The 57,671-nt window shown below is 34.0% G+C and carries 49 protein-coding genes (2 of these 49 only partly in view); 25 read left to right on the top strand and 24 right to left on the bottom strand.

Annotation, left to right across the window (positions count from 1 at the left end; genetic code table 11):
* From AC23MC_RS01755 to AC23MC_RS01735, 5 genes are all read right to left on the bottom strand, one after another.
* On the bottom strand, positions 1-129 hold the beginning of the coding sequence (locus tag AC23MC_RS01755) for a hypothetical protein (RefSeq protein ID WP_487566711.1). It extends 324 nt beyond the left edge of the window; only the first 129 of its 453 coding nucleotides appear in the window; its start codon is at positions 127-129; its stop codon lies beyond the left edge, outside the window.
* Positions 130-149: 20 nt separating this feature from the next.
* A complete protein-coding gene (locus AC23MC_RS01750) occupies positions 150-653 on the bottom strand; it encodes a hypothetical protein (RefSeq protein WP_487566710.1) in 504 nt (167 codons plus the stop codon).
* Positions 654-793: 140 nt separating this feature from the next.
* Entirely contained in the window at positions 794-2,167 is a 1,374-nt protein-coding gene (locus AC23MC_RS01745) for an ATP-binding protein (protein WP_487566709.1), read from the bottom strand.
* Entirely contained in the window at positions 2,167-2,865 is a 699-nt protein-coding gene (locus AC23MC_RS01740) for a response regulator transcription factor (protein WP_487566708.1), read from the bottom strand. Before AC23MC_RS01740 ends, AC23MC_RS01745 begins: the two co-directional genes overlap by 1 nt.
* 73 nt (positions 2,866-2,938) lie before the next feature.
* Complete coding sequence (locus AC23MC_RS01735; protein ID WP_487566707.1) at positions 2,939-4,003, bottom strand: anhydro-N-acetylmuramic acid kinase; 1,065 nt, start codon at positions 4,001-4,003, stop codon at positions 2,939-2,941.
* 94 nt (positions 4,004-4,097) lie between these two features.
* On the opposite strand from AC23MC_RS01735, the gene AC23MC_RS01730 reads away from it, so the two are divergent.
* The 7 genes from AC23MC_RS01730 (at position 4,098) to AC23MC_RS01700 (ending at position 12,411) form a co-directional block, all read left to right on the top strand.
* A complete protein-coding gene (locus tag AC23MC_RS01730; RefSeq protein ID WP_487566706.1) occupies positions 4,098-5,234 on the top strand; it encodes an acyl-CoA dehydrogenase family protein in 1,137 nt (378 codons plus the stop codon).
* Positions 5,235-5,320: 86 nt separating this feature from the next.
* Positions 5,321-5,998 (top strand): SDR family NAD(P)-dependent oxidoreductase, encoded by a 678-nt coding sequence (locus AC23MC_RS01725; protein ID WP_487566705.1) that lies wholly within the window; start codon positions 5,321-5,323, stop codon positions 5,996-5,998.
* A gap of 22 nt (positions 5,999-6,020) precedes the next feature.
* Positions 6,021-6,860: a BRO-N domain-containing protein gene (locus AC23MC_RS01720; protein WP_487566704.1), complete on the top strand. Its 840-nt coding sequence runs from the start codon at positions 6,021-6,023 to the stop codon at positions 6,858-6,860.
* The gene (locus tag AC23MC_RS01715; protein WP_487566703.1) at positions 6,861-7,463 is read left to right on the top strand and encodes a SprT-like domain-containing protein; all 603 of its coding nucleotides are present in this window, start codon (positions 6,861-6,863) and stop codon (positions 7,461-7,463) included.
* 112 nt (positions 7,464-7,575) lie between these two features.
* Entirely contained in the window at positions 7,576-8,637 is a 1,062-nt protein-coding gene (locus AC23MC_RS01710; RefSeq protein WP_487566702.1) for a mannose-1-phosphate guanylyltransferase, read from the top strand.
* Between the two features lie 4 nt (positions 8,638-8,641).
* Positions 8,642-10,036 (top strand): DUF389 domain-containing protein, encoded by a 1,395-nt coding sequence (locus tag AC23MC_RS01705; RefSeq protein WP_487566701.1) that lies wholly within the window; start codon positions 8,642-8,644, stop codon positions 10,034-10,036.
* 5 nt (positions 10,037-10,041) lie between these two features.
* Positions 10,042-12,411, top strand: coding sequence for a cation:proton antiporter (locus AC23MC_RS01700; RefSeq protein ID WP_487566700.1), 2,370 nt, complete (start codon positions 10,042-10,044; stop codon positions 12,409-12,411).
* Positions 12,412-12,416: 5 nt separating this feature from the next.
* Here AC23MC_RS01700 and AC23MC_RS01695 read toward each other — a convergent pair whose 3' ends face one another.
* Both AC23MC_RS01695 and AC23MC_RS01690 read right to left on the bottom strand, forming a co-directional pair.
* Positions 12,417-13,184: an ABC transporter ATP-binding protein gene (locus tag AC23MC_RS01695; protein WP_487566699.1), complete on the bottom strand. Its 768-nt coding sequence runs from the start codon at positions 13,182-13,184 to the stop codon at positions 12,417-12,419.
* Positions 13,181-13,924 (bottom strand): MlaE family ABC transporter permease, encoded by a 744-nt coding sequence (locus AC23MC_RS01690; protein ID WP_487566698.1) that lies wholly within the window; start codon positions 13,922-13,924, stop codon positions 13,181-13,183. Before AC23MC_RS01690 ends, AC23MC_RS01695 begins: the two co-directional genes overlap by 4 nt.
* A gap of 100 nt (positions 13,925-14,024) precedes the next feature.
* Here AC23MC_RS01690 and AC23MC_RS01685 point away from each other — a divergent pair, with 100 nt between their 5' ends.
* Positions 14,025-14,234, top strand: coding sequence for a hypothetical protein (locus AC23MC_RS01685; protein WP_487566697.1), 210 nt, complete (start codon positions 14,025-14,027; stop codon positions 14,232-14,234).
* Positions 14,222-14,545 (top strand): type II toxin-antitoxin system RelE/ParE family toxin, encoded by a 324-nt coding sequence (locus AC23MC_RS01680; RefSeq protein WP_487566696.1) that lies wholly within the window; start codon positions 14,222-14,224, stop codon positions 14,543-14,545. Before AC23MC_RS01685 ends, AC23MC_RS01680 begins: the two co-directional genes overlap by 13 nt.
* Positions 14,546-14,547: 2 nt before the next feature.
* Here the strand turns inward: AC23MC_RS01680 and AC23MC_RS01675 are convergent, their stop codons facing one another.
* The 5 genes from AC23MC_RS01675 to gcvP all read right to left on the bottom strand — a co-directional run bounded on the left by AC23MC_RS01675 (position 14,548) and on the right by gcvP (position 20,719).
* Positions 14,548-15,396 (bottom strand): glycosyltransferase family 2 protein, encoded by an 849-nt coding sequence (locus AC23MC_RS01675; RefSeq protein WP_487566695.1) that lies wholly within the window; start codon positions 15,394-15,396, stop codon positions 14,548-14,550.
* 24 nt (positions 15,397-15,420) lie between these two features.
* On the bottom strand, positions 15,421-15,954 hold the full coding sequence (locus tag AC23MC_RS01670; RefSeq protein ID WP_487566694.1) for a class I SAM-dependent methyltransferase: 534 nt from the start codon (positions 15,952-15,954) through the stop codon (positions 15,421-15,423).
* 201 nt (positions 15,955-16,155) lie between these two features.
* A complete protein-coding gene (locus AC23MC_RS01665; RefSeq protein ID WP_487566693.1) occupies positions 16,156-17,214 on the bottom strand; it encodes a 3-oxoacyl-ACP synthase III family protein in 1,059 nt (352 codons plus the stop codon).
* Between the two features lie 127 nt (positions 17,215-17,341).
* The gene (locus AC23MC_RS01660; protein ID WP_487566692.1) at positions 17,342-17,719 is read right to left on the bottom strand and encodes a group III truncated hemoglobin; all 378 of its coding nucleotides are present in this window, start codon (positions 17,717-17,719) and stop codon (positions 17,342-17,344) included.
* A gap of 156 nt (positions 17,720-17,875) precedes the next feature.
* Positions 17,876-20,719: an aminomethyl-transferring glycine dehydrogenase gene (gene gcvP / locus AC23MC_RS01655; RefSeq protein WP_487566691.1), complete on the bottom strand. Its 2,844-nt coding sequence runs from the start codon at positions 20,717-20,719 to the stop codon at positions 17,876-17,878.
* Positions 20,720-21,010: 291 nt separating this feature from the next.
* Between gcvP and AC23MC_RS01650 the strand changes: the two genes are divergently transcribed.
* The 3 genes from AC23MC_RS01650 to AC23MC_RS01640 all read left to right on the top strand — a co-directional run bounded on the left by AC23MC_RS01650 (position 21,011) and on the right by AC23MC_RS01640 (position 32,418).
* Entirely contained in the window at positions 21,011-24,358 is a 3,348-nt protein-coding gene (locus AC23MC_RS01650) for a CotH kinase family protein (protein ID WP_487566690.1), read from the top strand.
* A gap of 150 nt (positions 24,359-24,508) precedes the next feature.
* Positions 24,509-31,540 (top strand): putative Ig domain-containing protein, encoded by a 7,032-nt coding sequence (locus AC23MC_RS01645; protein ID WP_487566689.1) that lies wholly within the window; start codon positions 24,509-24,511, stop codon positions 31,538-31,540.
* Between the two features lie 104 nt (positions 31,541-31,644).
* Positions 31,645-32,418, top strand: a complete 774-nt coding sequence (locus AC23MC_RS01640) for a hypothetical protein (RefSeq protein ID WP_487566688.1) — start codon at positions 31,645-31,647, stop codon at positions 32,416-32,418.
* Here AC23MC_RS01640 and AC23MC_RS01635 read toward each other — a convergent pair.
* The 6 genes from AC23MC_RS01635 to AC23MC_RS01610 all read right to left on the bottom strand — a co-directional run bounded on the left by AC23MC_RS01635 (position 32,398) and on the right by AC23MC_RS01610 (position 36,812).
* Complete coding sequence (locus AC23MC_RS01635) at positions 32,398-32,853, bottom strand: SRPBCC family protein (RefSeq protein ID WP_487566687.1); 456 nt, start codon at positions 32,851-32,853, stop codon at positions 32,398-32,400. The genes AC23MC_RS01640 and AC23MC_RS01635 overlap by 21 nt on opposite strands.
* A gap of 54 nt (positions 32,854-32,907) precedes the next feature.
* On the bottom strand, positions 32,908-33,294 hold the full coding sequence (locus tag AC23MC_RS01630) for a hypothetical protein (RefSeq protein WP_487566686.1): 387 nt from the start codon (positions 33,292-33,294) through the stop codon (positions 32,908-32,910).
* A gap of 10 nt (positions 33,295-33,304) precedes the next feature.
* On the bottom strand, positions 33,305-33,652 hold the full coding sequence (locus tag AC23MC_RS01625) for a hypothetical protein (RefSeq protein WP_487566685.1): 348 nt from the start codon (positions 33,650-33,652) through the stop codon (positions 33,305-33,307).
* The gene (locus AC23MC_RS01620) at positions 33,649-33,984 is read right to left on the bottom strand and encodes a hypothetical protein (protein WP_487566684.1); all 336 of its coding nucleotides are present in this window, start codon (positions 33,982-33,984) and stop codon (positions 33,649-33,651) included. The genes AC23MC_RS01625 and AC23MC_RS01620 overlap by 4 nt, the downstream gene beginning before the upstream one ends.
* A gap of 54 nt (positions 33,985-34,038) precedes the next feature.
* Positions 34,039-34,542: a GbsR/MarR family transcriptional regulator gene (locus tag AC23MC_RS01615; protein WP_291095006.1), complete on the bottom strand. Its 504-nt coding sequence runs from the start codon at positions 34,540-34,542 to the stop codon at positions 34,039-34,041.
* Positions 34,543-34,793: 251 nt separating this feature from the next.
* Positions 34,794-36,812, bottom strand: a complete 2,019-nt coding sequence (locus AC23MC_RS01610; RefSeq protein WP_487566683.1) for a M3 family metallopeptidase — start codon at positions 36,810-36,812, stop codon at positions 34,794-34,796.
* Positions 36,813-36,945: 133 nt separating this feature from the next.
* Here AC23MC_RS01610 and AC23MC_RS01605 point away from each other — a divergent pair, with 133 nt between their 5' ends.
* Positions 36,946-37,623 (top strand): hypothetical protein, encoded by a 678-nt coding sequence (locus tag AC23MC_RS01605; RefSeq protein ID WP_487566682.1) that lies wholly within the window; start codon positions 36,946-36,948, stop codon positions 37,621-37,623.
* A gap of 67 nt (positions 37,624-37,690) precedes the next feature.
* Here the strand turns inward: AC23MC_RS01605 and purE are convergent, their stop codons facing one another.
* From purE to AC23MC_RS01590, 3 genes are all read right to left on the bottom strand, one after another.
* Positions 37,691-38,176, bottom strand: a complete 486-nt coding sequence (gene purE, locus AC23MC_RS01600; protein WP_487566681.1) for a 5-(carboxyamino)imidazole ribonucleotide mutase — start codon at positions 38,174-38,176, stop codon at positions 37,691-37,693.
* Positions 38,177-38,238: 62 nt separating this feature from the next.
* Positions 38,239-39,402: a 5-(carboxyamino)imidazole ribonucleotide synthase gene (locus AC23MC_RS01595; protein ID WP_487566680.1), complete on the bottom strand. Its 1,164-nt coding sequence runs from the start codon at positions 39,400-39,402 to the stop codon at positions 38,239-38,241.
* A gap of 52 nt (positions 39,403-39,454) precedes the next feature.
* Positions 39,455-40,000: a hypothetical protein gene (locus tag AC23MC_RS01590; protein ID WP_487566679.1), complete on the bottom strand. Its 546-nt coding sequence runs from the start codon at positions 39,998-40,000 to the stop codon at positions 39,455-39,457.
* Positions 40,001-40,093: 93 nt separating this feature from the next.
* Here AC23MC_RS01590 and hpt point away from each other — a divergent pair, with 93 nt between their 5' ends.
* From hpt to AC23MC_RS01565, 5 genes are all read left to right on the top strand, one after another.
* Positions 40,094-40,624, top strand: coding sequence for a hypoxanthine phosphoribosyltransferase (gene hpt / locus AC23MC_RS01585; RefSeq protein WP_487566678.1), 531 nt, complete (start codon positions 40,094-40,096; stop codon positions 40,622-40,624).
* Between the two features lie 53 nt (positions 40,625-40,677).
* Positions 40,678-41,253, top strand: a complete 576-nt coding sequence (locus AC23MC_RS01580; protein WP_487566677.1) for an adenylate kinase — start codon at positions 40,678-40,680, stop codon at positions 41,251-41,253.
* Positions 41,254-41,422: 169 nt separating this feature from the next.
* The gene (locus AC23MC_RS01575; protein ID WP_487566796.1) at positions 41,423-42,646 is read left to right on the top strand and encodes a hemolysin family protein; all 1,224 of its coding nucleotides are present in this window, start codon (positions 41,423-41,425) and stop codon (positions 42,644-42,646) included.
* 88 nt (positions 42,647-42,734) lie between these two features.
* Positions 42,735-43,739: a GTPase ObgE gene (obgE, locus tag AC23MC_RS01570; RefSeq protein WP_487566676.1), complete on the top strand. Its 1,005-nt coding sequence runs from the start codon at positions 42,735-42,737 to the stop codon at positions 43,737-43,739.
* A 168-nt stretch (positions 43,740-43,907) separates the two neighbouring features.
* Complete coding sequence (locus AC23MC_RS01565; RefSeq protein WP_487566675.1) at positions 43,908-46,055, top strand: S46 family peptidase; 2,148 nt, start codon at positions 43,908-43,910, stop codon at positions 46,053-46,055.
* Positions 46,056-46,127: 72 nt separating this feature from the next.
* On the opposite strand, the gene AC23MC_RS01560 is transcribed toward AC23MC_RS01565, so the two are convergent.
* Positions 46,128-50,861, bottom strand: a complete 4,734-nt coding sequence (locus AC23MC_RS01560) for an alpha-2-macroglobulin family protein (protein WP_487566795.1) — start codon at positions 50,859-50,861, stop codon at positions 46,128-46,130.
* A gap of 482 nt (positions 50,862-51,343) precedes the next feature.
* Positions 51,344-51,886, bottom strand: a complete 543-nt coding sequence (locus tag AC23MC_RS01555; protein WP_487566674.1) for a S24 family peptidase — start codon at positions 51,884-51,886, stop codon at positions 51,344-51,346.
* A 179-nt stretch (positions 51,887-52,065) separates the two neighbouring features.
* On the opposite strand from AC23MC_RS01555, the gene AC23MC_RS01550 reads away from it, so the two are divergent.
* Positions 52,066-52,284, top strand: coding sequence for a hypothetical protein (locus AC23MC_RS01550; protein WP_487566673.1), 219 nt, complete (start codon positions 52,066-52,068; stop codon positions 52,282-52,284).
* Positions 52,285-52,398: 114 nt separating this feature from the next.
* Here AC23MC_RS01550 and AC23MC_RS01545 read toward each other — a convergent pair whose 3' ends face one another.
* Positions 52,399-52,593, bottom strand: coding sequence for a hypothetical protein (locus AC23MC_RS01545; RefSeq protein WP_487566672.1), 195 nt, complete (start codon positions 52,591-52,593; stop codon positions 52,399-52,401).
* Between the two features lie 111 nt (positions 52,594-52,704).
* Between AC23MC_RS01545 and AC23MC_RS01540 the strand changes: the two genes are divergently transcribed.
* The 6 genes in view from AC23MC_RS01540 to AC23MC_RS01515 are tightly spaced (at most 53 nt apart) and all read left to right on the top strand, a layout consistent with a single transcriptional unit that may run on beyond the window.
* Entirely contained in the window at positions 52,705-54,810 is a 2,106-nt protein-coding gene (locus tag AC23MC_RS01540) for a hypothetical protein (RefSeq protein ID WP_487566671.1), read from the top strand.
* A complete protein-coding gene (locus AC23MC_RS01535) occupies positions 54,810-55,769 on the top strand; it encodes an AAA family ATPase (protein ID WP_487566670.1) in 960 nt (319 codons plus the stop codon). The genes AC23MC_RS01540 and AC23MC_RS01535 overlap by 1 nt, the downstream gene beginning before the upstream one ends.
* Positions 55,763-56,419: an ATP-binding protein gene (locus tag AC23MC_RS01530; RefSeq protein ID WP_487566669.1), complete on the top strand. Its 657-nt coding sequence runs from the start codon at positions 55,763-55,765 to the stop codon at positions 56,417-56,419. The genes AC23MC_RS01535 and AC23MC_RS01530 overlap by 7 nt, the downstream gene beginning before the upstream one ends.
* Before the next feature lie 2 nt (positions 56,420-56,421).
* Positions 56,422-56,769 (top strand): hypothetical protein, encoded by a 348-nt coding sequence (locus tag AC23MC_RS01525; RefSeq protein WP_487566668.1) that lies wholly within the window; start codon positions 56,422-56,424, stop codon positions 56,767-56,769.
* Positions 56,770-56,822: 53 nt separating this feature from the next.
* Positions 56,823-57,047 (top strand): hypothetical protein, encoded by a 225-nt coding sequence (locus AC23MC_RS01520; protein ID WP_487566667.1) that lies wholly within the window; start codon positions 56,823-56,825, stop codon positions 57,045-57,047.
* Positions 57,047-57,671, top strand: the 5' portion of a protein-coding gene (locus tag AC23MC_RS01515; RefSeq protein WP_487566666.1) for a hypothetical protein. It continues 134 nt past the right edge of the window; the window shows 625 of its 759 coding nt (coding positions 1-625); the start codon lies at positions 57,047-57,049; its stop codon lies off the right edge, out of view. The genes AC23MC_RS01520 and AC23MC_RS01515 overlap by 1 nt, the downstream gene beginning before the upstream one ends.

The following is a 57,671-nucleotide window of genomic DNA, read 5'->3' as shown; positions in this document are numbered from 1 at the left end:
ATACTCCCAAGATTTTTCATTCCATTGTCCAACAATTTTTTTTTCGGGACTTTGAGAAAAGGACATTAATGTAAAGATCGTTGCAACAATAACCAGAAATACAGCTGTATAAGTGGTTATAATTTTCATAGTTTTTTTGGTTTTAATAATTAAGAATGCGAAGGAACTCCGTTGAAGAAGATTTCGGCCACTTTTCCTTTTTCCGGCATGTTTTGGATGGTATTCCATCCCACTTGTTCTACAGAAAGTTTGCTTTTTTGAATAAATGGAACTAAATCAAAGCTTTTTCTTTTATCCAATTTCCATTGATGTTGTAATGGAAGAAAAGCTTGATCAATTTTGTTTCCTTCAACATAATTATTAAAAGCAGTTTGTGTAAAGCCGGTAAAGATATCTTTACGAATAGAATTTATTTTGGATGCATATTTGTTTTGTAAAACCGAACAAGCTTCAGTAAATTCATTAGTAATAAATTGATTTACAATTTTTTTTTTTGATAAGAAAAGCAAATCAGTGATGGAATCTTTTAAATGAACACCGTGCAAAAGAATGATATCAAATTTTTCATTTGATGAAGATTGACTCAAAACATTTTTTAAAACAGATAAAGATTCAATCGAGAAATCAGTTGGGATAAGAATGGTTTTTTTCATGACACTATTTTTTTTAGATTTATAGTGACAAATTTATGGGCGTCAAATTAGAAAGAAATTAATCTAAAATTAGAATTTGATTAAAATTGAATGACGAAATTAAAATCAGATTAGAGAATCTTAAAGAAGTTTTAAAAACGTTAAATTTTATACATCGGAATGTTAATTTGAACCGTCGTTCCTTGGTTCTGAATCGATTTTACATCAATCTCACCACGATGCATTCGAATGATATTTCGCGTAAGCGGCAAACCAATTCCATAACCTTCATAATTTTTGGTATTAGATGCTCTGAAGAATGGATCATAAATAAATTTTAATTCCGATTCGGGAATTCCTATACCAACATCTTTTATAACCACAAAAACACTGTTGTTTGATGCTCCAAGTGCAACATTCACAGGTTGATGGTCAGAATATTTACATCCATTATTGATGATATTGCTAAACGCCAAATGCAATAATTGTTCATTTCCGTTTACTTTTATCATATCCGAATTTTCCGGAAGCAAACTCATATCTAGATGAATTTTATTTTTTTGATTGATTCTTTCCAATGTTTCTTTAACATCCATTAAAACTTGATCAATCCTTAATTTATCAAATTTTTGAATTTTACCATTAAATCCGGTTTGAGCCAAAAATAATAAAGCTCTGGTTTTTCCTTCTAATTTTTCGGCTTCTACCAACATGATTTTGATGGCTTCTTGATAATCTTCTTGACTTCTTTCTTTTGATAAAATTACATCCGCTTCACCTATAATGGCTGTGAGCGGAGTTCTAAGTTCGTGCGAAGCATTACTAATAAAGTTGTTTTGCGTTTCAAAAGAAGTTTCAATTCGGTCGAGCATCGTGTTGAACGTTTTTGCTAATTCATTTAATTCGTCATTTTTGTTTGTTTCATCTAATCGCAAATGCAAATTTTCGGAACTAATCTGATTTACTTTTTCAGTAATTTTCCGTAAAGGTTTAAAAATATATTTTGAAAAATACAGCGATGTGATAGCGGAAATTATAAAAGCAGCTAAAATTGAAAAAAACAACGTTCTTTTTAAATAAGCAGAATGATGCAATTCATAATAATTTTCAGCAGAAGCAACTACAATATACCTTCCTTTTTTACTATTATATAATATACCTTTATAAAAAGTGTTGTTTTTTTGATATTCCGATTTTCCGTTTTTAATGACATCATCAAAAAAGTAGATAGGCAAACCCAATGTCTGACTCTCATCCTGATAAGAAGCAACATCTTCTAACGGGAAAAAATAATCTTTTTCTTGAGGGAGTTTTTCAAAAAATTGATCACGCAATTCTTTAATTTCTCTAATATTTGTGGTTGGATTATTATCTAATTCAATTTTTCCGGCAGTAATTGCACGGAGTTCCAACAGTCGGAAAAAATCATTATGAGAATAATTTAAAAACGAATAATAAACAAATCCGCTAAAAAGCGATAAGACAATTAGAAAAGGAATTAAAAAAAGTAGCGTTATTTTGGTTTGCGTTTTCATTAATTTTCTTTCATTACATAACCCATTCCGATAACGGTATGAATCAGTTTATTAGATGAATTGGAATCGATTTTTTTTCTGAGATAATTCACATAAACATCAACTACATTGGTTCCCATATCAAAATTGACACCCCAAACGTTATCTAATATTTCACCTCTTGAAAGGACTTTGTTGAGGTTTTGCAAAAAGTTGAGCAAAAGTTTAAATTCTGTTGTTGTGAGTGAAATTGTTTCGCCATTTCTGGTAACGGTTTTGCTAAAATCATTCAAAATTAAATCGTCAATTTTATAAATATAGTCTTCTTGAATTTCCGGAATTGATGGATTAAAACTTTCCGTTCTACGAAGCAAGGTTTTTATTCGAGCTAAAAGTTCAATGAATTTAAAGGGTTTTACTAAATAATCATCGGCACCTGATTCTAAACCTAACACAATGTTTTCTGAAGTTCCCAAAGCAGTTAAAAATAAAATTGGAATTTGTGTGTTGGTTTTTCTTATTTCTCGACAAACTTCCAAACCATTCATTTCCGGCAACATAATATCTAAAATGACGAGATCAAATTGATTGTTTTGCTGTAAAGAAAATCCGGTTTTTCCGTCCAATGCCACAGAAACTTCATAACCTTCTTCGGTTAATCCTTTTTTGATAAATGATACTACATGAACTTCGTCTTCTACTAATAAAATCTTTTTCATTGCTATTTTTTTGAACTGAAAAATTCAAGGGTTCAATTTACAAAAAATAAATTGCACAAAAAATAAGGATTTTTTAATTGAAAATTTTTCCCGAAGAATGGTCATTTGTTGCCCCGGTCACACTGGAAAGTACATTGATTTCGTTGCGTAATTTCAACACGCCAAGTAATCCGAAAATTAAAGCTTCTTTGAATTCTAATGTTTTGGTATCTGGCACAATAAGATTCATTTTAGGTAAATGGTTTTGCATTCGTTCCAACAAAAAAAGATGGTAAGCACCACCACCGGTAATCAATAGTTTACCTTCTTTTTTAGGTAAAGCAAAAGCGATTTGCATAGCAATATGTTCCACAAAAGTGTGCAGTTTATCTTCAATTGAAATGGAATAATTGTCAATTAGCGGTAGAATTGTAGCATTTACAAACTCAATTCCGAGGGATTTTGGGTGTTTTTTTTGATAAAAATCAAGGTTATTCAATTCAGTTAATAAGTCTAGATTTACTTTTCCGGAACGAGCAATTTCGCCTTTATCATCATAATCAAAGCCTAATTGATTGGCATAAAAATTTAAGACGGTATTTACAGGAGAAATATCAAATGCAATTCTTTTTCTGTTTTCTTCAAACGAAATATTCGAAAACCCGCCTAAATTCAGACAATAATCATAGTCAGAAAATAATAATCGATCACCAATCGGAACTAGCGGTGCACCTTGTCCTCCCAATTCAACATCTTGCACTCTAAAATCACAAACCACTTTTTTACAAATAATTTCGGTAATTTTAGGTAAGTTTCCAATTTGTAAAGTAATGCCTTTTTGAGGTTGATGTAAAATCGTATGACCGTGACTACAAACCGAATCAATGGATTCAATGTTATAATTTTCAATAAAATCTTTGATTGTATTTCCCAAAAAATCAGTGTATTCTTCATTTAATTGAATCAATTCACTTTCAGAAAAATGAACGGCAACTTTCAATTTGTTTAACCAATGATTTGGATATGAAGTGGTTATGCATTCTAAAATTTCATACGACCATTTTCCGTCTTTTTTAGAAAAATGAAGATGAGCCAAATCGATTCCGTCGAGCGAAGTTCCGCTCATCACACCAACAACTTGATAGGATTCTTTAAACATAGGCTAAAATTACGAAATCGTTTGAGATTTTGACTTAATTGTTCTATTTTTGCGTTCAAATTTAAGAAACAATCAAACACTATTTTTTATAATTATGGATTTTAATCTAACCGAAGAGCATTTAATGATTCAGCAAGCGGCTCGTGATTTTGCTCAACAAGAATTATTACCAGGCGTAATTGAAAGAGATGAACATTCAAAATTTCCGACCGAGCAAGTGAAAATGATGGCTGAATTAGGCTTTATGGGAATGATGGTAGATCCAAAATACGGAGGTGCCGGTTTAGACAGTGTTTCCTACGTTTTGGCAATGACAGAAATTGCAAAAGTTGATGCTTCGGCAGCGGTTATTATGTCGGTAAACAACTCATTAGTTTGTGCCGGAATGGAAAAATATTGTAGCGAAGAACAAAAAATGAAATACTTGGTTCCGTTAGCTCAAGGCGAAGTGATTGGAGCTTTTTGTTTATCTGAACCGGAAGCAGGAAGTGACGCCACTTCTCAAAAAACAACGGCTATTGACAAAGGTGATTACTATTTGTTAAACGGAACAAAAAATTGGATTACCAATGGGGCAACGGCTTCAACTTATTTAGTAATAGCTCAAACCGATGTTGAAAAAGGACATAAAGGAATCAACGCTTTTATAGTTGAAAAGGGGTGGGCCGGATTTGAAATTGGTCCGAAAGAAAAGAAAATGGGCATCCGCGGAAGCGACACGCATTCGTTAATGTTTAATGACGTGAAAGTGCCAAAAGAAAATAGAATTGGTGCCGATGGTTTCGGATTTAGTTTTGCAATGAACGTGCTAAACGGAGGAAGAATCGGAATTGCATCGCAAGCATTAGGAATTGCAACCGGAGCTTATGAATTGGCTTTGAAATATTCGCACGAAAGAAAGGCATTTGGTAAAGAAATATTCAAACACCAAGCCATCGCTTTTAAATTGGCTGATATGTATGTGAAAGTAACAGCCGCAAAATTATTAGTTATGAAAGCCGCCTGCGAAAAAGACGAAGGAAAAGACATCGCACATTCTGGTGCAATGGCAAAATTATACGCTTCAGAAATTGCGTTGGAAGTAGCCAATGAAGCCGTTCAAATTCATGGTGGAAACGGTTATGTGGCAGAATATCATGTTGAAAGAATGATGAGGGATTCTAAAATTACACAAATTTACGAGGGAACTTCAGAGATTCAACGTATTGTGATTTCGAGAGGATTAGTGTAAAAATAAATTACAAATCAATATATTTAAAACCCTTTGAGTTCTTTCTTAAAAGGGTTTTTTGTATTTTTAGCACATATAAAAAATAAATGAAAAATATTATCATCACAGGAACTTCTCGTGGAATTGGCTATGAACTTGCTTTGCAATTTGCTAACCAAGGTCATCAAGTTTTAGCTATCTCCCGAAAAACAGTAAAAGAACTAATCGAACATCCAAATATTACTTGTCTTGTTGTTGATTTATCTGAAGAAAGCGGATTGAATTTAATAACTGAATTCATTTCGCAGACGTGGAAAAATGTTGATGTCTTAATTCACAATGCAGGTTGTCTGGTGCTAAAACCATTTCTACAATTAACACAAGCCGATTTTGAAATGGTTTACAAAGTAAATGTTTTTGGTGTTGCCAATTTAACTCGAATTTGTTTGCCGTTTTTAAAAAGAGGAAGTCATGTATTATCAATTAGTTCGATGGGCGGTGTTCAAGGAAGTTCAAAATTTCCTGGTTTAGCAGCTTATTCTTCAAGTAAAGGAGCAGTTATAACTTTGTCGGAATTGCTGGCAGAGGAATATAAAGAAGAAGGAATTTCGTTTAATGTTTTGGCTTTAGGAGCTGTTCAAACCGAAATGTTGCACGAAGCTTTTCCGGGATACAAAGCACCACTTTCTGCCAAAGAAATGGCCGATTATATTTATGATTTTTCGTTAAACGGAAATAAATATTATAATGGGAAAGTCTTGCAAGTAAGTTCATCAACACCGTAATTCAAATTTAATATATACAATTATGAAACAAGAAAACGCCATCCAGCTATTTGAAAACAAAAAAGTAAGAACACTTTGGGATGCAGAAAACGAGAAGTGGTTCTTTTCTATTATTGATGTAATTGAAGCATTAACAGAAAGTGATCGCCCAAGAAAATATTGGAGTGATTTAAAAGCGAAGTTACAAAAAGAGGGAAGTCAGTTGTCCGAAAATATCGGACAACTGAAAATGCAATCTTCAGATGGTAAATTTTATAAAACCGATGTCGCTGATACAGAGCAGCTTTTTCGCTTAATTCAATCCATTCCGTCACCAAAAGCAGAGCCGTTTAAGTTGTGGTTAGCACAAATTGCATCGGAACGATTGGATGAAATGCAAGATCCGGAAATAACAATTGACAGAGCATTAGAACAATATTTACAATTAGGTTATTCTGAAAATTGGATTAATCAACGCCTAAAAAGCATTGAAATCAGAAAAGAACTCACAGATGAATGGAAAAGTAGAGGAATTAAAGAGGGTCAGCAATTTGCCACATTAACCGATATAATTTCAAAATCTTGGTCAGGTAAAACAACCAAAGAATATAAATTATTGAAAGGATTAAAAAAGGAGAATCTTCGAGATAATATGACAAATACCGAATTGATTTTGAATATGTTAGCAGAAGCTTCCACAAAAGATATTTCCAAAGCAATAAATCCTGAAACATTTGAAGACAGTAAAGAAGTAGCTAAACAAGGCGGAAATGTTGCCAATGTTGCTAGAAAAGAACTAGAAACCAAAACAGGAAAAAAAGTAGTAACCGAATTAAATGCAAAAACGTTACTCAATCAAAAAAAAGAAATTGACAACAACTAAATGAGCGAAGTCCTCTTAAAATATCTTCCCGAACACGCAGTTGAATCGGTTTTTGAGTTAATCAAAACCAATTCGGTTCATTTAAAAATTGTGAACGAACGGGTAACTCGTCATGGCGATTATAGAAGACATCCTTCCGGGAAACATCAAATCACCGTGAATGCCAATTTGAATAAATACCGTTTTTTGATAACATTAGTTCATGAAATTGCTCATTTAGCGGCGTTTGAAAAATATGGGAGAAACATCAAACCACACGGAAATGAGTGGAAAATTACATTTCAACGGTTGATGGTTCCGTTTATTCGGCCGGAAATTTTCCCAAATTCGGTTTTGCCTTTGATTGCTAATCATTTTCGAAATCCAACCGCCAGTAGCGACACCGATGCACGATTGGCTTTTGCTTTAAAACAATTTGACGAACGAAAACCTGATATACACTTTATCCATGAAGTGCCTTCCGGAAGTTTTTTCAGAATTAAAAACGGGAAAGTTTTTCAAAAAAAAGGTTTGCGAGTCAAACGCTATGAATGCTTGGAAGTAAAAACCGGAAAGTTATATTTGTTTAATGCGAATGCTGAGGTCGAGATTATTCCGGGATAAAAATTGATTTTATTCGATAATTCAACGCCTCACTAACGCTTCAACTTTACTATATTTGTAACAACTAAAAAACTCAATAACTCAGAGTCTCAGCAACTCAGCAACTCATAAAATGAACAAAAACTACTACGCAATAGTAATGGCAGGTGGAGTCGGATCACGTTTTTGGCCGGTTTCTACAACTGATTTTCCTAAACAATTTCACGATATGTTAGGATCGGGAGAAACGTTGATTCAAAAAACGTTCAGCCGTTTGTCAAAACTAATTCCAACAGAAAACATTTTGATTTTAACCAATGAAAAATACAATGATTTGGTTCTTAGTCAACTGCCAATGGTCAAGCAAGAACAAGTTTTATTGGAACCGGCTATGCGAAATACAGCTCCATGTATTTTGTATGCTTCGCTAAAAATTCAAAAAATGAATCCGGAAGCGGTTATGGTCGTAGCTCCAAGTGATCATTGGATAGAAGATGAAACCGCGTTTATCACAAATTTGCAACAATGTTTTGATTATTGTCAACATGAAAATGCGTTAATGACATTAGGAATTCAACCCACTTTTCCAAATACCGGTTTTGGTTATATCGAATTTGATAAAACAGACTCAAATTCCATTAAAAAAGTAAATCAATTTAGAGAAAAACCAAATTATGAAACAGCTAAATCGTTTCTTGAAAGTGGCAATTTCCTTTGGAATGGCGGAATTTTCATTTGGTCTGTTAAATCAATAATAGAAGCTTTTTCCACTTTTCAACCGCAAATGAATCAATTGTTTTTGGAAGGTTTTGAAACATATAATACACTAAAAGAAAAAGAGTTTATTAATCAAAATTATGCTGAAGCCGAAGATATTTCAATTGATTATGCCATCTTAGAAAAAGCCAAAAATGTATATGTTTTACCCGCAACTTTCGACTGGAATGATTTGGGAACTTGGGGATCTTTACACGAAAAATTAGATAAAGATCAATATAATAATGCGGTTGTAAATGCAACCGTTATTTTGGAGAATGCTTCTAACAATATCATTCGAACCGAAGGAAAAAAAATTGTAGTTATCGATGGATTAAGTAATTACATTATTGTAGACCAAGGTAATGTACTATTGGTTTATCCAAAAGAAAAAGAACAAGACATTAAAAAAATTGTCAGTTCAATAAAAGATAATTAGTAGCATGGAAAATAATCAACCCAAAATTCCAACAAAAAATTTATGGCTTAATTTCAAGCTTTTGCTAAAATCTACACTTGATATTCGTGAAGACACTAATCATGAAGCGACAATTGAAGAGGTAAAAGCAGGAATTTCTATAAAAGGACAAGGAGCTTGGGTCTTAATTTTTTCTATTCTGATTGCTTCTGCCGGACTCAACACGAGCTCAACAGCAGTTGTAATTGGTGCGATGTTAATTTCACCATTAATGGGGCCAATTGTTGGAATTGGTTTGTCTTTAGGTATAAACGATGTCGATTTAATGCGAAAAGCCATTAAGAACTTTGGAATCATGGTGATATTGGCATTATTTACTTCTTTTTTGTTTTTCAGCATTCCCATTTTTCAAGATGAAACACCGGAGTTAATTGCTAGAACTTATCCTGATGTTCGTGATGTAATCATAGCTTTTGCAGGTGGTTTTGCTTTAATAATAGCTTTGAGTAGACGCAATAAGCAAATTAATACTATCGCAGGTGTTGCAATTGCAACTGCCTTGATGCCACCACTTTGCACTGCGGGTTATAGTTTGGCAACCGGAAAATGGACATTCTTTGGTGGTGCAATGTTTCTGTTTACTATTAATACAATTTTTATTGCGTTAGCAACTTTTGTAATAGTAAAATCGCTTCAGTTTCCAATGAAAGAGTATCTAAACTCTTCTAAACGAAAAAGAATTTCGCAATTGCTTTATTTTATTGCATTTTTGATTTTAGCTCCAAGTATTTACATGTTTTATGGATTATATAAAAAATCTGATTTTGAACGAAAGGTGAATCTGATTTTAAGTGAGTTTAAAGAAAATAACGATGTAATACTTTTGAATCAACAAATCAGTTATAATGATAAAACAGTCGCTTTTGCTACAGTTGGAAAATCAGTAACTATTTCATTAGTAGACAAATGGAAGGCTAAATTAGAAAAACAAGGGTATGGTGGAGTTGAATTTGAAATAGCACAAAGTGTTGAAAATTTAGAAACGCAAACAATGTTGGAAAAATTAGAATCAACTTATTACACTTCTCAACAAAATCTAAATAATAAAGAAGAAATAATAGTTAGGCAAGAGAAAGAGCTATTGTTATTGCAAAAGCAATTATATTTATCTGAAAAATCGAAAATACCTTTTGACCAGATTGCCAATGAAATAAAAATTAATTACACCAATGTTGATGAAATTGCTTTTTCAAAATTGATAAAAACAAATTTTAAAACCTATGACACTATTCCAATAATTTATTTGAAATGGAAAAAATCGATTGGCAGTAAAATTATTTCTGTTGATGAAGAAAAAATTCAGAAGTGGTTAAGGCTTAAGCTTCAAAATGATAAATTAGTTGTCCAAAAATTAAATTAGAACATATGTTTTTTTTAGTCGGAATAGATTTTACTTTACCACTCAAGAATCCGGTATTATTGTTTTCATTAATACTATTCATAATTTTATTTGCACCAATCGTATTAAACAAATTGCGAATTCCACATCTTATCGGATTAATTATTGCCGGAGCAATCATTGGACCAAATGGCTTTAATTTGATTGCTCGTGACATGAGTATAATTTTATTCGGGACAGTTGGTTTACAGTATATTATGTTCTTGGCGGGTTTAGAAATAGATTTGGCTGAATTCAAAAAAAATAGCTCAAAAAGTTTAGTTTATGGTTTGCTCACTTTTTCAATACCTATGATTATTGGAATTCTAGCGGGTAAATATTTGTTGCATTTTTCAATGCCAACTTCCATTCTTCTTGCCAGTATGTTTGCTTCGCATACCCTAATTGCTTATCCAATTGTAAGTAAACTTGGCGTTGCTAAAAACAGAGCTGTCAACATTACCGTTGGCGGTACAATGATTACCGATACACTTGCCCTTTTGGTTTTGGCAGTAATTGCCGGTATGCAAACAGGAGAAATTAACCAGGAATTTTGGATCAGATTGGGGGTTTCTGTCGTGGTTTTTGGTTTGGTAGTCATGCTCATCTTCCCCATTATAGGTAGATGGTTTTTTAAACGATTTGATGATAATATTTCCCAATATATTTTTGTATTAGCAATGGTTTTTTTGGGATGTACTTTGGCGGAATTAGCCGGAATAGAAGCAATCATTGGAGCTTTCTTAGCCGGATTATCCCTTAATAGATTGATTCCACATACTTCTCCGTTAATGAATCGAATTGAATTTGTGGGTAATGCACTTTTTATCCCTTTCTTTCTTATTGGAGTTGGAATGTTAATAGATTATAAAGCCTTTATCAAAGATTGGAATACACTTGAAGTTGCCGGAATCATGACCGTTTGTGCAATTGTTGGAAAATATCTTCCGGCATATATCACTCAAAAAATTTACGTATTTTCTGTTGATGAAAGAAGATTAATTTTCGGATTAAGTAATGCTCAAGCAGCTGCAACATTAGCTGCCGTTTTGGTTGGATTTAATATAATTGTGGATTATAAAAGTGTAAATCAGTATACCGAAATTCATCTAAAAAACAATAAATTAACCACAGAAAGTCTTTCAGAATTAGTTTTTCTTGACTTAAAAAAAGGTCAGTTTCCAAAAGTTGGTAGCGAAGCTATTTTGGCCGGAATTCCCGCTGAAGGTTCCTATAAATTAACAGATAAAACCGAAATGGTTTTCACGCAAGGTCGTTTAGCAGAAATAAAAATGCCTAATCGATTGTTAAATGAAAGTGTACTTAACGGAACTATTTTAATGATTTTAATTACATGTACTATTGCTTCGTTTGTAGCTCAAAAAGGAGCTTATAATATCGCTTTGATGGAAGATGATTCCGACGAACAAGAGGAAGGAAAACCAACCGACGGTGATGAACGTATTCTTATTCCGATGAAAAACATCGATACGGTAGAAGAGCTGATTCAATTGGCCGTAACTATGAAATCCAAGAAAAATAAAACAGGACTTTTCGCTTTAAACGTGATTAATAATAATTCATCGTCTTTATCAAAAGAATCAAAAGCAAAAAAAATTGTAGATAAAGCGGCTGTAGTTGCTTCGGCTACAGACAATAGATTGAATATGTTAATGCGTTATGATTTGAATATTTTAAACGGAATTACGAGTGTAGTTCGTGAACAAAAAATATCTGATATTATTCTGGGTCAAACCGAAAGTTTAGGTTCAAGTGATAGTATGTATGGTCCGTTGACCGATGGAGTTTTAAATAAATGTAACGCAACTACTTTTATTTACAAATCGGTTCAGCCTATTTCAACAATAAAGAGATATTTAGTTGTTATTCCTGAACGTGCTGAACGTGAAATCGGTTTCCCGTTTTGGTTACTAAAAATATGGAACTTAGGAAAAAACACAGGTTCAAAAATTGTGTTTTATGGTAGTGAAGCAACAATAAATTTTATTAAAGAAATTCATGCTAAACATCCGGTAGATGCAGGTTTTAATGTGTTTTCAGATTGGGATGATTTTTTGATTTTATCACGAAACATCGTAAAAGATGATGCAATTGTGGTTGTAATGAGCAGAAAACCAAACTTATCTTATAATGCAACAATGCAAAATATTCCTTCGTATATGAACAAATATTTCGACAAAAATAATGTGGTTTTAATTTATCCTTTGCAATTAGGAATTGATGGTAGCTCTAAAATTGATCTAAAAAATCCTGGTGCTTTGGATACATTTACCGAGAATTTAGAACGACTTGATGATGTTGCAAAAATGATAGGGAAGTTATTTAAGAAAAAATAATTTTATTAATGATCTCCTTTATTCTGAGCTTTTCTAATTTTTTTAAACAGATTAGAAGAATAGACAAAGTCAACAATAGCTTCATTATCTGTTTTGAAGATGTCTTTTTTTGTTCCTTCCCAAGCTAGAATTCCCTCTTTGAGAAAGATGATTTTTTCGCCAATTTCCATTACAGAGTTCATGTCGTGGGTATTGATTACGGTTGTAATGTCGTATTCTTCTGTAATTTCTCTAATCAAATTATCAATAACAATCGCTGTTTTTGGATCTAATCCTGAGTTGGGCTCGTCACAAAATAGATATTTTGGTTTGTTTACAATTGCTCTTGCAATGGCAACCCTTTTTTGCATACCACCCGAAATTTCTGAAGGTTTCTTTTTATGAGCATCAACTAAATTCACTCTTTTTAAAACAAAATCCACGCGTTCCTGAATTTCTTTTGGTGTTTGTTTAGTAAACATTTTCAAAGGAAAACCAACATTCTCTTCCACGGTCATGCTGTCAAACAAAGCACTTCCTTGAAAAACCATTCCGATTTCTGTACGTAAAGCTCTTTTTTCATCAGCAGTTAATTCTGAATATATTCTTCCATCAAATGAAATTGTTCCCGAATCAGGTGAATGAATCCCTAATAATGTTTTAAGTAAAACCGTTTTTCCGGAACCACTTTGCCCAATAATTAAATTGGTCTTTCCCGTTTCAAAAACAGAAGAAATTCCTTTTAAAACTTTTGTATCACCAAATGATTTTTCTATGTTTTTAATCTCTATCATTTGCTCAACAATAATTGGGTTAAAATATAATTTGACAAAATTATTGCCACCGAAGACCAAACAAACGAAACAGTACTGGCTTTACCAACTTCTAAAGCACCACCTTTCATGTAGTAGCCGTGATAGGAAGGAATAGTTGCTAAAATTATGGCAAAAACCATCGTTTTTATAAAGGCATACGCAATATGAAAAGGAATAAATTCTGTTTGTAGTCCCATAATAAATTCATCACTCGAAGTAAAACCACCGTAAACTCCGGCCATCCAACCACCAAAAACACCTAAAAACATACTAATTCCAATTACAAAAGGATAGAGTAGAAGGGCTATTATTTTAGGAAAAACCAAATAGTTTAACGAATTTACACCCATAACTTCCAAGGCGTCAATTTGCTCGGTAACACGCATGGTTCCTATACTTGAAGTGATAAATGAACCCACTTTTCCGGCCATGATGATGGAAATAAAAGTTGGTGCAAATTCCAGAATAACCGATTGTCTTGTGGCAAAACCAATCAGGTATTTTGGAATTAACGGATTCGTTAGGTTTAATGCCGTTTGAATGGAAACAACACCTCCCACAAAAAAGGAAATAAACGCAACAATTCCCAAAGAACCAATAATTAAATCATCAATTTCTTTAAAGATTAACGTCTTCATCGCACTCCACTTGAGGGGTTTGTTGAAAACCTCTTTTATCATCAGGAAATATTTTCCTATATGTGTAAGCATTTTTAGCATGAAGCAAAAATAGGAAAAAGTTTCGGTTTTATCGTGCAACCTATTACTATGATTGAATTGAAATATTTTATTAACTTTGTTACTATCAAAAAGCTATAGAATGAAAGTGATTGAACTTAAAAATGAATTACATAAAATAATTGATGAAGCAGATAATTCTCTTGTTTCAGAATTTTATGCATTTACAAAATCTTTCTTGAAAATGAAGGAACAAGAAATGATGATTAATGATTCTGAGAAGGATATTAAACAAGGAAAAATTCATAGTTTGGATGAAGTTGAATCAATTATTAAAAGTTGGAAAGAATAGTTAAACAAGTCTTTTGGACCAGTCGTGCTGTAAAAGATTTGGAAAAAATAACACGATTTAATAGTAAGTTATACGGTTTCAACAAGGCAATTGAAATAGCTTTAAGAATTAAAAAAGAAACTGAAATTTTAGAAAACGTAAACTATAACTTTTCCGAAATAGGAAGCATTGATGAAGTTTTTTTTTATCTAAAAAGAGATTACAGAAAACTAATTGTCCATCATTGTAAAATTACTTATCGAGATGGAAAAGATAAAATTTATATCAATCGAGTTTTCGATACTCGACAAAATCCTTCAAAAAATAAATAATATTAAAAAATCTTCTCTTTCATTTTCTCCCATCGATAATTACGAATGAATTTCGCTTGTTCCGAAGTGACCAAAAATGGCTTTTTTGCCGATTTTGCTTTCCAAAAACCTTGAAGATAATCGAAAAACAAGAAAGGCTTTTTCTTGTGCAGAGCCAATTTTAACGAAGCAATTGCAGTAATCCAAAATCCATATCCTAAACTATAAAAAGCTTCGCCTTGTTTAAAGCGTGCGGCTTGGTTATAATTGGCTCCGGTAGGTTTGAGGTGTTTGACTTGTAATGATTTATCAGTAATTACTTTCCAGTTATAGAATTTACAAAGCAATTCGTCTACGGTGTCCCAGCCCATAGCTGGTTTTAATCCGCCAATTTGTTCAAAACAGGCTTTTCGGTAGGCTTTAAATGCACCGCGAATGTGGTCTTTGTCGGTTAGATTTTCTAAAAACCATTCACCATTTTGTTCTATGTAAGCAAATCCGCCGACCATTCCGATTGTTGAATCGGTTTGAAAATGATTGATAATTGTTTCAAAATAATTGGAAGGAAAAATCAAATCTGCATCGGCTTTAACAATAAAATCATAGTTGTCATCCAAAGTTTCTAATCCTTTGTTGAACGCTTGAATCACTTTACTTCCAGGAAGATGAATCGCTTCGGAAGTCTTGTTTACCAATGTAATAAATGAATATTTTTCTACAAATGATTGTATAATTTCTTCCGTTTTATCTGTTGAACCATCATTCACCACCACCACTTTGGAAGGCAAAACCGTTTGTTCCACAATCGACTGTAAAGTGAGTGAAATAAATTTTTCTTCGTTGTATGTTGGTATAACTATGTAAAACTTCATTCTCTAATTTCTAACTTCTGAATTCTAATTTCTACCCTCAACCTTCTCCGCGTAAACCAAATAATACCGATTCGTAAAATACCTTAATATAGGACGAAACCCAATTTTGTTGGTAGGATGCGTAAACTTCACACTATCTACAATTTTAAATCCGTTTTTTTCTAACAGCCAATCGAGTTGCCAGTCTTCAAATTCGTGGTAATGGCGATCCCATTTATCTGTTTTGCTTCGGTAGGCTGATGAAAACCACAGTCGTAGCGGAATGGAAATAAATAGTTTATCGCATTTTACATTTTGTAAAACGGTATATGGATTGAGTAAATGTTCGAAAATTTCAAAAGCGGTTATGGTGGAATAATTTTCGTTAAGTAGTGCTGATTGGTCGTTGTCTAAATCTTCGCCAGTAGTGTTTTTAACGGAAAAACCATTTTCTTTCATGATGGTTGAAAACGGATTTTCTACACCTAAATCGAGGATGGTTTCTGATTTTGAAAGGTGTTTTTCCAGAAATTCAAGGGTGATTTTGAATCGTTTGTTGGGAAATGTTTTTTCGTACATGGTTTGTTTTTCGTGTCACAAATGTACTAAATAATTTGATGTTGGCACGATATAGCCCTGATTGAAGTGAAAAGCCTTGTGCAGCAAAAACTGATTTTTTCTTGCTGACCCAAAGCGACCTTGGGAGCTCTTGGGGCGGCTTAGAAAAAACAGTTTTTGCAAACAAGCTTGTAACGGAAAGCAGGATTAGCTCCTGAAAAATTACATTTTATAAACAAATGCGTTGATGTTCATTCCGGAACCTACCGAGGCAAAAATGACGATGTCGCCTTTGTTTACCGATTGGTTTTCGAGTTGACCTTTTAACAATAAATCATACAAAGTTGGGATGGTTGCCACACTGGAATTGCCAAGATGATGAATGCTCATTGGCATGATGTTTTCTGGTGTGGGCAATTTATAGAGTTTGAAAAAGCGATCGATGATGGCTTCGTCCATTTTTTCGTTGGCTTGATGAATGAGGATTTTTTTTACGTCGTGAATCGAAATTCCGCTTTCATCCAAGCATTCTTTCATAGCTTTTGGCACTTGACTCAAGGCAAATTCATATATTTTACGTCCGTGCATTTTGATATAACGAACGTTTGGGTCATGCGTTTTGTTGAAAGAATCGCCAAAATAGAGATAATAGGCTTCGTCGTGCGTAAATGTTGCAGTGGCATGTGCTAGAATTCCGCCTTCTTCATCGGTTGCTTCCAGAATTGTTGCTCCTGCACCGTCAGAATAAATCATGCTGTCGCGGTCGTGTCTGTCTACCACACGAGAGAGGGTTTCGGCACCAATAACAAGGCATTTTTTGGCCATTCCGGCTTTCATGAATGCTTGTGCTTGGATGATTCCTTCTATCCAACCGGGGCAACCAAAAAGCACATCGTAGGCCACACATTTTGGGTTTTTAATTCGCAAACTGTGCTTTACGCGTGAGGCTAAACTGGGTAACAAATCGGCTTGAATGGCTCCTTTTTTAACGTTACCAAAGTTATGGGCAAAAATGATGTAATCTAATGTTTCAGGGTCAATTTTTGCATCTGCGATAGCTTTTTGAGCGGCTATAAATGCAATATCAGACGTTAACAAATCATCGGTAACATATCTTCGTTCTTGAATTCCGGTGATTTCTAAAAATTTTTCGGCAACAACTTCATTGGGTTGCAAAAACGGTGTGCCGTCGCTATTAAGAAATTGGTGTTGGGCAAAATCTAAATTAGTTACCGTTTGCGTTGGAATGTAGCTTCCTGACCCGGTTATTTTGATATTCATATTTTATTATGGTATAGAGAGCGAAATTATCAATAATAAACGTAAAAATATATGATATAACTGTTCTTGTGATGATTATTATGGATTATACAGATTTATAGAATAAAAATTAAACTACTCTTAATTTTTAGCTCTTTTTTTGAGATATCTTTATTTGCATAATAGTGGCGATACTTAGAGCTTGGGTTTTAATTTTCTCTGCTTTTTCGCCTTTAAAGTTTTCGTCAACACTTTTGTTAAAATGCGTGAGCCAAATTGTGAAAAGTTCCGGTGATAAATATTCTTTCTCGTTAATGTCTAAATGTATTTGCGTGAGGTTTTTTGTATAACCACCCGTGCCTAAAATGCCTTGCGACCAAAACGTCACCAAAATAGGCAAATGTTCTTCTATTTTTATCTTCACCACATCGGTAAATATATAACTGATTCGTTCATCAGCTAAGAGTTTTTTGTAGAATTCGTCTACTATGATATATAAATCGTCTTGAGTTAGGATGTCTTTCATTTCTGATTACTATTGGAATACAAAGTTACTTGAATCAAGTATCAAAAGCTGTTTCATTTTATTTTTTTTAAAAAAGAAAAAGGTTTCAAAATCAATTTGAAACCTTAAACTGTTTACTTAGGACTAATCACTTAGGACTATTCACTAATCACTTTTTTACATATACGCCTCAATAGGAGCACAGCTACAAACCAAATTTCTATCGCCATATGCTTCATCTACACGACGAACGGTTGGCCAAAATTTGTTTTCTGCAATATAATCCAACGGAAAAGCGGCTTGTTCTCTTGTGTAAGGAAAAGTCCATGAGTCGGTGGTTAGCATTGCCAATGTGTGCGGTGCATTTCGCAATATATTATTGGTGTCTTCTTTTGTAGATGTTTCAATTTCTTTTCTAATCGAAATCATGGCTTCGCAAAAACGATCTAATTCGGCTAAATCTTCAGATTCAGTAGGTTCAACCATCAATGTTCCTGCCACCGGAAAAGAAACTGTTGGAGCATGGAATCCATAATCCATTAAACGTTTGGCAATATCTGTTACTTTGATGCCTTTTTCTTCAAACGCTCTGCAATCTAAAATCATTTCGTGAGCCGCTCTTCCCATTTCGCCCGAATATAAAATTGGGTAATGTTGTTCTAAGCGAGCTTTCATATAATTGGCGTTCAAAATAGCAAATTGTGTAGCACTTTTTAATCCTTCTGCACCCAACATCGTGATGTAGCCATACGAAATTAAACATACTAATGCCGAACCATAAGGTGCAGCAGAAATGGCAGTAATGGCTTGGTCTCCTCCTGTAGGTATGATTGGGTTGGTAGGCAAAAAGGGTACTAATTTTTCGTTCACACAAATTGGTCCAACACCCGGACCTCCACCACCATGCGGAATAGCAAATGTTTTGTGTAGGTTTAAATGACAAACATCTGCACCAATGGTAGCCGGATTGGTTAGTCCTACTTGGGCATTCATGTTGGCACCATCCATATATACTAAACCACCATTGTCATGAATAATTTTAGTGATTTGGCGAATGGCACTTTCAAAAACACCATGAGTAGATGGATAGGTCACCATTAAACAAGACAAGTTGGCTGCGTGTTGAATGGCTTTTTCTCTTAAATCATCTACATCAATATTACCGTTTTCCATGGTTTTGGTCACAATAATTTCCATGCCTGCCATAGCCGCAGAAGCCGGATTTGTTCCGTGTGCAGAAGCCGGAATTAAACACACATTTCTGTGGTTGTCTCCGCGAGAAAGATGATAGGCACGAATTGCCATTAATCCGGCATATTCGCCTTGAGCACCAGAGTTAGGTTGCAACGTTGTTCCTTGAAAACCGGTAACAACATTTAACTGGTGTTCTAATTTTTTAAGCATGATTTGATAACCTTCTGCTTGTTCAATTGGGGCAAAAGGGTGAATGCTGTTCCAGTTTGCCATTGATAACGGCAACATTTCGGCAGCAGCATTTAATTTCATTGTGCAAGAACCCAGCGAAATCATCGAATGATTTAACGATAAATCTTTGCGTTCTAATTTTTTGATATATCGCATCAATTGCGATTCAGAATGATGGTTGTTAAAAACTTCGTGTTGCAAGAAAGCAGACTTTCTTTGTAAGTTTTCTGGAACCATTGACTCATTGGCTAACTGACTAATTGCTACATTGTCTTTGCCAACTGCTTCTGCAAAAATGGAAATAATTTGATTGATATCTTTAACAGAAGTTGTTTCGTTTAAAGAAATAGATATTGTTTCTGCATCAACATAATAAAAATTCACCTCGTGTTTTTCGGCAATTGCTTTTACTTTAGAAGCATCTGCTTTTACGGAAATGGTGTCAAAAAAAGCTGAATTGGTTTGATAAACGCCAATTTTATTTAATGCTTCTGTTAGTGTTACAGCCGAAGCGTGTACTTTATTAGCAATATATTGTAAGCCTTTTGGTCCGTGATACACGGCATACATTCCGGCCATAACGGCCAATAAAACTTGAGCCGTACAAATGTTGGAAGTTGCTTTTTCACGTTTAATGTGTTGCTCACGTGTTTGCAATGCCATGCGTAACGCACGGTTTCCGTTGGTATCAATTGTTACACCGATAATTCTACCCGGCATAGAGCGTTTGTATTCTTCTTTGGTGGCAAAAAAGGCAGCGTGTGGACCTCCGTAGCCCATCGGGATTCCGAAACGTTGGGTTGTTCCTACAACAACATCGGCACCCATTTCTCCGGGAGAGGTTAATTTTACTAACGATAAAATATCGGCGGCTACAGCCACTTTAATTTCGTTTGATTTAGCTTTTGCAATAAATCCGGCATAGTCGTGCACTTGACCAAATTTTCCCGGATATTGAAGGATGGCTCCAAAAAACTCTGATGAAAAGTCGAAGTTTTCATGGTTTCCAACTACTAATTCCACTCCAATTGGTGTAGAACGTGTTTGAAGAACAGATAAAGTTTGTGGCAAAATTTCTTCGGAAACAAAAAATTTATTCACGTTGTTTTTCTTTTGATCACGCGAACGAACATCAAACAAAAGAGCCATTGCTTCTGCAGCGGCAGTACCTTCGTCTAACAATGAAGCATTGGCAATTTCCATTCCGCTAAGTTCAATAACAGTGGTTTGAAAATTCAAGATGGCTTCTAATCTTCCTTGGGCAATTTCAGCTTGATAAGGTGTGTAAGCAGTGTACCAACCCGGATTTTCAAAAATGTTTCGTTGAATTACTGCCGGAATAATGGTTGGATGATACCCCAAACCAATGTAGGATTTAAATACTTTATTTTTTTTGCCTAATTCTTGAATGTGAGTTAAATACTCATACTCGGTCATGGCAGGATCTAATTCTAAGTCTTTTTTTAATCGAATGTCATCGGGAATAGTTTCAAAAATAAGTTGATCAAAACTTTCAACTCCAATGGTTTTAAACATGTGATTTAAGTCGCTTTCACGTGGACCTAAATGTCTTAAAGCAAATGCATCTGTTTTCATTTATTTTCTAAGGGGTAAATGTGTGTTGTTAAAGCAACTGAAACGAGTTCAGTTTTAAGCACACAAAAGTAATTATTAGTCTTCTAATTTTTCGTTAAACAACGGCTAATATTTTTAGAATTTTTCAACTAAAAAGGTAGTTTATCAACAAATTGACATCTTTTAGAGAAGATGAGTTTACAAAAAAATGTTTTTCTGTAGTTTAACGACAATTAACTGTAATATAACGAGAATGTTTCTTCAATGTTAATTTCTTGTTTAATTTCGATTAAAATTTAATGTTCTCAAATTATGAAAAAAATTACTTTCTTAACATTTTTAATCTTAGCTTTTTTTCAGTTAAGTGCTCAAAATGTTGTGATTAACGAAATTATTACATCAAACTCAACAGTAATTACAGACGATGACGGGAGTTATGAAGATTGGATAGAATTGTATAACACCGGAACGGAAGCCATTAATTTAGAAGGTTATGGTTTAACAGATTTATCTTCTAATCCGTATCAATGGGTTTTTCCTGCTTATTGGATTGAACCGGGAGAACATTTACTTGTTTGGTGTTCAAGCAAAAACAGAGTCGATATCGATTTTCCGTTGCATACTAATTTTAAAATTAGTGCAGGCGGTGAAGTAATTACATTAACCAAACCAAATGGTGAAATCGAGGATAGCTATGCAGAAGTAATATTGCCGCAAAATTTTACCTACGGAAGGCAAACAGATGGTTCTGCAACAATGGTTTATTTTCCTGTGCCAACACCGGGTGCAACTAATAATAGTTCTACCGGATATACAGATGTGTTAGAGCCACCTACTTTTTCTGTAAATGGAGGTTTTTATACAGAAAGTTTTAGTTTAACAATCAGCCATCCGGATCCGGAAGTAACGATTGTTTATACCACAGATGGTTCTGATCCTACTATCGATAATTTGGCAGGAACAACTTACCAATATAAAAATGAATATCCGTATGAAGTTGGTCAATTGCCATCGGAAAACTTTTTAACAAAAAGTTTCCAATCTATGTCGTATTCTGCACCATTGACTATTGTGGACAGAACTAGTGAGCCAAATGATATTTCAACAATTTCATCTACTTATGATGCTGATCCTTCGTATTATATTCCTGATTTCAATATCTTTAAAGGAACTGTTGTGCGTGCAAGAGCCTATAAAACAGGAGCATTAACAAGTGATATTGTTACACAAAGTTATTTTGTTTCTCCGCAAGGAACAAGTCGTTTTTCAATTCCGGTTATTTCAATCAGTTTAGATGAAAATAAATTTTTTGATTATAATGACGGAATATATGTTGCCGGTGAAGATTTTGACAACTGGCGTTTAGAAAATCCTGATACACCAGCTTTGTTTAATGCTGAGGCAAATTATGATCGCTCTGGAGATTTAACGGAGCAAATTGGTCATTTTAATTATTTTGTAAATGGCAATGAAGTGTTAAATCAACAAGTTGGAATTAGAATCAATGGTGGAGGAACCAGAGCTTTTCAACATAAATCACTTCGATTGTATGCTCGTTCAGAATTAGGTGCCGGTTCTTTTAATTATCCTATTTTTCCTAATGAGGAATATGATAGTTATAAAAGATTGGTGTTAAGAAACTCCGGAAATGACTTTTTTAACACCTACTATAAAGATGCATTTACACACGAATTAGTTGAAAAAACAGGTTTAGATAACCAAGCGTATCAACCATCTGTTATCTTTTTAAACGGAGAATATTGGGGAATGTTGAATATCAGAGAACGCTTAGACAGACATTATTTTGAAAGAAAATATGGAATTGTTGAAGAAGATATTGAAATTTTAGCAGATGCTTATGTGGTAGATGAAGGAAGTGATGAACATTTTCTGGCTATGTATTCCTATTTAGAAAATAATTCATTAGTTGATAATGCAAATTATGATTACATCAATACTCAAATGGATGTTGAAAATTTCAGAGATTATTTCATTACCAATATTTTTGTTCAAAACACCGACTGGCCGGGATGGAACACTTTATTTTGGAGAAAGAAAACGGCTGCTTATGAGCCTACCGCTCCGTATGGAAACGATGGTAGATGGAGAACGGCTATAAAAGATACTGATGCCGGTTTTGGTTTAATGTTGGATGTAAACGATCACAATACGTTAGAATTTGCTACAGCAACAGGTGGTCCTGAATGGCCAAACCCAGAATGGTCAACATTAATTTTAAGACGATTATTAGAAAACGAAGCGTTTGAATTAAGTTTTATCAATCGTTTTGCCGATATGATGAACACGTTCTTTTTACCGGAAAGAGTGGTTGATTTATCTAATCAATTTGCTGCTGTAATTGAACCTGAAATTGCACAACAATACAATCGTTGGGCTGCTCCGTATAGTTTTGCATGGTGGTTAGAAAGTCAGAATGTGTTAGAAACATTTGCAATGGAAAGACCGGATTTTCAAAGAGAACACATTCGTGCGAAGTTTGGAATTTCAAATGATATTAATGCAACTTTAGATGTAAATGATGATACAAATGGTTATGTAAAAATCAATACCATTAACATCACATCTGAAACTCCGGGTGTTTCGGCCAATCCGTATCCGTGGACAGGAATTTATTTCCACAATATTCCGGTTACACTAACAGCCATTCCGTTAGAAGGTTTTACTTTCAGTCATTGGAGTGGCGATGTGGATAGTACTGATGCAGAAATTACCTATACTCCAACCGGAAATTTCTCGGTTACTGCCAATTTTATTCCAACGGAAGTTCCTGCAACACAAGAGCCAATTTATTTTTGGATGATGGATGGAAATGTGACAAACGATACACCGCTAACTGCTTTAAATTCTACTTTTGAACTAGGAACAGAAGGTGTTTTAAGTTACGAGTCTTGTTTGGTAGGTTATCCATTTGATAACACTCATCCAAACTGGAGAAAAGCTTCGATGGAAAGAAGAAATAGTCCAACAGACATTAATTATATTCCGGAAGCAAATAACGATTTGCCATTTGCTACTGCTAATATGAGAGGTTTACAGATTAAACAACCTTTCCAAAACGAAGGTTTAGAAAATGCAATGGTGTTTAGTTTTTCAACGTTAGGTTTTGAAGAAATTGTTTTCGGATTTGCAGCTAAAAATGAAAATGCGGCAGAAGGAATTGTGATTGACTATTCTACGGATGGTTCAACTTTTACAAATGCCGGATTAGCTAATCCAACCATGCCATTAACAGCCGCTTATCAATTGTTTGAAACTGATTTTTCTGCTATCGTAGCTGCTAATAACAATCCTAATTTTAAAGTTAGACTTCGTTTTTATGGTGATAATTTAACACTTGATAATGGTGATCGAGTAACGTTTAATAACTTCAGTGCCAAAGGTGTTGAAATGCCGTTGAGTGTTCCTGAAAATACAAGTTTGAGCTTTAAGGTTTATCCAAATCCAGCTTCAGATGTGTTGAATATTAATCATTCTTACAGTGATGTTACTTTCAATTTATTTACAATTGATGGAAAAATAATTAAAGGCGGAAATTTAGAAAATAAACAAATCAACATTAGCGATTTACAAAGTGGAATTTATTTATTGCAGTTAAGCTCTGATGGAAAATCGGAAGTGAAGAAGATTGTAAAAAAATAAGATTTAGTATACATTAAAAAGTCAAAAGGAGGGTGTATAACTCTCCTTTTTCTTTTTGTCGATTAATTAAGTTGATGGTCGATAAAACAATTGACGTACATTAAAAAAAAGTTAAATTTGAATACAATTCCACCCTTTAATTTTATGCACATGAAAAACATTATGCAGCTGTTAGCCGCTATGATTCTTATTGTCTTTTCTCAAGATGTTTCGGGTCAAAATTTGGTTATAAATGAGGTCTTAGCCAGTAATTCATCAGTAAACACAGATGAAGACGACAGTTATCAAGATTGGGTAGAATTGTATAATGCTACTCCAAATCCAATCAATTTAGAAGGCTATGGATTGACTGATAATTCAACCATTTTATTTAAATGGGTCTTTCCTTCAGTAACCATAAATCCAGGAAGCTACTTGATAATCTGGTGTTCTAATAAAAACAGAACAACACCAGGACAGCCTTTGCATACCAATTTTGCAATTAGTGCCGATGGGGAAACAATTTCATTGACCAATACGGAAGGAATTGTAGTTGATTTTGCACCACCAACTCCAATGTTAGCGAATATATCTTTCGGTCGTTCTCCTAATGGAACGGGAGGTTTTGTGTTTTTTCAAACACCAACTCCCGAAGCAGAAAATGTTGGAACCGGTTATACTGAAACACTAAGTTCGCCTCAATTTTCTCAGAATTCAGGATTTTTTACCACTAGTTTCGATTTAACCATTTCGTCCGAAGATGAAGATGTAACTATTTTATATACAGTTGATGGTTCTGAACCGGATGAAAATAATTTATTAGGAACAACGTATAGTTACAAAAATCAATATCCAAAATTACCCGGACAAGCGTTTGGGCCGTTTTTAAATAATTCATTTGAAACATTAACTTACACAAATCCCATTAGTATTATTGATCGTTCTCCGCTGCCAAACAAAATTTCGATGATTTCTTCCACATATGATTTTGTGGCTCCTTATCTTCCGGATGTGCCGATTTTTAAAAGCACGGTTGTTCGTGCAAAAGTGATTAAACCGGGTGCAATGGCAAGTGATGTTGTAACCAGAAATTATTTTATCACCCCTCAAGGTAATAATCAATTTTCATTGCCGGTTGTTTCATTGAGCATTGATGAAGATAAATTGTTTGAATACAACGACGGGATTTATGTAGCCGGAAAAGATTTTGATACTTGGAGAACCAATAATCCTAATCAAGTGCCCGATTGGGAAATTGGAAATTTTGCTCGTAAAGGAGCTTCATCAGAAAGAGAAGCAAATTTTAGTTATTTTGTTAATGGAAATGAAGTCATCAATCAAAATATAGGTATTCGTATTCGAGGAAATTACTCGAGAGTTTATCCAAGCAAATCCTTTAACTTTTATGCCAAAACAGAATATGGCGATAATGACATGGATTATGCTTTTTTCTCCGATTTAACAGATGATAGTTTTACGCGACTTTCCTTAAAAAATTCAAGTGGTGATTTTTATCATACCAATTTCAGAGATCCTTTAAACCATGAATTAATAAAAGGCTTACGAGTTCAAACAGAGGCTTATCAACCGACTATTACATTTATAAACGGAGAGTTTTACGGAATTTTAAGTTTCCGTGAAAAATATGATGATAAATTTTTTAAACGAGTTTATAATATTGATGAAGATGAAATTGATGTCTTAGAAAATGACGCCATTGAAGAAGAAGGTGATAATGTACATTATTTACAAATGATTGATTATGTTGAAAATAATTCTTTGGCTACTGAAGAAAATTACAACTACATCAAAACCCAAATGGATACAGATAATTTTCAAGATTATTTTATATCCAATATTTTCTTTCAAAATGTCGATTGGCCAGGAAATAACATCATTTATTGGCGAAAAAAAACAACTCAATATGAACCAACTGCACCATACGGTTCAGACGGAAGATGGCGTTGGGCAATTCACGACATGGATTCAACATTTGGATTAAGTGGCGGAAGTATTTCTATCAATTCCCTTGAAAATGCAACAGCTGCAGGTGGTACAAACTGGCCAAATCCGGATTGGTCCACGTTGTTACTCAGAAAATTATTGGAGAATGATGAGTTCAAATATGAATTTATCAGCCGTTTTGCAGATGTGATGAATACTTATTTTGAAACGGATAGAATTCTGACTCGAATTGATGAAATGAAAACGGTTATCGCACCGGAAATGCCACGCCAATATGAAAGATGGAAAACCCCAAGCAATTATAGTTGGAATTATTTTATTGATAAATTAAAACTTTTTGCAAACGATAGACCCGAAATTCAACGTGGTCACATTCGTGATAAATTTGAAATTGCAAACAATATTGATGTTACTGTCGATGTTTCAAATGATGAGCATGGTTTTGTTAAAGTGAATACCATTGAGATTTTACCAACAGTTCCCGGAATTTCTGAAAATCCTTATCCTTGGACGGGAATTTATTACTCCAATATTCCGGTAAAATTAAAAGCAATTGCTAATTCAGGATATGTTTTTAGTCATTGGGAGGGAGCTTCAACTAGTATAGAAGAGGAAATTATAATTGATTCAGCAGACAGTTTTTCAGTAACTGCCGTATTTATTCCTGAAGGATTTTCAATTGAAGAAACTGAGCCAATTTATTTTTGGATGATGAATTCCGCCTTGCCAAATGATGCTCCGATTCTTTCGATTAATTCAACATTTGAAGTTTTAACTGAAGGTGTTTTAGATTTTCAATCGTGTTTGGAAGGCTATCCGTTTAACAATGCTCATCCCAATTGGAGAAAAGCATCGATGGAACGACGAAATAGTCCGACAGCGATAAATTATATTCCGGAAGCCAATAATAATTTAGCTTTTGGAGCTTCAAATATGCGTGGATTGCAAATCAAGCAACCTTTTCAAAATGAAGGTTTAGAAAATGCAATGCTGTTTAATTTTTCTACGGAAGGATATAAAGATATTATTTTCGGATTTGCTGCTAAAGATGAAAATGCTGCCGATGCCATTGTAGTAGATTATTCAATTTCTGAAGGCGATCCGGTTTGGATAACATCCGGTTTAACCGAAACTTCTTTGCCACTTTCATCCGATTTTGAATTGTTTGAAGTTGATTTTTCTTCTATTTCAGGTTCAATAAATAATCCAAATTTTAAAGTCAGATTGCGATTCACTGGTCCAAATATGACGATTGACAATGGTGACCGAGTTACATTTAATAATTTTTCTGTAAAAGGAGTTCAATTACCGTTGCAATACCCAACACCAAATGTGTTTACAATTGGCACCGAAATATCACCTTTAATTCCTACAGTTACAGCTGTGGCGAATAGTTATTCCATTGAACCAACTTTACCAAACGGATTAAGTTTTGATGAAACAACGGGAATTATTTCCGGAACTCCGACTGAACTTTTATCTGCAACAGATTATACAATTACAGCAACAAATTCAGGCGGAAGCACGAGTTTTGTATTGTCGATTGAAGTGATTGATGTTGCACCATCTTCATTATCGTATTCTACACCAAATGTTTATACAATTAATGAAGCGATTGTAAATTTAGTTCCAACGATTTCAGGCGGAGCAGTTTTAGACTATTCCATCGAACCAACTTTGCCAAACGGATTAAGTTTTGATGAAACAACGGGAATTATTTCCGGAACTCCGACTGAACTTTTATCTGCAACAGATTATACAATTACAGCAACAAATTCAGGCGGAAGCACGAGTTTTGTATTGTCGATTGAAGTGATTGATGTTGCACCATCTTCATTATCGTATTCTACACCAAATGTTTATACAATTAATGAAGCGATTGTAAATTTAGTTCCAACGATTTCAGGCGGAGCAGTTTTAGACTATTCCATCGAACCAACTTTGCCAAACGGATTAAGTTTTGATCAAACAACAGGAATTATTTCCGGAACTCCGACCGAACTTTCATCTTCAACAGATTATACAGTTACCGCAACAAATTCAGGCGGAAGTACGAGTTTTGTGTTGTCGATTGAAGTGATTGATGTTGCACCATCGGCTTTGACATATTCCACACCAAATGTTTATACAATTAATGAAGCGATTGTAAATTTAGTTCCAACGATTTTAGGCGGAGCAGTTTTAAATTATTCCATCGAACCAACTTTACCAAACGGATTAAGTTTTGATGAAACAACGGGAATTATTTCCGGAACTCCGACTGAACTTTTATCTGCAACAGATTATACAATTACAGCAACAAATTCAGGCGGAAGCACGAGTTTTGAGTTGTGGATTGAAGTGATTGATGTTGCACCATCGGCTTTAACGTATTCCACACTGAATATTTATACAATTAATGAAACGATTATAAATTTAGTGCCAACGATTTCAGGTGGAGCAGTTTTAGACTATTCCATCGAACCAACGTTACCAAACGGATTAAGTTTTGATGAATCAACCGGAATTATTTCCGGAATACCAACAGAACTTTCATCCGCAACCAATTACACAGTAACTGCAATCAATTCAGGCGGAACTACGAGTTTTGTTTTATCGATTGAAGTTATTGATGTCGCACCATCGGCTTTAACGTATTCCACTCCAAACATTTTCACGGTTGATGAAATGATTTCTAATTTAATTCCAACCATTTCAGGTGGAGCAGTTTTAAATTATTCCATCGAACCAACATTATCAAATGGATTAAGTTTTGATGAATCAACCGGAATTATTTCAGGAACACCAACTGAACTTTCATCTGCAACAGATTATACAATTACCGCAACAAATTCCGGAGGAAGCACAAGTTTTATTTTGTCAATTGAAGTGATTGATGTTGCACCGTCGGCTTTGACGTATTCTACACCAAATGTTTATACAATTAATGAAGCGATTGTAAATTTAGTTCCAACAATTTCCGGTGGAGAAGTTTTGGACTATTCCATCGAACCAACTTTGCCAAATGGATTAAGTTTTGATGCATCAACCGGAACTATTTCCGGAACACCAACTGAACTTTCATCTGCAACAGATTATACAATTACCGCAACAAATTCCGGAGGAAGCACAAGTTTTATTTTGTCAATTGAAGTGATTGATGTTGCACCGTCGGCTTTGACGTATTCTACACCAAATGTTTATACAATTAATGAAGCGATTGTAAATTTAGCTCCAACAATTTCCGGTGGAGCAGTTTTGGACTATTCCATCGAACCAACTTTGCCAAATGGATTAAGTTTTGATGCATCAACCGGAACTATTTCCGGAACACCAACTGAACTTTTATCTGCAACAGATTATACAATTACCGCAACAAATTCCGGAGGAAGCACAAGTTTTATTTTGTCAATTGAAGTGATTGATGTCGCACCGGCATCATTATCGTATTCCACACCGAATATTTATGCAATTAACGAAGCGATTTCAAATTTAGTTCCAACCATTTCAGGTGGAGCAGTTTTAAATTATTCCATCGAACCAACTTTACCAAACGGATTAAGTTTTGATGAATCAACAGGAATTATTTCAGGAATTCCAACCGAGCTTTCATCCGCAACCAATTACACAGTAACTGCAACCAATTCAGGGGGAAGTACGAGTTTTGTGTTGTCAATTGAAGTGATTGATGTCGCACCATCTTCATTAATCTATTCTACACCAAATGTTTATATAATTAATGAAGCGATTGTAAATTTAGTTCCAACCATTTCAGGTGGAGCAGTTTTAAATTATTCCATCGAACCAACGTTACCAAACGGATTAAGTTTTGATGAATCAACCGGAATTATTTCCGGAACACCGACCGAACTTTTATCTGCAACCAATTACACAGTAACCGCAACCAATTCAGGCGGAAGCACGAGTTTTGTACTGTCGATTGAAGTGATTGATGTGGCTCCAACAAGTTTGACTTATTCAACTCCGAATATTTTTACGGTTGACGAAACGATTTCTAATTTAGTTCCAACCATTTCAGGTGGAGCAGTTTTAGACTATTCCATCGAACCAAGTTTACCAAACGGATTAAGTTTTGATGAATCAACCGGAATTATTTCCGGAATGCCAACAGAACTTTCATCCGCAACAAATTATACAGTTACCGCAATAAATTCTGGCGGAAGCACGAGTTTTGTGTTGTCGATTGAAGTGATTGATGTCGCACCTTCTTCATTATTATATTCAACTCCGAATATTTTTACGGTTGATGAAACAATTTCAAATTTAGTTCCAACCATTTCAGGTGGAGTAGTTTTGGAATATTCCATCGAACCAAGTTTACCAAACGGATTAAGCTTTGATGAAACAACCGGAATTATTTCCGGAACTCCAACTGAACTTTCAACTTCAACAGAGTATACAATTACCGCAACAAATTCAGGCGGAAGCACAAGTTTTATTTTGTCAATTGAAGTGATTGATGTCGCACCTTCTTCATTAATCTATTCTACACCAAATGTTTATACAATTAATGAAGCGATTGTAAATTTAGTTCCAACAATTTCCGGTGGAGCAGTTTTAGACTATTCCATCGAACCAAGTTTACCAAACGGATTAAGTTTTGATGAAACAACCGGAATTATTTCCGGAACTCCAACTGAACTTTCTTCAGCAACAAATTACACAGTAACTGCAACAAATTCTGGCGGAAGCACGAGTTTTGTGTTGTCGATTGAAGTGATTGATGTGGCACCTTCTTCATTATCGTATTCTACACCAAATATTTATACAATTAATGAAACGATTATAAATTTAGTTCCAACGATTTCAGGTGGAGAAGTTTTAGACTATTCCATCGAACCAACGTTACCAAACGGATTAAGCTTTGATGAAACAACTGGAATTATTTCCGGAACTCCGACTGAACTTTCTTCAGCAACAAATTACACAGTAACTGCAACAAATTCTGGCGGAAGCACAAGTTTTGTGTTGTCGATTGAAGTGATTGAGCCCTTATCAATCGATGATACTTTAAAATCAGGTTTTATACTTTATCCAAACCCATTTGAGAGTAGTATAAATGTAATTCATTCTTTTGGAAGAGTAAATTATACTTTGTATTCTTTAAATGGAAAATTAATACGAAATGGAATTTTAGATTCATCTGAATTAGTGATGCCTGAATTACCAACCGGAACTTATTTATTACAATTAGAAACCGAAGGTAAAATTCAAAATTTTAAAATTATAAAAAAATAAATTTTTAAAAATATAAGTTGAAAAGGAGTTTGTTCATTCAAGCTCCTTTTTTTATGGATTTTCAGTAAAAAGCTGTTTCTTGCAGAAAAATTATCCTTTTTAATTTGAAATTTCTCAAAAACATACTCGATTTTTATATTCAATCTTCGTTACATATTGCGGTTGCGGTTTTTGCTTTGGTAAGAATAACTGAAATTTCACTTCAACTTTCAAACAATGTGACTTTAGAATTGACCATTTTTTTCGCAACAATTGTAGGTTATAATTTTTTAAAATATTTTGAAGCTTTTCAAAAAGGAAATTTCGATTTAAATAAAAATCGCTATTTAGTTGGATTGACATTTCTTTCTGCAATTGCCACACTTTTTTATTTTTTACAATTAAATAATTCAATCCAAATTTATTTCATCAAAATAGGACTGTTGGTTGCATTTTACCCATTTCTGCGAAAATTTGGTTTTTGGAAATTGTTTTTAGTCAGTTTTTGTGTGACAGCAATTACGGTTTATGCACCGATTTTTCAGGAAAATATATTTTACGAAAACGAAAAAATTATTCTTCTTCAACGGTTTTTAATCATTTTTAGTTTGATGATTCCGTTTGAAATTTTAGACAGCCAAACCGATGATGAAACGATGAAAACGCTACCACAACGATTTGGAATTTTTAAAACTAAAGTGTTCGGAATTGTTCTTTTATTTCCTTTTGTTTTGTTGGATTTTTTTAAACAAAATTTTGAAATTTCAACATTCATAATTGCTATTATAACAGCACTTTTTATCGGATTTACTACTTTCAAAAGAGATAAGTATTATACCTCTTTTTGGGTGGAAAGTGTGCCGATTTTGTGGTTAGTTTTATTGCTGATTCTCCGCTAAATTCTTTAAAATTTTATTTCTTGTTTTGATGAAATTCGTCAAATATTTTTTCAAAATAATTTTATCAAATATTAAACCTAAAACGGCATAAGGTGTTTCATATTCTAATCGATCAATCATAACTGTAAACTCATTTTCAACTTGAAAAAAATGTTCGTGTTTAAATGATTTAAAATGACCTTCTTCCATTTCATCCACAAAATAAGAAGGAAATGTAAAATGTGTAATTCGGCTTTTATGCAAAAGTTGTAACCCAAAATGTCTTCCGCTCCAAGTAACGGTTTCGTTTAATTCAATCAAACCTGAAGTTTTTCCATCTATCGCTTTTTCATTTGATTTTGCAGCAGAAAGTTGATGAATATCGATGTTTCTGGCTAAATTAAAAACAGTTTTGATTGGAGATTTTATTTTGGTGGTAATAATGATTGTAGTCATTTTTTTGATTTTTTTACACCTGACAGGTTTCAAAAACCTGTCAGGTGTCTTAGTTTATCCTCTAAAAACAATTCGTTCTTCTACTTGTGGCTGACTCGCTTTTCTTTTTCCTCTGAAAAATAAATACAAATTAATGAAAAGCATAATTCCCAAATAAATTGAAAATCCACCAATTTTGCTGGTCAATTCTTCAATCATAACTTGATATGAATTGTTGTATAAACTCATTTCCATAATTTTTAAAGCAAATCCGATGTTGAGTAAATAAAAACCTGTTTCAAATAATTTGTTGGTGGCTTTGGCAATTTCTTCACGACCTTTAAATATGTCGGTCATATAAATCAAACTGTTTTTAAACAACGTTTTTGAAACATAAATAGTTAATGCAATTGCAACCGGAAGATAGATTGCGTAGGCGAGAAGTGTTTTTGTAGTTTCCATAATTTAAATATTAATTGATTAATTTTTTAATGTAATTTGTAATCATAAAAATGTTGAGGTAATGCAGAATTCCGATGATAAAAAGGATAATTGATGTTTTGTAGGCGATGATTCCAATTAACTGATTCGCAGTTTCGATTTTCTCCCAACTCAAAATCGTAATTGCACAATAACCGAGATTCAGTAAATAATAACCCAACAATAAATTTTTATTTACTTTTTTGCATAGCTCTTCGTGATTGGGAACTAATTGTGAAACAAACACATTGCCGTTTTTGTACAAAATTTGTCCCACAACAAAAATGATGATGGCGGTTATGGTAAGGTAAATTGAGTAGGAGAGGATGTTGAGGTTCATATTTCTTTTCTTTTATAAATTAGTACAGATAGATAAATTGTTAATAGTAAGGGAATTGGAAATAGAATGTAGGTCAAAATCTCACTGTAAAATATATTTATATTGAAATACCAAAGCCCAAAAAATAATATGACAATTAAAATATAATTAATGAAATACCAATTTTCCAGATTTTTTATCAAAAGAATAATTCCTAATACAACTTGAATAAATCCTGTTGTCATTGTTGAAACTAAGGCAAACATCAACATTCCTTCATCAAATATTCCAAGAATAGCTAGTGCTATTGGTATCCCAATTGCTACTGTATTTAAAATTTTTAAATATTTCACCTTATCTATTATTTTAAACTTTCAGAAAAAAATGAAAGTTATTATTAAAAAAATTTATTTCATTATTTTCACAACCAATTTTGCCAACCAATTGTCTTTGTATTCAGTGATTTTATCCAAAACATTATCCGCTTTCAACACAAAATCATACAATTTAGAAGTTTGATCCACAAAATGTTTTTCAGCGGCGGTTCCGTCCGATTCAATTGCCGAAACTTCTTTCAAGACTTTCAAAGCAGGCTTAATTTCTCGTTTGCTACGTTCTCTCGAAATTTTCACGGCCAATTCATCTAAATCTTTTTCGGCAGTAAAAAACTCTTTGCGTTCGCCGGCTTTGTATTCTTTGTACACAATTCCCCAATCCATCAAAGCTCTCAAATTCATCGAAGCATTTCCGCGAGAAATTTGCAATTCATCCATAATGTCTTCCATCGAAATCGGTTCGTGAGAAACCATCAACAACGCATGAATCTGAGCCATGGTTTTGTTAATTCCCCATTGCGAACCTAAAGCTCCCCAGGTTTGAACGAATTTATTTTTTGCTTCTTTGAATTCCATGAGACAAAGATATATAAAAGTTTTTAAACTTTCAAAAAAAAATGAAAGTTTGTTCAAAATTTTAATTTGGGCGTTCCCTTCCGCAAGCTACAGGTCAGGCTTTCCGTTACAAGTCCTCGCAAAAAATGCCATTTTCTATAAACCAAAAAGAGCTTCCGTTGGTCGCTTTTTTTGCTTAAGAAAATTGGCATTTTTTTGCTGTGGGCTTTCCACTTCAATCCTTAACGCAGGGAAGAGCTAAAATCGAAAATCTAAACCAACCCCGCTCTCTTCAACAACGCCTCTACTTTCGGTTCCTGACCTCTAAACTTTTTGTACAATTCCATCGGCAATTCAGTTCCACCTTTTGATAGAACGTTGTCTTTGAATTTTGTGGCCACTTCGTGATTAAAAATTCCTTTTTCTTGAAAATAAGCAAACGCATCGGCATCTAACACTTCCGCCCATTTATAACTGTAATAACCTGACGAATAGCCACCTTGAAAAATATGCGAAAACGACGTACTCATACAATTTTCTTCCACATCAGGATATAAAGAAGTTCCTTCAAAAGCAGCTTTTTCAAATGCTTTTACATCTTCAATAGTTTGTACTTTGGCGTGATAAGCAATGTCCAACAGTCCAAAACTCAACTGACGCATCGTCGCCATTCCTTCTAAAAAACTCGCACTTTCCTTAATTTTTTCCACATACTGCTGCGGAATCACTTCGCCGGTTAAGTAATGCTTTGCAAACAAAGCCAACGCTTCAGGTTCGTAGCACCAGTTTTCCATCACTTGACTTGGCAATTCCACAAAATCCCAATACACCGATGTTCCCGACAAACTCGGATACGTCGTGTTCGCCAACATACCGTGCAATGCGTGACCAAATTCGTGAAACAAAGTCGTCACTTCGTTAAAGGTTAGCAGTGAAGGTTTGGTTTCCGTCGGTGGAGTAAAATTACAAACAATCGAAACGTGCGGTCTTTCGTTCACGCCGTTTTTTATATATTGTGGTTTGAAAGAAGTCATCCAAGCACCATTTCGTTTTCCTTTTCTCGGAAAAAAATCGGCATAAAAAATGGCAACCAATTCATCTTGAAAATCCAACACTTCAAAAGTTTGCACATCTTCGTGGTATTTATCAATATCAAAAACTTCTTTAAACTTAATTCCGAATAATTTCTCAGCAATCGTAAAAGCTCCGTTCAATACATTTTCCAATTTGAAATACGGTTTCAACAATTCATCATCCAAACTAAATAATTTCTGTTTTAATTTTTCCGAATAAAAAGCACCGTCCCATTTTTCTAACTGATCGATTCCATCAATTTCTTTCGCAAAAGCGGTTAAATCCGCAAATTCTTTTTGAGCAGCAGGTTTTGCTTTTTCCAACAAATCATTCAAAAACGATTTCACTTTTTCCGGATTTTGAGCCATTCGTTCTTCCAACACAAAATGAGAGTGCGATTCATAACCCAATAAATTTGCACGTTTATGACGCAATTCTACAATTCGTTTGACATTCTCTTTATTGTCAAATTCATTATTTTGAAAGGCTTTTTTTCCGGCAGCAATGGCTATTTCTTTTCGTAATTCACGGTTTTCAACATACGTCACAAACGGCAAATAACTCGGAAAATCCAATGTAAAAACCCAACCATCCAATCCTTTCGATTTGGCTAAACTTGCCGCCATTTCTTTTGTTCCATCGGGTAAACCTTTTAAATCAGCTTCGTTGGTAATTTGCAATTGATAATTGTTGGTTTCGGCTAAAACATTTTCGCCATACGTTAATTTTAATTTGGCTAATTCGGTGTCAATTTCTCGTAATTTCAATTTGTCTTCTTCCGAAAGTAATGCTCCATTTCGAGAAAAACCTTTGAATTTTTTATCTAATAAAGTTGTTTGTTCGGTTGTTAAAGTCAATTTATCTTTTTGATCATAAACGGCTTTTACACGTTTAAATAACTCTTCATTCAACGAAATATCATTGCTGAAAGCAGTCAATAATGGTGAAACTTCTTGAGCGATTTTTTGCATTTCATCACTCGTTTCAGCTGAATTCAAATTAAAAAATATTGACGATAATCGATCTAACGCTTCACCTGAAAAATCCAATGCTTCGATCGTATTTTCAAAAGTTGGAACTTCAGTATTGTTAATGATTTCATCAATTTCAGTCTTTGCTTTTGCAATAGTTTCTTCAAAAGCAGATTTATAATTTTCTAATTTTATTTGCGAAAAAGGAGCGGTGTTGTGTTTGGTTTGAAATACTTCGGTTAACATAAATTCAATTTTTTATTTTTTCAAAAGTACGGATTTCGATACGTTTTATCAATCGAAGAATTGAGGTTTATTTTTGAATAATTAGCTTTACTCATTAAATTTCACTATCTTTTCAATTAATTGAATTTAAAAAATGAAATACAACGTCACGATTAATAGCATTTTGAATGTAAATGAAATTCCGGAATATTGGAACGAACAAGATTATTTAAAATTATTGGAATTATTTAATTTTCCGGACCCTGAAACGATTGCAAAAGAGAACCTTTTGGAATATTTGAAAATGGCCATCACCGATGAAGAACCAACCGATGCGGCGTTTATTTTATTGACTTATAAATTAAGCGATGAATTAAACGAAGGTCAGATTCAGCAAATTTCAAACGATATGCTTTTGGATAAAGTTTGTGAAGAATATCCCGAAATTGATTTGCACGAACCGTTATTTCACATCAACCAATTATTGTATCTAGCTTACAACGGAAAATTTCCCAATGCAACGGCTACGATTTTAAACTGTGAGATTATCGCTGATAATGAAGGTGATAAAAGCGAACTAGGTAAAGAACAAATCTTGAAAATTATAGCTCAAGGTTTAGACAAAAGTGCGTTGTTAAAACGTTTATTTCCAGAACAACTTTCAGGAAGTAAACCTTTTCCGGAAGCCAATGATATTGTGTGGGAATTGGAATCGTTAGGTTCAAACCAATACAAATTAATCACTTCAGAATATTGGCTTTCTAAATCCGATTTTGTGCAAGGCGAATACCAAGCGGATATTGTTTTTGAAGAAGAAATTGAGGAGGAATAGATTTTTCTTTTTTGATTAGAATAAAAAAAACGGATAAGTTGAGACTTATCCGTTTTTTATTTAAGTTTTACTTTTTCAATCCTTCCGAAGCTTTTAAAACCGCTTCTTTCAAACTTTCTTTATAAAAAATAATTTTATCCAACACACATTTATCGTGACTTCCAATAATTTGTGCGGCTAAAATTCCGGCATTTTTAGCTCCGTTCAACGCTACAGTCGCTACCGGAACTCCACCCGGCATTTGTAAAATCGACAAAACTGAATCCCAACCATCAATTGAATTGCTTGATCTCACAGGAACGCCAATCACAGGCAACGGCGACATCGAAGCAACCATTCCCGGTAAATGTGCTGCACCACCGGCTCCGGCAATAATGACAGAAATGCCACGCATGTGAGCATTTTTACTAAAATCAAACAATTTTTCCGGTGTTCGGTGTGCCGAAACAATATCGACTTCGGTTTCTATATCAAATCCTTTTAAGATGTCGATGGCTTCTTGCATGACCGGCATGTCGGATATACTGCCCATTATGATGGCTACTTTGCTCATTGGTTTTTGTTTCAAGTTTAATGTTTCAAGTTAATTAGTTTTATGCTGCGAACTGTGACTGATTACTGCGACTGCCCACTGATCACTCTAATACTATTCTTCACTTCCTCCGCAATTCTTCTCGCTTCCACCATATCTTCATTCACAATCGTTACGTGACCCATTTTTCGGAAAGGACGTGTTTCTCTTTTACCATAAATATGAGGCGTTACTCCATCAATAGCCATGATTTTTTCGATATTTTCATAAATCACTTGACCGGAGAAACCTTCTTCACCCACCAAATTTACCATAATTCCGGCAACTTTACTAGCTGTATTTCCTAAAGGTAAATCTAAAATGGCACGTAGATGATTTTCAAATTGCGAAGTATAACTAGCTTCAATGCTATAATGTCCAGAATTGTGGGGTCGTGGAGCTACTTCGTTGACTAAAATTTCATCATTTTCGGTTTGAAACATTTCCACTGCCAATAAACCAACGTGATTAAATGATTCGGAAACTTTCAACGCTATTTCTTTAGCTTTTTGAGCTACTTTTTCGTCAATTCGAGCCGGACAAATCACATATTCCACTTGATTGGCTTCCGGATGAAATTCCATTTCCACCACCGGATAAGTTTTTACTTCACCGGAAACGGAACGAGCGACAATTACTGCCAATTCATTTTTAAACGGAATCAACTCTTCAATAAGACAAGGTGTTTCGGGTAAAGCTTCAATATCTTTTTCCGATTTTAAGATTTTCACACCATAGCCATCGTAGCCAAATCGGTCTTGTTTCCAAACGCAAGGAAAAATAATAGTTCCTTGAATAATTTCAATTACTAATTCCTTTTTATTATCAAACGTTTTGGCATTCGCCGTTGGAATGTGATTGCGAACATACAAATTTTTCTGTGTGATTTTACTTTGAATGTTTCGTAGTGTTTTGGGAGATGGAAATACTTTTTTTCCTTCCGCTTCTAATTTATCTAACGCATCTAAATTGACATTTTCAATTTCAATGGTTAAAACATCCACTTTCTTCCCAAAATTATATACGGTATCAAAATCTAAAAGGTTACCAATTTCAAAATAATGAGCTCCAAATTGGCATGGTGCATCTTTACTCGGGTCTAAAATATAAGTTTGTATATCAAATTTACGATTTTCAGCCAAAAGCATTTTGCCTAATTGACCTCCTCCCAAAATTCCTAATTTAAAATCGGATGAAAAATAGTTCATTGTGTTGTGTTGTTGTTTGGCAAAGATAAGTAACAATTTATTGATTGAAAAGTTATTTCAGTCGTTTCAAAATATTCCTCGCTGCCGCCTTATAACCCGCAGAATGATTTGAATAATCCTGACTTAAAATCGGTTTTAATTCCTCATAAATCCAATCGTATTTTTTTCCTAAAACAAATAAAGCTTTCATTGCGTAGGCTTTTGAAGCTACTTTTTCGTCTTGAATTAATCGGTCAATCAATGCTTCAATCAGAATGTGTTCTTGCTCTTTAGTTAAGTTGATTCCGTTTTTCCGATGATTGCTTTTAGTCAAAAACATTGCAATTCTAGTGGCAGGTCGCAACGAAGAATCATTTTTAATTTTAGGTAAAACTTCACAAAATTCATCAATGTACGGAACAAGTAATTTTAACTTTTTTTCACCCACTAAATCCAAACTCCAAAAGGCTTTGACGTGCAATTCGTGTGAAATATCAAAAGCAATCGAAATCAATTCTTTCAAATTTTCTTCACTTTTCATGGCAAAATTACTCACCATCACTCGGCTTTTTACGTGAGCGGTGCTTCCTTCTACTTTTTGATACATTATTGAATTCATGCTGTAAATATACCAATTTTACAAAAAAGTCTGAATTCTTACTTCGTAATACTGAAGACTTCCTTAAATTTGCACTTTATTAAAAATCATAACATGATACACCTTCACGACAAAGCATTTGTGCCTTTTATTTCTTCGGAAGAATTGAATTTTGCAATTAAGAATTTAGCCAAGCAAATGGATGACGATTTTTTTGATGAAGTGCCTGTTTTTATTGGTGTTTTAAACGGAGCTTTTATGGTTTTGTCCGATTTAATGAAAGAATATCGTGGAATGTGTGAAGTGAGTTTTGTAAAAATGACTTCCTATGAAGGAACCCAAACCACCAACGAAGTAAAACAATTGATCGGTTTAAACCAAAATTTGGAAGGAAGAACGGTTGTCATTGTTGAAGATATCATCGATACCGGAAACACAATTGAAGAATTAAAAGCAATTTTTAAAGATCAAAATGTAAAACATCTAAAAATTGCCACTTTATTTTTAAAACCTGATGCATACAAAAAAGACATCAAAATTGATTATGTCGGAATCCGAATCCCAAACAAATTTATCGTAGGCTACGGTCTAGATTATGATGGATTGGGTAGAAATTTACCCGACGTTTATCAACTAGCAGAATAAAATCTAACTATCCAAAAATCTAATAATCTAACAATCCAACAATCCATTTTAAAATGATTAACATCGTTCTTTTCGGAAAACCGGGTGCAGGAAAAGGCACACAAGCTGAATTTTTAAAAGAAAAATACAATTTGACACACTTGTCTACCGGAGATATTTTTCGATTCAATATTAAAAACGACACCGATTTAGGGAAATTAGCCAAAACTTTTATGGACAAAGGCGATTTAGTTCCTGATGAAGTGACCATTCAAATGTTGCAAAGTGAAGTGGGTAATAATCCTGATTCTGCCGGATTTTTATTTGATGGTTTTCCGAGAACAATTGCTCAAGCTGAAGCTTTGGATGCTTTTTTAGCTTCTAAAAATCAAGAAATTACAGCTACAGTTGCATTGGAGGCTGATGATGAAATTTTGGTACAACGCTTATTAAAAAGAGGAATAACTTCCGGAAGAGCAGACGATCAAGACGAAGAAAAAATTAGAAATCGTTACCAAGAATACAATGAAAAAACCGCTCCGTTGATGGAATATTACAACCAACAAGGTAAATTTCATGCGGTAGACGGAATAGGTTCAATTACAGAAGTAAACGAACGATTGAATTTTGTATTCGATAATTTGAAATAAATACTTATTTATCTAAAAATTGGCAAATTAGTGCTGATTTTTTTAGATATTTGCAAAATTAAAAGGAGCTTCATCCGGTTCATCGGAAATGTTGCTCTTTTTTTGCTAAAAAATACATATGGAAATTTTAATAATTTTATTTTTAATTTTATTGAATGGTGTTTTTTCAATGTCGGAAATCGCTTTGATTTCGGCTAGAAAAAGTCGTTTAGAAACTGCCGCTAAAAAAGGACATCCTGCTGCAAAAGTAGCATTGGATTTGGCAAATTCTCCCAACAAATTTTTGTCAACCGTTCAAATAGGAATTACCTTAATCGGTATTTTGACAGGTATTTATTCCGGTGATAAAATTACAACCGATGTAAAAACGTTTGTAGCTGGCTTTGAAATTTTAAAACCGTATGCAGATTCTATCGCGGTGGGAATTGTTGTCGTTGTTTTGACCTTCTTTTCACTCGTTTTAGGAGAATTGGTTCCAAAAAGAATCGGTTTAAATTATCCGGAAGCAATTGCAAAAGCAGTGGCTGTTCCGATGAAAATTGTTTCAAAAATAACAGCTCCATTCATTTGGCTTTTGACTATTTCAACTGAATTTATTTTAGATTTATTTAGAATTAAACCAACTGCTGATGGAAAAGTAACAGAAGAAGAAATCAAAGCTATCATCAAAGAAGGTACAGAAGTAGGTGAAGTTCAAGAAATTGAACAAGATATTGTGGAGCGTGTTTTTCATATTGGTGATCGAAAAGTTAACTCGTTGATGACGCACCGATCTTCAGTTATTTATCTTTCTTTGGATGAGTCTACCGAAGAGTTAAAGTCTAAAATGTTAGAAGAATTACACTCTTTTTACCCGGTTTGTACAGAAAATTTAGATGAAATTGAAGGAATCGTTTTGTTGAAAGATTTATTTTCAAGTTTTGAAAAAGGACAATTTGATTTAAAATCTATTATTAAAGAACCAGTTTATTTTATCGAGCATACATCTGCGTATAAAGCTCTTGAAATTTTTAAAAAATCGAGAGTTCATTATGCTTTGATTGTTGATGAACACGGAGTTTTTCAGGGTATAATAACCTTGAATGATATTTTGGAGGCGTTGGTTGGAGATGCTTCTGATTTTTATGAAGAAGAGTTTAAATTGGTCGCTCGTGAAGACGGAAGTTGGTTAGTTGACGGACATTATTCTCTTCACGACTTTTTGACTTATTTCGATATGGATGAGCATATTAACGATTATGATGTAACAACTGTAAGCGGATTTATCATCACCGAATTAGGAAATATTCCAAAACAAGGACAAAAATTAATTTGGAACAAACTAGAATTTGAAGTAATTGATATGGATGGCGTTAAAATTGATAAAATCCTAATCAATAACTTAAAAGAATAAAGAATTAGTTTTCAGTTGGCAGTTATTAGTAAGCAGTTGATTTAACTTATTTTCAGATAACTGACAACCGACAACAGAAAATAAAATTATGACAGAGGGAAATTTTGTAGACTACGTAAAAATATATGTATCATCCGGAAAAGGAGGAAAGGGTTCTTCGCATCTTCACCGTGAAAAATTCATTGAAAAAGGTGGTCCCGATGGTGGGGATGGTGGTCGAGGTGGTCACGTTTATTTAAAAGGAAACAAAAGTCTTTGGACACTTTTTCATTTAAAATTTGTAAAACATATTCGTGCCGGACACGGAGGTGATGGCGGAAGCTCAAGAAGCACAGGTCATGACGGCGAAGATAAATTTGTTGAAGTTCCTTTGGGAACAGTTGTTCGCGATCAAGAAACTGGTGAAATTCTATTTGAAATTACTGAGCACGATGAAGTAAAAATCATTGCTAAAGGTGGAAAAGGCGGATTAGGAAACTGGAATTTCCGTTCGTCAACCAATCAAACACCACGTTATGCTCAACCCGGAATGCCTGTGGAAGAAGTAGATGTCACGTTAGAATTAAAAGTTTTGGCAGATGTTGGGTTAGTAGGTTTTCCAAACGCAGGAAAATCAACGTTACTTTCGGTGATGACTTCAGCTAAACCAAAAATTGCTGATTATCCTTTCACAACATTAAAACCTAATTTAGGAATTGTTTCGTACAGAGATTTTCAATCCTTTGTGATGGCTGATATTCCCGGAATTATCGAAGGTGCTGCAGAAGGAAAAGGACTCGGACATTACTTTTTACGACATATCGAACGAAATTCAATTTTATTATTTTTAGTTCCAGCCGATGCTGCAGACATCAAAAAAGAATACGAAATTTTGTTGGATGAACTTAGAAGATACAATCCTGAAATGCTGGATAAAGACCGAATTTTAGTTATTTCCAAATGCGATATGTTGGATGAAGAACTTAAATCGGAACTTGAAAAACAAATGAAAAAAGAGTTCAAAGGAGTGAAATATCATTTTATATCTTCTGTTGCACAACAAGGTTTACAGGAGCTGAAAGATATGTTGTGGAAAATGTTGAACGAGGAATAATTTAAAAATTATATATTTCTTACAAAAGCATCCCTAATCGGATGCTTTTTTTGTGGAATTCTAAAAATTAAGTTAAAAAATACGATAACGTTGTAGTTTTTAAGTCAAAAAGCAAGTGTGAAAACACAAAAAAAAGTATATTCGCAAACATTAAAAATTAATCAAAAAATGAAAAAAATTATTTTAAGTTTTGTGGCATTAATCGCTTTTGCTCCGGCAAGCGTTTTTGCTAACGAAGGTATGTGGTTTTTGATGCATATTCAACGGCTAAATCAGCGGGATATGCAAAAAATGGGATTGCAATTAACTGCGGAAGAAATTTATAGTGTTAACAATTCCAGTTTAAAAGATGCAATTGTTCAATTTAATGGAGGTTGTACAGCAGAAATGATTTCAAAGGATGGTTTGGTTTTAACCAATCACCACTGTGGATATGATGCTATTGCTGAATTATCATCTCCGGAAAGCAACTATTTACGTGACGGATTTTGGGCTCAAAACCGCAAAGCCGAATTAAAACCAAAAAGTTTATTTGTGCGTTTCTTCGTTCGTATGGACGATGTAACCAAAAGAATTTTAGGTGTTGTAAATGATAAAATGACCGAAGCAGAACGTGAAGCGGCAATCAACAAGGAAACAGCAAAAATTCAGAAAGAAAATGATGGTGGCGGTAAATATACTGTTTCTGTTCGTCCGTTTTTTCAAGGAAATGAATATTACTATTTTGTTTATGAAGATTATACCGACGTTCGTTTAGTAGGAACTCCAACCGAAAGTATCGGAAAATTTGGTGGTGATACAGACAACTGGGAATGGCCACGTCATACAGGTGATTTTTCATTGTTCAGAGTTTACGCTGATGCAAACGGAAATCCTGCTGCTTATTCAGAAAACAATGTTCCATTAAAACCTAAACACCATTTACCAATCAGTTTAAAAGGTGTTCAGGAAAATGATTTTGCAATGATTTTAGGATATCCAGGTCGCACAAACCGTTGGATGCCGGCTGAAGGAATTGAACAAAACGTAAAATATGCATATCCAGCTTGGGTTGAAGGTTCAAAAATGTCGATGGACAAAATGAAAACGCATATGGATAAAGACGATGCAGTTCGTTTACAATATGCCTCAAAATACGCTCAAATTGCCAATTATTGGAAGAATAGACAAGGAATGATTGATGCTCTTTCTCAATTTAAAACAGCTGACTCTAAAAGAAAAGTTGAAAAGAAATTTGATAAATGGGCAAATAGTAAAGCAAACAAAGAAAAATACGGAACAGTTATAAAAGACATCAATGCTTATTATGCTTTAACAAATGAAAAAGCAAAACACGATAATTATTTGATGACTTTCTTACGTGGTTCTGCTTTTGGAGTTTTACCTGGTCGTTTAGGAACGCAACTTACAAATTATGCCAAAGCAGATGCCGCTCAAAGAATCCAAATGAAACCTCGTTTAGTAGAAATGATTGAAGGAACATTTGAAACCGTTTATTTACCAGTTGAAAAAGACGTAATGGCAGGTCAATTAGCTCTTTATGCAGAAAAGGGTAAGAGTTATGCGTTGGCTCCAAGCGTTGCAGAATTAGTAGCAAATAAAACTGATTTGTCAAGCTATGCTTCAAACGCAATTGATTTAAGTTTATTTACTTCAAAAGAACGTTTATTAGCATTTTTAGAAATCCCGAATGTAGAATTAATCAATAACGATCCATTGTATAAATTGTCTTCCGATTTATTAGACCATTACAACAAAAAATCAGACGAGTTAAAAGCTGCAGAAGAAAAATACCAAATTGGTTTCAGAAAATTAGTAGCTGGTTTACAAGAATCAAAATTAAGCCCGATTTTATATCCGGATGCTAACTCTACCTTGCGTTTGTCTTACGGAAAAGTTCGTTCATTGCCTGCTGACAAAAGAAATGATGCAAAAATCAACAATTATACAACTCTGCAAGGAATGGTAAAAAAACACAAAGCAGGTGATGCTGAGTTTGATTTATCAAAACCCTTAATTGATTTGTATGACAAAAAAGATTTCGGTCAATATGCTGATAAAGCAGGTTATTTACCGGTAAATTTCCTTTCGGATAATGATATTACAGGAGGAAATTCAGGTTCACCTGTATTGAATGGAAAAGGAGAATTAATCGGATTAGCATTTGACGGAAACATCGAAGCAATGGCAGGAGACGTTATTTTTGACGACAAATTGCAAAGAACAATCAACGTAGATATCCGTTTCGTATTATTCATTATCGAAAAATATGCCGGAGCAAAACATATTATTGACGAGTTAACCATCGTTAAATAAGGTTTATTATTAATTCAATTAAAAAATCTGCTTCAGCAATGGAGCAGATTTTTTTTATTATTGAATTTAAGATTATTCTATTTTTACTTTTTTACTTATGGAATGAGCAGAAAATTCGGGAGCATACATACTTTGCAAAGTTGAAATTCCGTCAACAAAACTACCGGAATGATTGATGCGAACATCATATTCTAAAATATAAGTCCCTTTCTTAATTGTATCGAAGAAAAAGTGTGTTGCAACATCTTTTGTACTTCTGTAAAAACTTAAACCATCTTTCCACTCATATTTCGAAATCACATCAACAGGTTCAAAACTAGAAGCTCTTAAATCTTTTAAATGAACAAATTCTAAATCGTTTTCAGTTTTTATAATTAAACGAATGGTAATTAAATCACCTGGTTTTAATGTTTCTTTGTTCAATTCAACTAATTTATTTCCATCAGAAGATTTTACTTTTTTATATAAATTTTTAGTAATGGATAAAACTGCGGTACTGTCTGATTTGATCTTTTCTAAATTCTCAAAATATTGCCAATATAAGCCGCCAAATCCAGCTACAGACGATTTGTTTTCAACTAAAATAGAACCCATTTCTTTAGTAATTTCATCCGAATTCCAATTTATTTTTATGTATCCGGTTTCGGCTTCTTTTTCTTTTTCGGATAATTTTTTGGTCAAAACTTTTTCGTCGCCAATTTTAAATTTGGTGTTATCTTTAATGTTTGTCCAATCGCTTCCTTGTAACAATAAAGCATAAACCGCCTCTGTAGTGGCTTTGGTAGTTGGCCAATTTTGCAATTGCTTTTGTTTGAGTAACCAAACTTTCATTTCATCAACGTATTTTTTATCTTTTTCAATTTCAGCAAAAGCTTCAATTAGTAAAGCTTGTGTTTCAATTGCCGATTGATACCAATAATATCCGTTTTTATTTTCAACCCAATGCATACCAAAATCATCATTTCTTGCAACCGTTTCTTTTAGATTTGTAATGATTTTTTCAGCAAAATTTTTGTCTCCAAAACGATGCATCGTTAAAGCCAAAAGTGCTTTTTTGTATAGAGAATATTGCGACCAATTCGCTTTGAATTCTATTTTTTGAATGGATATAATTGAGTCAATTTTCTTTGAAACGGGGATTTTTTCAATATAAAAACTTCGGGCATACAAATAATGTAAATTTGAATAGGTGTAATAATTAATACGTTCATTTTTTAAAGTGCTGTTTTTGATGAAATTATTGTCAAGATGAGGAATCGCTTTAGATGTTATCTTTTCAAATTTTGAATAGCTCTCAGGGAATAACTTTCCTAAATGTCCAAATCCTGCGACGATGTGCTGTGTGATGAACATATTTTCTTCACCACCATCAAACCACGAAAATGAACCAGAAGACAATTGTTTTTCTTCTAACTTTTTAAATGTGCTTTCTTGAGATTCTTTCATCGTATTTAAATCCATTAGCAAAGCCAAACGTTTGTTTTTCAATTCTTCATTTTCTGCATCCAAAAGCCAAGGTGTTTCGTTTAATACAATCGATTTCAGTTTTTCATTTTGATTTAATTTTGATAATGATGTTGGATTCTTTCTCCATGATTCAAATAAAGCCTCAATTTTGGGATTATTGTTAATGATTTCTGTGGCTATGAAATTGCCATAATAGCGAGAAAATGTCTGCTCAGCACATTCATGTTGAAATTCCATCAAATAAGGAAGTGATTGCAAAGCCAACCAAGTTGGATTGGAAGTATATTCCAACGTAAATTGATGGTTTTTTAATGTGCTGGATGAGTTGTTTTTCAGATTTTCAAAAACATATTCCTTTTTAGAATTTCCTTTCACCCAAATCGGAATGCTTTCGGTAATTAGAATTTTATTGCTTAAAACTGGAAGAATATTTTCTTCACCATCCGAAAAATTACCAGATTTTGCTACAATTTTATACTGTAAACCTTGCAACCCCTCAGGAATTGTAACTTTCCAAGTTACCGGAACACTTTCTTTGGGTTTGCAATCGAAATTTCGTGTGTTATTTGTATTTAATGTGATGCTATCGATTGCTTTCATATTTGTTGCATCAAATAGTATTAACATTGCAATTCCGGATTTAGTTTCATTTGTCATATTCACCATTTTTGCAGAAATTGAAATTGTATCTTTTTCACGCACAAATCGTGGCATATTAGTTTGAACCATCACATCTTTTTGCGAAATTATAGTAGATTCAAAATAGCCTGATTCTGCTTTTTTATTATGACCATATAAACGCAATTTCCAACTTGTTAATGATTCAGGATTCGTAAAATTGAAACTAAATTTTCCATCAGAATCTGTTTTCAGATGCGGATAAAAGAAGGCTGTTTCGTTGAAATTTGTTCGGGTTTTTACCTGAGCAAGCTCCCTTAAAGCATTTTTAGTAGTGATGACTATTACGCCATTGTTACCGCGTGAGCCGTAAATAGAAGTTGCCGCAGCATCTTTTAAAATTGTCATATTTGCAATGTCAGCAGGGTTTATTTTACTAATGTCTTCAGTAAATGGAACACCATCTATTACAAACAAAGGCTGTTTGTCACCATTTATCGATCCATAGCCTCGTATTTTTATTGTTACATCACTTCCAGGTTGTCCATTTACTCCGGAAATTTCTCCTCTGAGAGAAAAAGCAGTATCATTTTCAACTGTTGACATTTCCAAGTTTTTTGTTGCAGTACCTGTATAGGCTACTTTTGTTGTAGTTCCATATCTAACTACCACCACTTCATCTAAAGAAGAATCTGGCTCTAGCTCAATTTCATAAAATTCTGTTTTTTCGATTTTAATGAGTTCTGATTTCATTCCAACATAATAAATGGCTAAAATTTCTCCTTTTACTGCTTCGATGCTAAATTGACCATCAAAATCGGTTGTAGTTCCACGATTTGTTCCTTCAATAATTATTGAAGCACCAGGAAGTGGAAGTCCTGATTCAAATACAACTCCTGAAATGTAGTTAGCATTTTTAGGAGTTTCCACAATTGGTCTAATTTTGATTAAGTATTTTTTTAAAATATCAGTATCTTTTGGATCATTGAAATTAAAACCAAACCAATTAATTTGGGGACTTTTATTATACTGACCATAATATTTTAACTCCCTTTTGAAATTTTGAAATATCTTCTTTGTGTTATTATAAAAATTCATATGCGGATAATTTGGCTGTTTTCTGTATTCATAAAAACCAGCGTCTAACCAATTTTGTGTTGCAAATTGATCAAGTGAACTGTCATACATACTAGCCAAAACTTCGGATTCTAATTTTTGATCATTAATTTTAAAAGACCAATTTTCAAGACTGCCGGGGTCAATTTTATTTCGCAGACTTACAATTTCAAAATTCAATTTAGTTTCAATTGTCTCTTTTTTAATTGAATGCGTTTTTATAGCGGTGCTATTTTCCCAAACAGTGGAAAAATGAAAATGTATATCTGATTTGTAATCCGACTTTTTGTTGAACCTAAAAGTTGCTTTTCCATTTTTCAATTGAATCATTTGTTCATTTTCCAGCACATAATTATCACCATAAAATCGAGAAGTAATCCATAAATCAGGAATTATGGAATGAATTTCAATTTCAAAAAAAGTTGTATTTGGTTTCGAAATATCTTTAAATGTAAATAACTCATTTTCTGAAGTTGGATACATTTTTGAATTTAAATTAAATCTGCTTTGAATTTCAATCGGATTATTTTTTACGTCATTGGCTTCGGTCACCATTTTATAATTTCCGTTATTAAAAGTTTCTAAAAAATTTAAAGAAACATCGTTACTGATTTTAGTGTCAAAAGAAATCGTCTTCACTAAAACTTCTGTAGTTTCATAATCCGATTGGTCAAAAGGTTCGTATGGAAAAAGTTGCTCAAATTCATTTCGGTTTATTGTCTGAATTTCAGGAATTCCAAAAAGACTATACTTTAAAAAGTGCTTTTGTTGTATTTCATATATTTTAATTTCTCCCTTTGCATCAATAGGATAATTATTTAAAGTGGTGGATTTGATGACAATTTTATTTTCGTCTTCTTTAAACAAATTATTCTCTACTACTATTTTTAAATCAAGCATTTCTTTTCCAACTCTTATGTATTTAGCGGCACTTCTGGTTTCGCCTTGAATGTCGGTAACATCTGCTTTTATAGTAAATCTGATCATTGTGATACTATCATTTGAAACTCCTTCTTCAACAGCAGGAAATTGAATTTTAAAATTACCATTTTCATCTGTAGTCGTTTCAGCAATTATAAATTCATCATCACTTGAATAATAACCCCCTTTGGACGTTGTGTTTTTTGAAACGGTAAAAGCTACTTTAGCATTGGTTAAATTGTTACCTGCCAAGGCTTTTGCATTTCCGCTGATTTTTATCGAATCACCTATCGTGTAATTTTCTTTAATTTCATCAAATTTCATTTCAAAAGTAGGCCGTTTATATTCTTCTACTTTAAAACCGTATTGTTCTCCATCAAAATCTACATTATCCCAAAACTTATGTTTATCCTCTTTTTTGTTATAATATAGGGTGTCAACTTTGTAATCATCAGGTTCATCAATATAAATTTTAAATTCTCCTGACATTGAGTTTTTTGGAATGTCAAATTCCCCTGAAAATGAACCGTATTCATTAGTTTGAACATTAAATTCTTTTAAAGTGTTTCTCTTTGTGTCACTAATTTCAACGTGAACACTTACGTTAGGAACTACACTTTTTACATTGTCTATGATTTGAATTAGAATCCCTTTGTAATACATTTTTTGACCGGGGCGATAAATGGCTCTAAGGGCACAAAAACCATAATACCATTCTTAATAATATAAAAAGGTCGAAAAAGGTCTTATTTTTCAAGCGTTCACGAGTATGAACGCTTTTTTTGTGCGATAAACTAAAATTCCATTTACTTCCGTTTGTAGACGTTATGCTACCGTTTGCTGGCTGAATAACAACCAAAACGACGCTATACTTCTATTGCAGCATAAAAACGGCTTAAAACAGCTTATTTCAAAGGGTTTTTAATGTTAAAAATCATAATTTTAAAGAACCTTTAAACCCAGTTTAAAACCACTTTAAAAAAGCTTTAAAATTCAATGGGTAACCTATTGGGTAACCTAATGGGTAACCAAAAAATGATTTTAAAAACACTATAAAACACCCCGTAATGATAAAAAAAGTGCAAAAAAGCATAAAAAAACGCTGTTTTTGCACCCCGTAATAATATAAAGTAAATATTTATAATGTTGAAAATCAATAAACTAACCTATTCAAGACGTAAAACACCAATGACAATGGCTATTTTATAGATTGATTCTTTATTGATTGGGAAAGGAGGATAGTCTTTATTGTCAGATCTACATTCCAACATATCACAGCTACTTTCAACCGGATAAAGGCGTTTAACCATTGGTCCCTGATCTGTATCGAGCACATAAACTTTTCCCCACTGGAAAAAAGTTAGATCTTTAATTGTTTTGCATCCCAACAAATCGCCACTGCTATATTTTGGGTACATACTAGATCCGCTAACGCGAATGATATATTCTACACCACGCTCCGAAAACTCCGGAATCAAATAACCGTCAATAATATCCTTTTTTTGAATTTGAAAAGAGCCGTTTCCTTTTCCTGCCATCGCTTCAATTGGAATAAGTGGAATATATTCCTCTGTAGGTTCATTAACCATGTTTTGTGAAGTTACTTTTTTCAACATTTTACCCTTTCCTGTTAATAGCCATTCAGGATTTAAAAATTCACATTTTTTGAATAATAAATCGATATCGTACATGTTTCTACTGTACCACATTGATAGAGTTGTTGGCTTTATACCCAAAAAAGCTGCAAAGTCTTTGTTTGAGACTATACCTAAGTGCTTTTTTATGTCGTTTAATATCAATGATTTATCCATAAAACTAAAATTAAATTCAAAAAATGTGAATATTATGTTTTGAAATTCAAATAATGTGAATATATTTGCTAAACAATTTGAAACAATCAGCAACAATGAACAAAAATAACAAAAAGAAACCTTACAATCAGTACAACCCTGCAATTATTAAAAGATTAAAAGAAAAATACGGTGTTAGTACCCAATTTATCGGACAATCTCTCAGAGGCGACAGAGAATCGGAAACCTCCACAAAGATTAAATCTGATTATAAGGAAATGGAAAAAGAGGTCGCTAAAACCCTAAAATCAGCTTAATTATGGCACAACCAATCATTATCAACATCAAGTATTTAGTAAAGTCTATCAAGATTAAAAGTAAAGAGGATGCCGACAATTTAGCTCTTAGAGTAACTGAAGCATTAGTTAAAGCTACAGAGTCAATCCAGGAAAGTCTAAAATCAGATTCAGATAAATCCGAGCAGCAGTCTGCAAATCAGGAAGAGCTAAAGTAGGATTTTCATTAACCGCTTTTTCACAGGCTTTTTTAAGCTTTTCTATTTGAATAGCGGTCAATTCAAAATCAAGTTCATCTACTATTGAGTTAAAAAGAATTTCAGTCATCATTACTATTATTTATAAGTGAGAAGGTAAATATAGTAATTTCTCGGGAGCAGCGTTCGCCGCCTACAAGCGAAAGGTTCAATTCCTTTTCCCGAACAAATATAAAAGCATAACATGGAGACCCCATACGAATATTATAACGGCAAACTTGGAGTAAAAATCAAGTATTTGATTTGTGACAGAGATAAGGAGGATAAAAGCCTTAGCCTTATCAGTTATAAAGCAATCAACCAAAGATGTCGCTCCAACAACTGCCCGGAATCACAACTTCGCCGTGCCTCGTTAAACTATGATGCACTTATTGATTATAACTCGCTATCTCGTGAGTGGAAAGACACCCTAACTATTGCTTTTGGATCTCCCAAAACAGAAATTAAAAAATCATGGTTTGCTCAACATTATGAAGCGGACCGAAAAGCATTCGATTTTTACTGTGCTTACCGTTACGGTGATGACAATCGTAAGCTTGACCTCAAACTTATTGAAACCTACACTTACAACGCATCAGTTTTAAACGCCGTGTTGAAGCTGAAAGAAAACCGTAAAAATTACGCACGAGCTTTAGGAGCTCAAAAGCTCAATATTTGGGAAACATTATCAAATGATGTGAATGCGTTCCGCGAAGTGGAGCACAATCTACCTGCAACACCAAGAGGTTTGAGAATTACCATTAATAAATATTTAGAGGATGGTTATGCCGGTTTAGTTTCCGGACGTCTGCAAAACCAAAACGCATCCAAACTGAAAGAAGATAAACAATTGGCTCTACTCGATAGCCTTTTGATGAAACATACCAACTTAGGCAACACCACAATTGCAACCATTTATAACGCTGTAGCGGAAGAGGTAAATTGGCAGTCAATCACTGCTCAAACTGTAGCCAACAGAAAAGAAGAGGCAAATCTTGTGGTTTATGCAGGACGAAATGGAGCATCAGCATTGTCAAACAATATTTTGATGCAAAACAAACGCCAAGCTCCAAGTGGCTCAATGTTATACTGGACACTTGACGGTTGGGATGCTGAGCTTTTATACCAAAAATCGGTTACAGATAAAAAAGGCTATGCAACCACCACCTATCACAACCGCTTAACAATGGTTGTTGTGTTAGATCCATTCAACAAATACCCAGTTGGCTATGCAATTGGAACCCACGAAACACCTGAGCTTATAAAAGAAGCTTTAAGAAATGCCTATCAGCACGTTTATGAGTTATTTGGCGGCTATTTCCGACCATATCAGCTACAAAGTGATAACTACAGTATTTCAAAATTAAAACCGCTTTACGAAGCCGTTTCGCAACATTTCACCCCTGCCAAAGTAAAAAACTCGAAAGCCAAAGTAATTGAGCCTTATTTCAATACGATTAACAAGCAATATTGCAAGCTTTTTGACAACTGGTCAGGTCATAACGTGAACTCAGGTTCTGCCAATCAACCTAATTCAGAGTTTTTAAATAAAATTAGACATCAGTTCCCTGATCAATACGGTTGTTACCAACAACTTGTTTCAATTATAGAACAGGAGCGTTCAAAAAAACAACCTGAGTTTAAAAAGGCTTTCAATAGCATTTCAATCGAATTTAAAAGCGAGCTTCAATTGCCGGTTTACCTTCGCTACTTAGGCGAAGTGTCAACCCACACAAACAGATTAGAAGGCAGCGGATTAAACGTAACGTTGGGAGGTCAAAAACTTTGTTTTGACAGCTTTGAACCTAATTTCAGAAAACAATCACACCAAGATTGGGCTGTTTTCTATGATCCGCAAGATTTAAGTCAAGTGCTTGTTACCAATGCCAAATCTAAAAACGGAAAGTTGGAGGAAATCGTTGGAACATATGAGTTTGTTCTCGAACAAAAATACATTCAACCAATGGCATTGGCAGACCGAAAAGAAGGCGACGCCTTGAAGCTTCAAGAGGTTAAAAATTACAATAATCTGCTTACTGATTACATCACAGATCGCGTGAAAGAAACGGCTCAATTAAATGAACAGTTCTTTAGCGAAAATCCACAGCTTAATGACACACTGGCTAAACACTTACTGGTTAACTCTAACGGACAACATAAAGACATTAAGTCATCGAACCGATTAGCACAACCCGCTAAAGAAGTTTTTGAAGCTCAAACCTTAAAAATCGAAAAAGACACCGAAACAAGTTTTGCCGAACAAATAAACCAATACAACAAAGAAAAAATTAACCTTAACGACTACCTATAATGGACTTAACCGTAAAAAAAGAAATTATCTCAGCTGTTGTTGCCTATATGGACAAACACAGTATCTCACAATCCGATTTAGCCACAAAAGCGGGTGTTAGAAAAGAATATTTAAGCATAATGCTCAAGCCGGAGAGCAACTTTATGTATAGTGCCGGAAAAGGAGCTGAAGGATTTATAAACCCACGTCATTTTAATGCGTTGGCACAATTTATCGGCTATTCAACCGAAAAGGAATACTGGACCACGCAACCAACGGCTCAAACATCAGCCATTTTAGCCAATTTATCAGAAGCAAAAGAGAATCACCAAACCTTAACCATTATCGGTCAAACAGGAAGCGGAAAAAGCTACACAGCCAATTTATTTGCACAGCGTAATCCGTTGGATGTGTTTTTAATTACAGTTGGAGCTTCCGATTCATTAGCCGATTTAATCGAAAAAATTGCCGATAAGTTAAAGCTTAATGTAGGTAAGTCAAAATCTACACGCCTTAGATGGATAGGTTTTAAAATGCGTGAATTGAAGTTTGATGGCTACAAACCAATGATAATTTTTGATGAAGCGGAATTTATGAGACAACCTGCCATTTGTGCAATGAAAGAACTTCATGACTATATGCACGAATTCTGCTCAATGGTTTTTGTGGGAACAGATCAGTTTGTTCAAAATGTTGAAAAGCTTAAAAAACGTAACCGTCCGGGCATCCCACAATTTCACCGCAGAATTAAGTTAGGACTTCGGGTTCTGCCATCAATAGACCGCAGTTTCGGAATATTCGTTGACGACATCGAAGATACAGAGTTAAAAAAATTCATCTTGAGAAATTGCGACAATTACGGAGAGCTTCACGATATGCTCGTTCCGGCAACGCGTGAAGCTGATAGATTAAACGTGCCGCTTTCAATGGAACTAGTTCGCAAAGTGTTGAACTTACCATCAGGCGACATGTTATGGTAGAAAAGCTAAAAAAAGTTCTCAATGTTGGGAACATAGTTAACCAAAAGATTAACCGGATTGCTTTTAGAAATGCATTTTACCAAGCTTTCGGAAATCCACAAGATAAAGGAATTTGGTTTTTTTGGGGAACCTCCGGAAGTGGCAAATCGGTTAATGTGATGCAAGTGGCAAAAGAAATGAGCCAAGTGCTAAGTGAAAAGATAATTCACAATGTATGTGAAGAGGAAACGGACGACAGCGAATATGTGCAGCGTGTTGATGAAATAGTGAAAATGAGTGAAATAAACGGCTACTACTTTGGAGCTTCTTACAACTACGAACAGTTGTGCAAGTTTTTAGACAAAGCCAATTCGCCAAAGATTGTCATCATCGACTCAGCAACCTACTTTTTTAAAGACAAAGCCCAGTACATGGAATTTGTAAAAAAGTACAAAGGTAGAAAGCTGATTTTGATAACCGGACACGCGGAAGGTAGCAAACCACGCTCAGAACTTGAAAAGGACATCATGTACAACGCCAAAATGAAAATATACTGCAATGCCTACTTAGCGAGCTGTAAAGGTAGAACTATAGGACCCAACGGCGGAAGCTTTGTAATATGGCAGGAAGGAATAGAAAAAGTAACAGGAACTAACAACAAAAAGGAATAATTATGAATACACAACTTGCATTACTTCATCATCTTCGAATTGACGAAGTAGAATTTGAAAATAGCTACTTTGAAACATACATGAGATACTGTTTGGATCTTTCCATTAGGTTCAACTTGTATTATCAAAATGTTTTGGCAAACAGATCAGTTTCACTTTGGTATCGCAACGAGTTCCAAAAATTAGAAAAAGAAGCCATCAGCATGCTAGATCTTTCTCAAGGTGACTTGAAGGAAAAAAGGACTTTATATGCAAGTGTAACCGCCCGAATTTTTGCACGGCATCCATCCGCATTGTTAGATGAACTGAAAAAAGTTGAAATCATAAACCCATCAATCCCTTATAATTAATGAAAATTACAATACCACACCCCGACTCTCACATAATTAACCAGCGGTTGGAAATGCTATTTAACGCACTTTATTACTGCTCTTTTCAGCAAGAACTTTCCAAAGGACGTGACTTTATTTTCTCTGATGGAGAGCGAATCTTAATCAACCAAGAACGTGGAGCTTTATTCTCTCAATTAACCAACAGCGAAGAGGACGGAATTAGAGAGTATAAAGTTCCTGATCACATAGAAGAGCGAATTCAATATATCAAGGATAACATCAAATATTTACCATAATGACAAATTTCATTGAACCAATTGATGCACGAGACATCGAAGTAATAGAACCAATTTTAGTAACAAATAACAATTCAAAAATGGAAACAACAACAGAAGCAGTAGACTTAAAAAATTTAAGTAAAGAACAACGAATCGAGTTGCAAAAACAGCTGAAAGAAGATGACCGAAGAGAAAAGGAAGCCATCAAAAAAAACAAAGAAAATTTACAGTTATTAACTGAGGAAGTTATCGACAACAACGTTGATTTTTTTGTTAGCTCTCAGGAAAATGTAGAAGAATCAATTTTAAAGTTATTCAAAGAAGCCGATGCGATAATCTCAGCAAGAGGTGAAACCTTCGGAGTTGAGAAAAAAGAGCAAGATTCTCACACCTTAACCAAAAAGGATGGTTCGGCATCAATTAAAATTGGTTGGAATGTAAAGCCAACATTTGACGGAACAGAAGCAGCCGGAATTCAAAAAATAAAAGAATTTATGGCATCATTGGCTGGTGAAAACGAAAACGAAAAGCTATTAATGGAATTCCTGAATATTGCTTTAAAAACAGATGTTCAAGGCAATTATAACCCTAAAAAAGTTCGTGAATTAAATACGATGAGAGGTCGTGCTAATAGTGATTTGT

It is taken from the genome of Flavobacterium sp. T50_26, assembly GCF_057652995.1.
This window is presented reverse-complemented; position numbering and strand designations above follow the sequence as displayed.

Excerpts from the sequence above, each read along its gene's own strand:
- AC23MC_RS01630 (WP_487566686.1), bottom strand. The coding sequence starts at position 33,294 with ATGGAAACTACAAAAACACTTCTCGCCTACGCAATCTATCTTCCGGTT.
- AC23MC_RS01685 (WP_487566697.1), top strand. The coding sequence starts at position 14,025 with ATGAAAGTGATTGAACTTAAAAATGAATTACATAAAATAATTGATGAA.
- gcvP (WP_487566691.1), bottom strand. The coding sequence starts at position 20,719 with ATGAAAACAGATGCATTTGCTTTAAGACATTTAGGTCCACGTGAAAGC.
- AC23MC_RS01520 (WP_487566667.1), top strand. The coding sequence starts at position 56,823 with ATGCTATTTAACGCACTTTATTACTGCTCTTTTCAGCAAGAACTTTCC.
- AC23MC_RS01670 (WP_487566694.1), bottom strand. The coding sequence starts at position 15,954 with ATGTACGAAAAAACATTTCCCAACAAACGATTCAAAATCACCCTTGAA.
- AC23MC_RS01690 (WP_487566698.1), bottom strand. The coding sequence starts at position 13,924 with ATGCTAAAAATGCTTACACATATAGGAAAATATTTCCTGATGATAAAA.
- AC23MC_RS01580 (WP_487566677.1), top strand. The coding sequence starts at position 40,678 with ATGATTAACATCGTTCTTTTCGGAAAACCGGGTGCAGGAAAAGGCACA.
- AC23MC_RS01720 (WP_487566704.1), top strand. The coding sequence starts at position 6,021 with ATGAAACAAGAAAACGCCATCCAGCTATTTGAAAACAAAAAAGTAAGA.
- AC23MC_RS01715 (WP_487566703.1), top strand. The coding sequence starts at position 6,861 with ATGAGCGAAGTCCTCTTAAAATATCTTCCCGAACACGCAGTTGAATCG.
- purE (WP_487566681.1), bottom strand. The coding sequence starts at position 38,176 with ATGAGCAAAGTAGCCATCATAATGGGCAGTATATCCGACATGCCGGTC.
- obgE (WP_487566676.1), top strand. The coding sequence starts at position 42,735 with ATGACAGAGGGAAATTTTGTAGACTACGTAAAAATATATGTATCATCC.
- hpt (WP_487566678.1), top strand. The coding sequence starts at position 40,094 with ATGATACACCTTCACGACAAAGCATTTGTGCCTTTTATTTCTTCGGAA.
- AC23MC_RS01735 (WP_487566707.1), bottom strand. The coding sequence starts at position 4,003 with ATGTTTAAAGAATCCTATCAAGTTGTTGGTGTGATGAGCGGAACTTCG.
- AC23MC_RS01645 (WP_487566689.1), top strand. The coding sequence starts at position 24,509 with ATGAAAAACATTATGCAGCTGTTAGCCGCTATGATTCTTATTGTCTTT.
- AC23MC_RS01740 (WP_487566708.1), bottom strand. The coding sequence starts at position 2,865 with ATGAAAAAGATTTTATTAGTAGAAGACGAAGTTCATGTAGTATCATTT.
- AC23MC_RS01730 (WP_487566706.1), top strand. The coding sequence starts at position 4,098 with ATGGATTTTAATCTAACCGAAGAGCATTTAATGATTCAGCAAGCGGCT.
- AC23MC_RS01595 (WP_487566680.1), bottom strand. The coding sequence starts at position 39,402 with ATGAACTATTTTTCATCCGATTTTAAATTAGGAATTTTGGGAGGAGGT.
- AC23MC_RS01665 (WP_487566693.1), bottom strand. The coding sequence starts at position 17,214 with ATGAATATCAAAATAACCGGGTCAGGAAGCTACATTCCAACGCAAACG.
- AC23MC_RS01725 (WP_487566705.1), top strand. The coding sequence starts at position 5,321 with ATGAAAAATATTATCATCACAGGAACTTCTCGTGGAATTGGCTATGAA.
- AC23MC_RS01750 (WP_487566710.1), bottom strand. The coding sequence starts at position 653 with ATGAAAAAAACCATTCTTATCCCAACTGATTTCTCGATTGAATCTTTA.
- AC23MC_RS01675 (WP_487566695.1), bottom strand. The coding sequence starts at position 15,396 with ATGAAGTTTTACATAGTTATACCAACATACAACGAAGAAAAATTTATT.
- AC23MC_RS01615 (WP_291095006.1), bottom strand. The coding sequence starts at position 34,542 with ATGGAATTCAAAGAAGCAAAAAATAAATTCGTTCAAACCTGGGGAGCT.
- AC23MC_RS01700 (WP_487566700.1), top strand. The coding sequence starts at position 10,042 with ATGTTTTTTTTAGTCGGAATAGATTTTACTTTACCACTCAAGAATCCG.
- AC23MC_RS01745 (WP_487566709.1), bottom strand. The coding sequence starts at position 2,167 with ATGAAAACGCAAACCAAAATAACGCTACTTTTTTTAATTCCTTTTCTA.
- AC23MC_RS01540 (WP_487566671.1), top strand. The coding sequence starts at position 52,705 with ATGGAGACCCCATACGAATATTATAACGGCAAACTTGGAGTAAAAATC.
- AC23MC_RS01695 (WP_487566699.1), bottom strand. The coding sequence starts at position 13,184 with ATGATAGAGATTAAAAACATAGAAAAATCATTTGGTGATACAAAAGTT.
- AC23MC_RS01555 (WP_487566674.1), bottom strand. The coding sequence starts at position 51,886 with ATGTGGTACAGTAGAAACATGTACGATATCGATTTATTATTCAAAAAA.
- AC23MC_RS01545 (WP_487566672.1), bottom strand. The coding sequence starts at position 52,593 with ATGATGACTGAAATTCTTTTTAACTCAATAGTAGATGAACTTGATTTT.
- AC23MC_RS01530 (WP_487566669.1), top strand. The coding sequence starts at position 55,763 with ATGGTAGAAAAGCTAAAAAAAGTTCTCAATGTTGGGAACATAGTTAAC.
- AC23MC_RS01650 (WP_487566690.1), top strand. The coding sequence starts at position 21,011 with ATGAAAAAAATTACTTTCTTAACATTTTTAATCTTAGCTTTTTTTCAG.
- AC23MC_RS01605 (WP_487566682.1), top strand. The coding sequence starts at position 36,946 with ATGAAATACAACGTCACGATTAATAGCATTTTGAATGTAAATGAAATT.
- AC23MC_RS01710 (WP_487566702.1), top strand. The coding sequence starts at position 7,576 with ATGAACAAAAACTACTACGCAATAGTAATGGCAGGTGGAGTCGGATCA.
- AC23MC_RS01660 (WP_487566692.1), bottom strand. The coding sequence starts at position 17,719 with ATGAAAGACATCCTAACTCAAGACGATTTATATATCATAGTAGACGAA.
- AC23MC_RS01610 (WP_487566683.1), bottom strand. The coding sequence starts at position 36,812 with ATGTTAACCGAAGTATTTCAAACCAAACACAACACCGCTCCTTTTTCG.
- AC23MC_RS01525 (WP_487566668.1), top strand. The coding sequence starts at position 56,422 with ATGAATACACAACTTGCATTACTTCATCATCTTCGAATTGACGAAGTA.
- AC23MC_RS01535 (WP_487566670.1), top strand. The coding sequence starts at position 54,810 with ATGGACTTAACCGTAAAAAAAGAAATTATCTCAGCTGTTGTTGCCTAT.
- AC23MC_RS01625 (WP_487566685.1), bottom strand. The coding sequence starts at position 33,652 with ATGAACCTCAACATCCTCTCCTACTCAATTTACCTTACCATAACCGCC.
- AC23MC_RS01575 (WP_487566796.1), top strand. The coding sequence starts at position 41,423 with ATGTCGGAAATCGCTTTGATTTCGGCTAGAAAAAGTCGTTTAGAAACT.
- AC23MC_RS01635 (WP_487566687.1), bottom strand. The coding sequence starts at position 32,853 with ATGACTACAATCATTATTACCACCAAAATAAAATCTCCAATCAAAACT.
- AC23MC_RS01705 (WP_487566701.1), top strand. The coding sequence starts at position 8,642 with ATGGAAAATAATCAACCCAAAATTCCAACAAAAAATTTATGGCTTAAT.
- AC23MC_RS01590 (WP_487566679.1), bottom strand. The coding sequence starts at position 40,000 with ATGAATTCAATAATGTATCAAAAAGTAGAAGGAAGCACCGCTCACGTA.
- AC23MC_RS01565 (WP_487566675.1), top strand. The coding sequence starts at position 43,908 with ATGAAAAAAATTATTTTAAGTTTTGTGGCATTAATCGCTTTTGCTCCG.